The sequence below is a fragment of the bacterium genome (assembly GCA_035527515.1).
GTDB lineage: Bacteria > B130-G9 > B130-G9 > B130-G9 > B130-G9 > B130-G9.
Genome location: DATLAJ010000114.1, coordinates 57,672 through 115,342, shown reverse-complemented (window position 1 = coordinate 115,342; position 57,671 = coordinate 57,672). Strand labels below are relative to the sequence as shown.

49 protein-coding genes (2 of these 49 cut by a window edge) are annotated in these 57,671 nt (G+C 56.0%); 4 read left to right on the top strand and 45 right to left on the bottom strand.

The window, feature by feature from the left end:
• Window positions 1-722, bottom strand: the 5' end (the start) of a protein-coding gene (gene uvrB, locus VM163_09155; GenBank protein ID HUT04043.1) for an excinuclease ABC subunit UvrB. It extends 1,312 nt beyond the left edge of the window; the window shows 722 of its 2,034 coding nt (coding positions 1-722); it begins with the start codon at window positions 720-722; the stop codon falls past the left edge of the window.
• Between the two features lie 737 nt (window positions 723-1,459).
• Between uvrB and VM163_09150 the strand changes: the two genes are divergently transcribed.
• On the top strand, window positions 1,460-2,020 hold the full coding sequence (locus VM163_09150) for an LptE family protein (GenBank protein HUT04042.1): 561 nt from the start codon (window positions 1,460-1,462) through the stop codon (window positions 2,018-2,020).
• Between the two features lie 267 nt (window positions 2,021-2,287).
• Here the strand turns inward: VM163_09150 and selB are convergent, their stop codons facing one another.
• Window positions 2,288-4,267 (bottom strand): selenocysteine-specific translation elongation factor, encoded by a 1,980-nt coding sequence (gene selB / locus VM163_09145; protein HUT04041.1) that lies wholly within the window; start codon window positions 4,265-4,267, stop codon window positions 2,288-2,290.
• A 236-nt stretch (window positions 4,268-4,503) separates the two neighbouring features.
• On the opposite strand from selB, the gene hemW reads away from it, so the two are divergent.
• Complete coding sequence (gene hemW / locus VM163_09140; GenBank protein HUT04040.1) at window positions 4,504-5,646, top strand: radical SAM family heme chaperone HemW; 1,143 nt, start codon at window positions 4,504-4,506, stop codon at window positions 5,644-5,646.
• Window positions 5,647-6,131: 485 nt separating this feature from the next.
• Here the strand turns inward: hemW and VM163_09135 are convergent, their stop codons facing one another.
• The 43 genes from VM163_09135 to VM163_08925 all read right to left on the bottom strand — a co-directional run bounded on the left by VM163_09135 (window position 6,132) and on the right by VM163_08925 (window position 56,140).
• Window positions 6,132-7,331, bottom strand: a complete 1,200-nt coding sequence (locus VM163_09135; protein ID HUT04039.1) for an XRE family transcriptional regulator — start codon at window positions 7,329-7,331, stop codon at window positions 6,132-6,134.
• 191 nt (window positions 7,332-7,522) lie between these two features.
• Window positions 7,523-8,839 (bottom strand): malic enzyme-like NAD(P)-binding protein, encoded by a 1,317-nt coding sequence (locus tag VM163_09130; GenBank protein ID HUT04038.1) that lies wholly within the window; start codon window positions 8,837-8,839, stop codon window positions 7,523-7,525.
• A 167-nt stretch (window positions 8,840-9,006) separates the two neighbouring features.
• Window positions 9,007-10,776 carry a right-handed parallel beta-helix repeat-containing protein gene (locus VM163_09125; GenBank protein ID HUT04037.1) on the bottom strand — a complete coding sequence of 590 codons (1,770 nt, stop codon included), beginning with the start codon at window positions 10,774-10,776 and terminating at the stop codon, window positions 9,007-9,009.
• Between the two features lie 257 nt (window positions 10,777-11,033).
• Window positions 11,034-12,191 carry a glycosyltransferase family 4 protein gene (locus VM163_09120; GenBank protein ID HUT04036.1) on the bottom strand — a complete coding sequence of 386 codons (1,158 nt, stop codon included), beginning with the start codon at window positions 12,189-12,191 and terminating at the stop codon, window positions 11,034-11,036.
• Window positions 12,192-12,194: 3 nt separating this feature from the next.
• Entirely contained in the window at window positions 12,195-13,370 is a 1,176-nt protein-coding gene (locus VM163_09115) for a GDSL-type esterase/lipase family protein (GenBank protein HUT04035.1), read from the bottom strand.
• Window positions 13,357-15,054, bottom strand: coding sequence for a carbamoyltransferase C-terminal domain-containing protein (locus tag VM163_09110; GenBank protein HUT04034.1), 1,698 nt, complete (start codon window positions 15,052-15,054; stop codon window positions 13,357-13,359). Before VM163_09110 ends, VM163_09115 begins: the two co-directional genes overlap by 14 nt.
• Complete coding sequence (locus VM163_09105) at window positions 15,054-15,920, bottom strand: class I SAM-dependent methyltransferase (GenBank protein HUT04033.1); 867 nt, start codon at window positions 15,918-15,920, stop codon at window positions 15,054-15,056. The genes VM163_09110 and VM163_09105 overlap by 1 nt, the downstream gene beginning before the upstream one ends.
• A 121-nt stretch (window positions 15,921-16,041) precedes the next feature.
• Entirely contained in the window at window positions 16,042-16,203 is a 162-nt protein-coding gene (locus VM163_09100) for a hypothetical protein (GenBank protein HUT04032.1), read from the bottom strand.
• A 233-nt stretch (window positions 16,204-16,436) separates the two neighbouring features.
• On the bottom strand, window positions 16,437-17,894 hold the full coding sequence (locus VM163_09095) for a radical SAM protein (GenBank protein HUT04031.1): 1,458 nt from the start codon (window positions 17,892-17,894) through the stop codon (window positions 16,437-16,439).
• 178 nt (window positions 17,895-18,072) lie between these two features.
• Entirely contained in the window at window positions 18,073-20,661 is a 2,589-nt protein-coding gene (locus tag VM163_09090) for a hypothetical protein (GenBank protein HUT04030.1), read from the bottom strand.
• A gap of 232 nt (window positions 20,662-20,893) precedes the next feature.
• Window positions 20,894-22,105 (bottom strand): PQQ-binding-like beta-propeller repeat protein, encoded by a 1,212-nt coding sequence (locus VM163_09085; protein HUT04029.1) that lies wholly within the window; start codon window positions 22,103-22,105, stop codon window positions 20,894-20,896.
• Window positions 22,106-22,483: 378 nt separating this feature from the next.
• The gene (locus VM163_09080) at window positions 22,484-24,667 is read right to left on the bottom strand and encodes a two-component regulator propeller domain-containing protein (GenBank protein HUT04028.1); all 2,184 of its coding nucleotides are present in this window, start codon (window positions 24,665-24,667) and stop codon (window positions 22,484-22,486) included.
• Between the two features lie 523 nt (window positions 24,668-25,190).
• Window positions 25,191-25,820: an MBL fold metallo-hydrolase gene (locus VM163_09075; GenBank protein HUT04027.1), complete on the bottom strand. Its 630-nt coding sequence runs from the start codon at window positions 25,818-25,820 to the stop codon at window positions 25,191-25,193.
• A complete protein-coding gene (locus VM163_09070) occupies window positions 25,810-26,517 on the bottom strand; it encodes an HAD family hydrolase (GenBank protein ID HUT04026.1) in 708 nt (235 codons plus the stop codon). Before VM163_09070 ends, VM163_09075 begins: the two co-directional genes overlap by 11 nt.
• A gap of 527 nt (window positions 26,518-27,044) precedes the next feature.
• Complete coding sequence (locus VM163_09065; protein ID HUT04025.1) at window positions 27,045-29,321, bottom strand: hypothetical protein; 2,277 nt, start codon at window positions 29,319-29,321, stop codon at window positions 27,045-27,047.
• Window positions 29,322-29,379: 58 nt separating this feature from the next.
• Window positions 29,380-30,036, bottom strand: coding sequence for a fructose-6-phosphate aldolase (gene fsa, locus VM163_09060; protein HUT04024.1), 657 nt, complete (start codon window positions 30,034-30,036; stop codon window positions 29,380-29,382).
• A 54-nt stretch (window positions 30,037-30,090) separates the two neighbouring features.
• The gene (gene rsxC, locus VM163_09055) at window positions 30,091-31,416 is read right to left on the bottom strand and encodes an electron transport complex subunit RsxC (GenBank protein HUT04023.1); all 1,326 of its coding nucleotides are present in this window, start codon (window positions 31,414-31,416) and stop codon (window positions 30,091-30,093) included.
• A 446-nt stretch (window positions 31,417-31,862) separates the two neighbouring features.
• A complete protein-coding gene (locus VM163_09050; GenBank protein ID HUT04022.1) occupies window positions 31,863-32,024 on the bottom strand; it encodes an ABC transporter permease in 162 nt (53 codons plus the stop codon).
• 186 nt (window positions 32,025-32,210) lie between these two features.
• On the bottom strand, window positions 32,211-33,407 hold the full coding sequence (locus VM163_09045) for an alpha/beta hydrolase (protein HUT04021.1): 1,197 nt from the start codon (window positions 33,405-33,407) through the stop codon (window positions 32,211-32,213).
• Entirely contained in the window at window positions 33,382-34,008 is a 627-nt protein-coding gene (recR, locus tag VM163_09040; GenBank protein ID HUT04020.1) for a recombination mediator RecR, read from the bottom strand. The genes VM163_09045 and recR overlap by 26 nt, the downstream gene beginning before the upstream one ends.
• Before the next feature lies 1 nt (window position 34,009).
• Window positions 34,010-34,327 (bottom strand): YbaB/EbfC family nucleoid-associated protein, encoded by a 318-nt coding sequence (locus VM163_09035; GenBank protein ID HUT04019.1) that lies wholly within the window; start codon window positions 34,325-34,327, stop codon window positions 34,010-34,012.
• An 832-nt stretch (window positions 34,328-35,159) separates the two neighbouring features.
• Window positions 35,160-35,477, bottom strand: coding sequence for a gas vesicle protein (locus VM163_09030; protein HUT04018.1), 318 nt, complete (start codon window positions 35,475-35,477; stop codon window positions 35,160-35,162).
• A gap of 252 nt (window positions 35,478-35,729) precedes the next feature.
• Complete coding sequence (locus VM163_09025) at window positions 35,730-36,125, bottom strand: gas vesicle protein K (protein ID HUT04017.1); 396 nt, start codon at window positions 36,123-36,125, stop codon at window positions 35,730-35,732.
• Between the two features lie 43 nt (window positions 36,126-36,168).
• Entirely contained in the window at window positions 36,169-36,381 is a 213-nt protein-coding gene (locus VM163_09020) for a gas vesicle protein (protein HUT04016.1), read from the bottom strand.
• On the bottom strand, window positions 36,291-38,366 hold the full coding sequence (locus tag VM163_09015; GenBank protein ID HUT04015.1) for an ArsA family ATPase: 2,076 nt from the start codon (window positions 38,364-38,366) through the stop codon (window positions 36,291-36,293). Before VM163_09015 ends, VM163_09020 begins: the two co-directional genes overlap by 91 nt.
• Window positions 38,359-38,613 carry a gas vesicle protein GvpG gene (locus VM163_09010; GenBank protein ID HUT04014.1) on the bottom strand — a complete coding sequence of 85 codons (255 nt, stop codon included), beginning with the start codon at window positions 38,611-38,613 and terminating at the stop codon, window positions 38,359-38,361. The genes VM163_09015 and VM163_09010 overlap by 8 nt, the downstream gene beginning before the upstream one ends.
• 35 nt (window positions 38,614-38,648) lie before the next feature.
• Window positions 38,649-39,407, bottom strand: coding sequence for a GvpL/GvpF family gas vesicle protein (locus tag VM163_09005; protein ID HUT04013.1), 759 nt, complete (start codon window positions 39,405-39,407; stop codon window positions 38,649-38,651).
• 19 nt (window positions 39,408-39,426) lie between these two features.
• A complete protein-coding gene (locus VM163_09000) occupies window positions 39,427-39,666 on the bottom strand; it encodes a hypothetical protein (GenBank protein ID HUT04012.1) in 240 nt (79 codons plus the stop codon).
• Between the two features lie 86 nt (window positions 39,667-39,752).
• Window positions 39,753-40,070, bottom strand: coding sequence for a hypothetical protein (locus VM163_08995; GenBank protein ID HUT04011.1), 318 nt, complete (start codon window positions 40,068-40,070; stop codon window positions 39,753-39,755).
• 40 nt (window positions 40,071-40,110) lie between these two features.
• On the bottom strand, window positions 40,111-41,118 hold the full coding sequence (gene gvpN / locus VM163_08990; protein HUT04010.1) for a gas vesicle protein GvpN: 1,008 nt from the start codon (window positions 41,116-41,118) through the stop codon (window positions 40,111-40,113).
• 26 nt (window positions 41,119-41,144) lie between these two features.
• A complete protein-coding gene (locus VM163_08985; GenBank protein ID HUT04009.1) occupies window positions 41,145-41,906 on the bottom strand; it encodes a hypothetical protein in 762 nt (253 codons plus the stop codon).
• Between the two features lie 152 nt (window positions 41,907-42,058).
• Window positions 42,059-42,286, bottom strand: a complete 228-nt coding sequence (gene gvpA, locus VM163_08980; protein HUT04008.1) for a gas vesicle structural protein GvpA — start codon at window positions 42,284-42,286, stop codon at window positions 42,059-42,061.
• Window positions 42,287-42,580: 294 nt separating this feature from the next.
• On the bottom strand, window positions 42,581-42,997 hold the full coding sequence (locus tag VM163_08975) for a response regulator (GenBank protein ID HUT04007.1): 417 nt from the start codon (window positions 42,995-42,997) through the stop codon (window positions 42,581-42,583).
• 67 nt (window positions 42,998-43,064) lie between these two features.
• Window positions 43,065-44,561, bottom strand: a complete 1,497-nt coding sequence (locus VM163_08970; protein HUT04006.1) for a PAS domain S-box protein — start codon at window positions 44,559-44,561, stop codon at window positions 43,065-43,067.
• Between the two features lie 44 nt (window positions 44,562-44,605).
• Entirely contained in the window at window positions 44,606-45,349 is a 744-nt protein-coding gene (locus VM163_08965) for a GvpL/GvpF family gas vesicle protein (GenBank protein ID HUT04005.1), read from the bottom strand.
• Between the two features lie 24 nt (window positions 45,350-45,373).
• A complete protein-coding gene (locus VM163_08960; GenBank protein ID HUT04004.1) occupies window positions 45,374-46,234 on the bottom strand; it encodes a GvpL/GvpF family gas vesicle protein in 861 nt (286 codons plus the stop codon).
• Window positions 46,234-48,345 carry a CDC48 family AAA ATPase gene (locus tag VM163_08955; protein HUT04003.1) on the bottom strand — a complete coding sequence of 704 codons (2,112 nt, stop codon included), beginning with the start codon at window positions 48,343-48,345 and terminating at the stop codon, window positions 46,234-46,236. The genes VM163_08960 and VM163_08955 overlap by 1 nt, the downstream gene beginning before the upstream one ends.
• Window positions 48,346-48,425: 80 nt before the next feature.
• On the bottom strand, window positions 48,426-48,926 hold the full coding sequence (locus VM163_08950; protein ID HUT04002.1) for an Hsp20/alpha crystallin family protein: 501 nt from the start codon (window positions 48,924-48,926) through the stop codon (window positions 48,426-48,428).
• Window positions 48,923-50,335, bottom strand: coding sequence for a sigma-54 dependent transcriptional regulator (locus VM163_08945; protein ID HUT04001.1), 1,413 nt, complete (start codon window positions 50,333-50,335; stop codon window positions 48,923-48,925). Before VM163_08945 ends, VM163_08950 begins: the two co-directional genes overlap by 4 nt.
• 23 nt (window positions 50,336-50,358) lie before the next feature.
• Window positions 50,359-50,949, bottom strand: coding sequence for a hypothetical protein (locus tag VM163_08940; GenBank protein ID HUT04000.1), 591 nt, complete (start codon window positions 50,947-50,949; stop codon window positions 50,359-50,361).
• Window positions 50,950-51,256: 307 nt separating this feature from the next.
• Entirely contained in the window at window positions 51,257-53,722 is a 2,466-nt protein-coding gene (locus VM163_08935) for a PAS domain S-box protein (GenBank protein ID HUT03999.1), read from the bottom strand.
• A 497-nt stretch (window positions 53,723-54,219) separates the two neighbouring features.
• Window positions 54,220-55,281 carry an SUMF1/EgtB/PvdO family nonheme iron enzyme gene (locus VM163_08930; protein ID HUT03998.1) on the bottom strand — a complete coding sequence of 354 codons (1,062 nt, stop codon included), beginning with the start codon at window positions 55,279-55,281 and terminating at the stop codon, window positions 54,220-54,222.
• Window positions 55,282-55,306: 25 nt separating this feature from the next.
• On the bottom strand, window positions 55,307-56,140 hold the full coding sequence (locus VM163_08925; GenBank protein ID HUT03997.1) for a hypothetical protein: 834 nt from the start codon (window positions 56,138-56,140) through the stop codon (window positions 55,307-55,309).
• 201 nt (window positions 56,141-56,341) lie between these two features.
• Between VM163_08925 and VM163_08920 the strand changes: the two genes are divergently transcribed.
• Window positions 56,342-57,202, top strand: coding sequence for a deoxyribonuclease IV (locus VM163_08920; protein HUT03996.1), 861 nt, complete (start codon window positions 56,342-56,344; stop codon window positions 57,200-57,202).
• A gap of 223 nt (window positions 57,203-57,425) precedes the next feature.
• Window positions 57,426-57,671 carry the beginning of a right-handed parallel beta-helix repeat-containing protein gene (locus VM163_08915; GenBank protein ID HUT03995.1) on the top strand. It continues 1,803 nt past the right edge of the window, so 246 of the gene's 2,049 nt are visible here — the first part of the coding sequence; its start codon is at window positions 57,426-57,428; its stop codon lies off the right edge, out of view.

Sequence of the window (57,671 nt, the reverse complement as noted above, 5' to 3'; positions counted from 1 at the left end):
ACGGCCAAGCGATCGGCATGAGACAGGACGTGCCCCGTCAGTGGATCGAAGAACGTGATGCGCTCGACCTCGTCGCCATAAAGCTCAATCCGAATGGCTCTGGACTCATAAACAGGGAATACCTCAATCACCCCACCCCGAGCCCGAAATGCGCCTCGGACAAGAGTGGTGTCGTTGCGCTTGTAGTGCATCTTCACCAGCCGCTCGAGGACCGCATCCCGGTCGTAGCACTTGCCGCGGTCCAGAAGCAGTATCATGTCAAAATAGGCCTCCGGAGACCCAAGCCCATAAATGCACGAGACGCTCGCAACAATTATCACGTCCCGCCGCTCAAAAAGCGACCTAGTCGCCGAATAACGGAGCCTATCTATTTCCTCGTTGATGTCTGCGTCTTTCTTAATATAGGTGTCGGTTACAGGTAAATAGGCCTCAGGCTGGTAATAATCGTAATAACTAACGAAATACTCGACCGCATTACTCGGGAAAAACTGCTTGAACTCCGTATAAAGCTGCGCAGCCAGAGTCTTATTATGAGAAAGAACCAGCGTCGGCAGGTTCACTCGCTGGATGACGTTCGCTATCGTGAACGTCTTGCCAGAGCCGGTAACACCCAGAAGCACACTGTCCTTCGCCCCTGTCTCCACACGGGAAACCAACGCGTCTATCGCCTCCGGCTGATCGCCAGTGGGCTCAAACTCAGATACTAGGTCAAAACTACTCATCACGCAGCAACACGCATCGAAGAAGAACAGCGCACGAGATATCCACCTTTTGTCACCTCAAGACCCATAACTACCCAAAGCCCCAGCAGTACTGTCTGGCCTTCCCTCCAAATCCCAGTCCAAAATGTTACCGGTTCATTGCCTGATCAAGACTATAGAGCGACATCCGCCTCGACGCAATAAGGGTGGTCCCCCAAAAATCAGATTGATCGTTTCTGAAGTTGAGCTCTGAAGCTGGCTGCCACATAGGCACGGGAGTTCATGTCGAAAGCCGAGTTGCTGCCTCTTTCACCTAACGGGTGCGAACGAGGGGTGCAGGCTGTAATCCCCGACAGGGGATACCGTGGGTAGCCGTGCGTGCAACGCAACGGGGAGGTTAGAATGGGGGGGATTGTGGCGTTATTCGCACCGTCAGGCTACGCCTGCGGCTACCCATGGTCTGCCCTTCGGGCACGAGCTTCTGCCCTCCATCCGCGAGGCAGCCGCAACGTTCCCCGCTCCAATCTGATTATTGGAAACGACGAGCGAGGATAGGGGCGACGCTTGCCCCAATGCCAATTCACAGGCCGTCACAGTCTCAGCAACACCCATCCACGTGCCCAAATACCGCCGGAAGACGCAGTTGCCGATTCTGACCACGCCCAGGGACGTCAGAGGCTTGACAAAACGCCAGCGACTGGGTCTGATCGATCGGCATTGGTTCGGTGGACTTTAACACATATCGCTTGAGTTGAGTTATGAGAAGAGACATCGCCTCGACAGTGCTCCTTGTTTTGGTCAGCCTGCTTGTTGGCTGCGGCTACAATCTCGTGGGCAAAGGCGGGGCGCTGCCAAAACATGTGAAGAGAATTAGCATCCCTGTCTTCAAAAACGAGACGCTGGAGACCGGCCTTGAGGCGCTGGTCACCGACGCGGTTGTCGAGAGTTTCATGAAGCGTGGTGGGCTTGAGATTACTGAGAGCTCCGCTGATGCCCGGCTCAAAGGCACTGTTACGAGCTACAAGTTGAAGCAGCTCTCCTACAACAGTGAGGGCGTGGCGAATGAGTATCGTGTCTTGATAGATGTGAAGGTTGAGCTCACCGACCTGAAGAATGAGAAACCGCTCTTCTCCGCCTCGAAGCTGTCAGTCGAAAAAGACTACAAGGTGGACGAGGTCATCTCAGGACTTTACCCACTCAGCCCTGACCACGAAGCAGGCAACGTCAGCACGAGGCAACAGGCGCAGCAAAAGGCGTTGAAGATGGCGGCCGCAGACCTCGCCAGCAAGATCACATCTGCCATACTCGACACCTTCTGAGCAGTGCTCGGCACATTTAGGGCAAACTGCTCTATGATTACTCTGGCGAAAGCGTTCCTGGACGAAATCATCGATCTTACGACCGATCCGGCAAGCACACAAAGAGGCACTAAGAGAGAAAGCATCTTCGTGTTCCTTCGTGTTCTTCGTGGATAAATCTTTAGCTTGCAGCGGATTGATTAGATGGGAGGGTCCACTAAGGACACAAAGAGGCACTAAGAGAGAAAGCATCTTCGTGGGCCACACACGCAGAATCGGCCACTGTTCTCACTTCAGGTCCGCCAGGTTGCCGGCGCCGCGAATCCTAACGTCGCCCTCGCGGCGCGTGATCCCAAGGCGGTCAAGGTATTCCAGCACGGGGACGACGAACCTTCTGCTGCTCTTCAGGAGGTCGCGGGCTGTCGCGACCGTCATCGTCTTATGTGTCGCAAGGTGGTCCAGAATGGTCTTGGCGACGCGACTTAGGCCATCGGTTGAAAGCAAGAGCTCCGGCGAGACCCTAACCGCGTTCTTTGACTGCACGAGATAGTTAATCACTTCACGAAATACGCCCGGGGTTGCGCCCGCGACTTTGCCCTGAACCTCGTTTAGGGCGAACCCCATCTCGACCGGATTCGTGCCCGAAATCTCAAGCCTGCGCCGGAGTAGATCAGCGATCTGTTCTTGCTCTGCGCTCAAACTCGAGGAATGTGACGCAAGGCGGAGCAGCGTTCCGTCCGCAACGACCTTGCCGGAAGCGACCGCGCGAGCGAGGATGTCGGCAAAAAACTCCTTGAGAACAGGATGTTTAAGTTTGCTCAAGAGCGCACGCTCCTGCATGCCTGCGCGCAGCGGGAAGCTCGCATGGTATTCCTTCAGCTGTGCGACTAGTGTGCGCTCGAGGCCTTCGGCGTCGTGGGAGCACAAGAATCTCTTGGGCGTGCTGGACAGCTGAAGCAAAGCGCCGTCCTGCACCAGCGACGCAACTGTAAGCTCAGCCTTGTCCTCACGAAGGCCTAACTGCGTGGCGATTTGGCTCAGAGTGGGCAGGTCGGGGAAGGCGCTTTTGACGAATACGGCAACGCGGTCCGCCTCTGAGCCGTCCTTCATCGTGCGTAATTGCTCGACGAGCTCACCTCTCAACTTGAAACGCTGCCGGCTGCTCGCAGTGAGTATCAAACCCCCGCCGATCACGTGAGCAGGCGAATACGTTCTCAGCACGAAGCGGTCGAAACACAACGCCACAACCTCCTCCTCGAGCCTAACCTGCGCGAACCCATCGAGCCCAGCGCCAAACATAGCATCGCCGATCGGAAAGACCCGACCAAGCGACTCCTTCGTGCCGACGTGGAACCTTATCCTGGCCCCGGGCTTGAGCTCGGCCTTTTCACTCCGATTGAGCAAGAGATGCACGTCGAAAACATAGCCCGGCCTGAGCACATTTGGCACGCTGAGAACATCGCCTCGCCTGATCTCACTCTTGGCGACCTTAGGGAGGTTTATCGCCGTCCTATGCCCCGGCAGCGCCTCGGGCACCAGAGTGTTGTGGGTCTCAATCCTTCGGATTCGTGTCCTCATCCCGTCGGGATAGACCTCAACTGCCGAGCCCACTGACGCACGCCCCGAGATGACTGTCCCCGTTACAACTGTCCCAAAACCCTGAATCGTGAACGAACGGTCGATCGGCATCCTGAACGTCCCGGCCACGGAATGCCCAGGAACGCGGTCAACGAGGCGCACGATCTCGCGAAGAAGCTCGTCAAGGCCTCGGCCTGTCTTGGCCGACGTAAGAACCACGGCAGCGTGCTCCAGGAAAGTGTCCTTGACGAAACCTCGAACGTCATCGCGGGCAAGCTCTACCTCCTCATCCGACACAAGATCGGCCTTCGTGAGCGCCACAAGCCCCGACTTGACGCCCAGAAAACGGCAGACATCGAGGTGCTCCACCGATTGCGGCATCACCCCCTCATCGGCCGCAATGACGAAAAGGACGATGTCTATGCCCGACGCGCCGGCGACCATAGTCTTGATAAAGCGTTCGTGGCCTGGCACATCAACGATCCCAATCCTCCTCTCGTCCGGCAGGTCAAGATAGGCAAAGCCAAGCTCTATGGAAATGCCTCGTTTCTGCTCCTCCTTCAGGCGGTCTGTGTTGATGCCCGTGAGCGATTTTACGAGCTCGGTCTTACCGTGATCGATATGGCCTGCCGTGCCCATGACGAGCGACACGCGCTTGGCTGCGGCGACCTCGTGCTTGTCTTCACTCATTCTTACGTTGCCTCCATTCAAGAACCATAACAGTAGCCTAGCCGGCAGTCTGAATCACCATTTTTTCGCCCGACTAAACCTAACCGCCAACTTGCCTCCGATAACAGCCTCAGGCCACGGTGTTCTGGCGCCGCTTAACAGGCCAGCGCCAAGGGCCAACTGAATGATTGCTAACGTCGCGTCTAACTAATGACAGGGGTTGTGTGTTAGCAGGCATCTGGCTAAGGTTACATGTTATGAGACCAGTTGGCGTCTATGTCCATATCCCATTCTGCATCAAGAAGTGCAAATACTGCGATTTCGCGTCGTATCCAATCGCTCAGCAGAACGTCCCTGCCTACTTCGACGCCCTCATCGGAACAGCCCTGCCAAGCGCCGCAGAGCTTCTGACAACAACAGCGAGAGCCGCAGAGACGATATACATCGGCGGCGGCACTCCGACAGCTGTTGCCCGGAGCCACCTCACCGAACTGCTCACCAGCTGCCTCAAGATGCTGCCAATATCGGCAGATGTTGAGGTTACTGTCGAGAGCAACCCCGGCACGGTGGACACAAGATACATCTCTGAGATTCTTGCCTGCGGCGGCCGCAGGATCAGCGTGGGCGCTCAGAGCTTCAACGACAAAGTTTTGCGCTTTTTGGGCAGAATACATAGTGCCGACCAGGCCCGAAGCTGCATCGAGAATGTCCGCGCGATGGGCTGCCGCAATATCAACATCGACCTCATCTACGGCACTCCCGGCGAGTCGCTCGATGAGCTGATGCGCTCGGTGGAGACTGCGGTCTCGCTCGCTCCCGAACACATCTCCGTCTATGGGCTCTCGATCCCAGAGGGCACAACCCTTCACAAAAGCCTGAAAGCTGGCCAGTTCGCCTTACCTTCCCCCGACCAACAGCGGCAAATGTATGAGACAATACGCGACTCGCTCCACGCCGCCGGTTTTCTCCAATACGAGGTTTCCAGCTGGGCCAAGCCCGGTTTTGAGTGCAGGCACAACCTCAATTACTGGCGCCGGGGCGAGTACATCGGCCTCGGCTGTGCGGCAAGTTCATACCTCGACGGTGTCCGCCGCAAAAACGTCGATAATGTCGCTGAGTACATCGAGCGAGTGGCCAACGGCGGCAGTGCGGTCTGCGAGGCGGAGAGGTTGAGTGGGGAGGAGCGAGTAGAGGAGGCGATCATGCTTGGCCTTCGGCTTCGTGAAGGTATTAGCCTTAGCAAGTTGCGCAGAGATGAGGGGATAGACCTAAAAAAGGCCCGACAAGATGAATTACAGAAACTAACCAACGCAAAACTCATCAATATCCAAAACGACGTCCTCAGGCTCACCGACGACGGCGTCCTCGTCGCCGACGAAATTATAGCCTGGCTGGCTTGACACGAGTTCAGATGCATCCAGCAACGCTTCGGCAAAACCATGGAAGAACGAATCTCAGTATTCAGTCCCCCTGAAAAGCCCCAACCAAAACCTATTGTGTGTTCTTATTCTCTCTCGCTCTGCAAACCGGGCATTCGTAGCCGATACAAACGACTATTGCCGCCAGTATTTCTTTGAGCTCAGAAGCTGTAACGATTCCTATTTTGTTGCGGAATCGTCTGACGGATAGTGATTTCACCTGCGACGCGTCAGCTCCTGATTCCTTTGTAAGCCCGGTCTTGTCACTGATGAACAGGGGAAACATCCACCGACAGAATTGGTGGTGCGTTTGCCACTCGGTAACGGGGACAACGATTCGCAGACTTTCTCTCCCCATGTGCTTTTCATTGACGACTACGGCAGGCCGGGTCTTCTGAATTTCCGAACCGGTTGCTGGATCGAAGCGAACATACCAAATCTCACCCTTCTTGGGAATTCGCGCCCCGTCAGTCAAGCAGATCATCCTCCCCAAAAGCCTCAAAATCGTTTAGCTCAGGATTCTCTTGGTAGGCCTTCTCCGCCATTTTGGAAGCTTCTGCCATGAGCCTGCTGCGCTCGCTTCTGGGAAGCTTCAAGAACTCAGAAGGCAGGTTTGCCCTGCGTGGTTCGGGCTCTTCCTGCTCAACACCCGCTGTGCAGCCGGGGCAGAGTTCTTCTGCCATCCAGGGCGTGATAATACCCTCGGACAAGGCGCGAAGCGTCAGTTGCTCAAGCCGAGTCGGCTCCTCATTCCCGTTGAAGCCCACGGGCTCTTCCTTGCGCCATCCTCTGTAAGCAAACTCCTTGAAAGCCGCCTGAAAAGCATAGCTGCTGACGATCCCGAGGTCGCGGATGCGAAAGACCAATGCCTGCATGCTGAGACCGTATTTCCTCTTAAGAAGTGCAAGCTCATCCAGGCTTATCTTTGCCCTTTGCCTTCCCAATTCGTGGAACACCGCGTCCTTGACGGCCAGAAGCGCCCCGGCAAACCTGTGAGCCAGCCTCTCCTCCTGCTTCAGCTCCGACCCCTCGGTGTCCATGACTAGGTGCCCAAGTTCGTGCCCAAGATCGAAGCGGAGCCGATCATCAGTAACATCCCGATTCACAACGACTAGAGGGAACCCCTCGTTCACATAGCCGGAGAGACCGTCGAAGCGAACGTCCCCCATCGGGTACTTGACGACGATGCCGCCGTTGTTCTCGATTATTTGGGTCAGGCTGTCGATTGGATCGTTACCAAGCTCCCAGCACGCCCGAAGGTCCGCCGCCGCCTGTTCCGCCTGGTCTCCAGTTGAGACCTTGCGGCGCTCGGGCAGCCTTGGCAACTCATTCGGAAAAAGCGTTTCCTGAAGATAGATCTGCCGCTCGGCAACCGACTGCGCGAACGCCTCAATCTGCTCCCTCTGACGTTTGCCGAGGCGCGACTGGCACCGATAGCCCGCCCAGGTTATCGAGACCTGCGGCTCGGCCATGAAGTAAGACGGCTTCACCGAGAGCGCGCTCCCCAACAGAATCAGGGTCGAGGGGAGCGGCGTTCGCTTGCCCTTCTCATAGTTGGAAAGACACTGCTTCGATATCGACTCGCCCAGCCCCTTAAGCCGCGCGACAACGTCATCCAGCGAGAGGCGTGCGGCAAGTCGTGCCTGCCGTATGCGTTGACCAATCATATCACTCCTCCCATCCTGACAAGGTTTTCAATTGTGGCTGTCTTGCAGCCGTTTACAAATATGTAGTAAAACGATCCATTTGTCAACAGTAAACACCTGCTTCACCAGACGCAATCTAGGTAACTCGCGCCAAGAGCCGGTCAACAGCAAGTCATTTCCTGTAACCCAGAAAGTAACCTTTGCGGTGTAGATTACGTGCTAAACGGATGTTCTCTAACGTATCGCTCCGAGAAGGCGTAGCGTTTCTCGAGGACCTCACGCAGGTAGGCGGTGTAGCGATAGACCTGCTCCGGATCAACGTCTATCTGGGCAACGCCCGTCTCCTGGGCCGCCTGGGCCACGGCCCGCGCCTCGGTCGGCATCGCTCGCGGGTCAACAGGGCTGGCGATTACGTAATCCTCCCGCAGCTCGTCATCCCCGACAAGCCCCGCAAGCGCATTGGCCGCAGCGATGAGCATCTCCTCGTTGATATCGCTCGCCCGGGCCGAAAGTGCGCCTCGGAATATCCCAGGGAAGCCGAGAACGTTGTTTATCTGGTTGGCATAATCTGAGCGGCCCGTCGCAACGATACTGGCGCCTGCCGCTTTAGCCTCCTCGGGCATTATCTCAGGTACCGGGTTGGCCATCGCAAAGACTATCGGGTCCTTGGCCATCGACCGAACCATATCGCCAGAGACCTGGTTTGCCACAGAAAGGCCGAGGAAGACGTCAGCGCCGCGCATCGCGTCGGCTAGCGTGCCCCTGATCATCTCAAGATTCGTCCGCTCGGCAATCGCATCCTTGTAGGCGTTCATGCCAATTGACCGGCCGCGATAGATGGTTCCCTTCGTGTCACATAGAATGACGTTCCTTGCACCAGCTCGCATCAGAAGGCCCGTCACTGCAATGCCGCTGGCTCCAGCGCCGTTGACGGCAATCCTGACCTCTGACAGGCTCTTGCCAACGATCTTCAGTGCATTTACTAGACCGCTCAGAACGACTACCGCCGTGCCATGCTGATCGTCGTGCAACACCGGTATCGAGAGCTCGTTCCTAAGCCGTTTCAGAATCTCGAAGCAACGAGGCGCGGAGATGTCCTCGAGGTTGATGCCGCCCACGCACGGCTCCAGGAGCTTGGCGAACTCGACTATCTTGTCAGGGTCTTTTGTCCCGATGCACAGGGGAAACGCATCAACGCCGGCGAGCATCTTGAAAAGGACCGACTTGCCCTCCATAACAGGCAGACCCGCCGCAGGGCCAATGTCGCCGAGCCCAAGGACAGCTGTCCCGTCCGTCAAGATTACTATTGTGTTATCCCTTGCCGTATATCGATGCACCTCGTTTGGGTCGCGCTCAATAGCGCGGCACACCTCCGCTACCCCGGGCGTGTACGCCAGCGTCAGGTCCTTCGCATCGCGAACCGGGACCTTGCTCATAATCTCGAACTTGCCCCCTCCCCCGAAGTTGTCTCGATGATACTCGAGCACCTCGTCTGTCGTGTATCTGACAAGCTCCATCGGTCTGGTCAATTGCGGCTCTCCTTTCATTCCTTAATCGCTTGAGACAATCGCCGGCGAGAATAGCAACCGGTCTGGGAAACGCAAGGAGGCTCGTTGGGCCACAAAAGATGGCCTGCTCTGCACACAGGACACCAAAAACGAACGCGAAAGGCTATCCTCTACCTATGCGCCAAATTCTAATGGTCGAGTTGGCTGGCGACCGCGAACCGAAATGAGGCCGGATAGCCGATGGGGTCGGTTGTTCCAGGGCTAAAGAGCGCGATGAAGAACATGTATTCGCCAGCGGGCAGGTTATAGGGTATCTCGAGCTTCATAAGGACCGTTGGTCCGAAAGAGAAGCCGTGTTCCAGGACCAGGTCAGAGACCCATGGCGCGAGCCCGAGCGTAGCCCCGTGGTTAGTAAGGCAAATGACCTCACCAGCCGGCCCAACGAATCCTGCACACACATCGACAAACACCGGCAGGCCATCGTTGCTCGCCGCAACGATCGGTCGTAAGCACCCGCCCAGAACGTAGGACTCGGCATCCGGCCAGGCGTGGACCCGCGGCATGGCAACCGGCACGTGATAGCCCATATCGACAATCCCGGTGTCAGAGACGTTGTCGGTCCGTGTGGAGTAAAAAGCCATTCCAAGCGTGCTGGCCGAGTCGCTGCCGGCGTCAATACAAGGACTCTCCGAGGCCTGTCCTGCGGCGGCCTGGCTGAGAAGATAATCGCATCCTTCGCCCAGCACATAGAGCGGGTCCGCACTGATGTTGCCGGGGCCATCCATGAGTTGGTCCTGGATATCCGAGAACGAGGCAGTGGCCAGCATGAGCTCGTTGTCGCGATTGCCCCAGAGAATGCTATCGACAATGATTGCCCTGCCACCGAACGCGCAGCATAGGCCGTCGCCCTCGACCCCGGCCCGGTTGTCTGCGACCGTTGTACATCGAATCTCTGGCGCTGCCGACGACAGCTGAACGCCGCCGCCAAAGCGGGCCGTCTGATTCTGGGCGATGAGGCAGTTCTTGATGACCGGTGAGCTCTCGTTGAGCAGGATGCCACCGCCATTGTGCTGCGCCGTGTTATGGAGAATTCGGCAGTCCTCAATTAGCGCGTTTTCGACATTGTTGAAAAGGATGCCGCCGCCATCGTAGGCAGCGTTCCCCGTCATCACGCAACGTCGGACAACCATTGATTCCCCCCCATAGCAGTGAACCGCGCCACCCATGCTAGCCGTGTTACCCATGAATGTACACCCCTCGATGAGGCCCTCTCCGAAGCAGACTTCCACCGCGCCTCCATCCTCGCCCGCTTCGTTGGAGTCGAACAAGCAATCGACGACAGTTACCTTTCCAGAAGCGATTGCTCCCCCGTAGGCCTCTGACCTGTTCGCGATGAAGTTGCAGTCCAGAATGACCGGACGACAGTCCTCCGATATACCGGATAGCCCGGCTCCGCTTCCGCCGGCCTTGACAATACGATTTCTGATAAAGGTACAGCGCTCGACGATCGGCGAGGAGCAGAGGGCAAATATGCCAGCGCCGTCCCCCTCGGTCTTACCGTTCATGATCACAACGTCAGAGATCGTAACTTGCCGGGCGATGATACAATAGATGACTCTATCAATGCCTTGCGCATCAAGGATCGTCTTGAAATCACCGCCAGCCCCCTTAAGCGAGACGTAGTCCCGCATCACGAGGCCAAACAACTCACCGGCAGCCGGCGAATATGTGCCCTGGGCGATGCAGATCGTGACCGGGTTAGAGGCCGAGGCCTCCTGCTGCACGCTGTCCAGCGCGAACGAGATCGTTCGCCAGGCGTCGCTCTCGGAACGACCGGAGTTAGAATTGCTCCCAGCGTTGATATCGACGTAGTATTCGCTAGCCCCCACAAGGCCCTGGGCTAATGCCACTTGGACTAATACCAAAACGATCAGAGAAACTAGCGCCTCTTTTGCCATGATCACACCTCGATCTGCGCCCAGTCGAAACGAAATACCACAGTTATGTGTGAATTGAAGTTAGCCGGCTAGACATTCTTTGTCGAGCGGTTCTTCTCTCCCAGCCACATAGACCTTGCCCTTAAAGACCTGTTTCATTAGGCCCGGGGCCGCGGCCTACGAGCGCTTGCAGGGCCGGCTGTCGGTCATCATTCCGCGCTGACCGCGAAGGGGGATGAGGCGGTGCGAAGGTTGCCGAAACCTGACACACTCGGACCCTACTTGGCCACCTCTTCATAGAGTCTGATGAACTGTGCCGTCATTTCCTCCACCGAGTGTTGCTGCGCACCCAGTTGCTTACCCCGCCTGCCAAGACGACCTCGGAGCTCAGCGTCCTGGCCAAGCTCTATTAGCTTCTCTGCAAGAACATCAGGCCTCATGGCTGGAACGAGGAATCCGTTTTCACCGTCAATGACCGTCTCCGGGACCCCGCCCACTCGATAGGCCACTACGGGTAGTCCCGACATGGATGCTTCGGCCACTCCTAGGCCAAATGGCTCCCTGGAAGATGCGTGAACCAGCACATCGCTCGCCCCATAGACAGCCCCAATATCATCCTGGAAGCCCAATAGTCTGATCCTGCTACTGATCCCGAGCCTGCTGGCCATGGCACGGACCCGCTCAGTGAAATGCAGGTTCTCCATCGGTGCCACAACCTCCTCACCCGCGAAGGCGAAAAAAGCCTCGTCCACCTTGCGGCAGACAATTCCCGCGGCGTCCAGAATGTCCAGAATCCCTTTTTGCGGGTGCAATCGTGCGACACAGGTATAGAGAATCGCCTCGGTCGGAATACCCCAAGAACATCTCCAGTCGTCTCGTGATATGTTATTCTTCAGCCTATATCGCTCGATCCCGTAGGGTATCATGACGACCTTAGCGGCTGGAAAGCCGTAGTCGTTCACGATCGTGGAGAGCATGTGCTCACTGAATAGGGCAAACTTCCTGCAATTCGCTATAACATACCGCCTCAGTATTCTGAAGACGGCTCTCTTGGACGCCCTATGAGCTTCCGGATACCAATGAAGGGAGCACAGCACCGGAAGTCCTCTCCGCCTGGCAGCCAGAAGCGTGAAGAAAGCGGCCCAAGGTGCGTCAGCATGTATAAGGTCGGGGAGAAACTCATCCATAATAACGCCCAGGTTCTTGACCTCTCCGAAGACCGGCGAAATACGGACATAATCCCTCTTCAGCTCGTCCAGCCGGTTGCGGGTTACATCTATGCCCGAGCTTCTAAGCATCTCCGAATAGCGGTTGGGCGAGGGGATAACGGCGATACAATCCACTGCTCGACGGGACAGCTCTTGCAGGAGACCGCACATCGAGATCTGCGCACCCCCAACGAAGCCATCCTCCCCGACAAACATCACCCTCGTCATATCTCAAGTCGCTGCCTGGGTTCTGGACAAGACGGAAGTCCGTAGGGTCTCGACGAGACTACCAGCCACGAATTGACCGATTATCCTGTGTGCCAGCTCATTCGGGTGAGGATCGGCTGGGTGTACCCAGAGCTCACGACCCTTGAAACCCTGAAGTGCGTCAAGAGGATCAATCACGGATACTCCGTGGCCTTCGCATTCGCTCCTGATCGTGGAGTGAACGCCCCTCCACGGATAGCCCCCATCAAGCTTCCATAGACCGGGCAAGATGACAACCACGGGCACAACATCATGCTCGTGGCAAAGCGAGGCCATCTCCGACACAGACCCGCTCCACAAGTTGAATCCTATGTATCGATCCATGAACAGACCTTTTAGATAGTCCTCAACCCTGATGAACCTATACACCTGACTCAAATGGTAAAGAATGTACGAAAACTCCTTCAGACGTTCCCTCACTTTGTGCCTCAGAGGCGCATCGAGTCGCACCATCTCCCCGTCCTTGCCAATTGCGATGCTTCCCCATAAGAGAGTGTCATCCAGACTTACACAGAGCAGAATCACGGACGGTGAGAAGGCAGGGACTAGCCTCTTCATCCACGCGACTGACTGCATCGTGTTGTATCCGGGGACCCCGGCGTTGATCACAGATACTGCTCTACCGAGCGATGCATCTTCGTTCAGTCGGCGCTCGATCTCGCTAGCGAAAGCACTCCCGTATGAGACGCCCTCCCCAAACACGCTCGAATCGCCAAATATGATGAGATGCAAATCGGCAAGAGGCCCCGGCGTGCCATCCTCCGGAATCCTATGCCCGAGAGGTCCGACCCTCGCCGGCCTGACGAAGTCTTCTCCATAGGCGTTTCGGCCAGAATAATAGTACCTGTATGAGATGTCCGGAACGAACTCGAACAGTCTCTCATCTGCCGTGAGCCTGAAGATATTGGAATCGTGTGCGCGGGGCTTATATCCCACTGCCCAAATCCAAAACTCCATAATCACGATAGCGATCCAGACGTAATGCCGACTGCCTGATACCACGATTAAACCGGCCAGCGCCGCGCCTCTGACGATGTAAATGCGCCACATCTCGCGGACGAGGTCTCGAAAACCACGCCTCAACGGGCTCGGCTTGCGGAAAAAACAGATATTGCGAATATAGTGTCTAAGTTGACTCATCCGTTGATTGCTTCTCGATGAATATGTTCTCCATAGCAAGGCAGTCCATGCCGGACTCCATGAAGCACTTCAACGCATCGCGGGGCGTGCACACAATTGGCTCCCCCTTCAAGTTGAACGACGTGTTCAAAAGCACCGGCACACCCGTGAGCCGACCAAACTCCAGGAGGAGCGAGTGATACTTCTGATCGCACTCTCTCGTCACTGTCTGTGTTCTGCACGTTCCATCTAAATGCGTGACAGAAGGTATGTCATTTTGCTTCTCAGGTCGGACTTTGAATACGAGCATCATGAATGGGCTGGCAACGCCATGCTCGAAGTAGTCGTGCGCGACTTCCGCCGGGACAGAAGCGGCGAATGGACGAAACGGCTCTCTGAATTTCACCTTTGAGTTGACTATGTTCTTCATTTGGGGATTTATCGGATTTGCTAGTATGCTCCTGCCTCCCAGCGCTCTGGGACCGAACTCCATCTTCCCCTGAAACCAACCCACGACCTTGTTATCGGCTAGTCTTCTGGCAACGGTGGACAACGTCTCCTCTTCGCCAAGTCTCTTGAAAGGCAGCTTCCTAACTTCCAGGAACCGGGCTATGGAACCTTCTCTGAATGCAGGACCAAGTCTATCTGAGACCATGGGTCGCGGTCGGGGTCTGCCAAGCAGCTTGCACGAAGCATAAAGGGCGGCGCCGAGTGAGCATCCGGAATCCCCGGCGGCGGGCTGAATGAAAATGTCATCAAATCCCCCGTTCTCAAGAATACGACCATTGGCGACGGTATTAAGGCCAACACCACCTGCGATGCAGAGATTCTTCTGGCCGCTTCGCCTCCTAAGATTCGTGACGATGGAGATGAGAGCTTCCTCGAGAACTTGTTGGGCAGTTGCAGCAAGGTCTTTGTGTCTCTGCTCTATGGGCTCATCCGGCCGTCGCCTGGGGAAAATGAGTTTCTCCAGACGCGGGGAAACCATCCTGGTGCTCCTGTCAAACTGGAAGTACCTCATGTCCAACGCGAAACTCCCATCGTCGTTTAGCCGTATCAGCTCGCCTACCTGCCGGCGGTATCCCGGCTCACCATGGGCGGCAAGACCCATAACCTTACCCTCACCATCCATGACCTCGAATCCCAAAAGATAAGTCATTGCGCTATAGAACATCCCGAGTGAATTGGGGAAACGGACCCCGCGGTCGAGCACCACTGACTCTCCCTTACCAATGCCTGTACAAGTCGTGTAGGCTTCCCCAACCGCATCGACGGTCAGCACAGCTGCCTCCTCAAATGCCGATGGATAATAGGCACTGGCAGCGTGGGACAGGTGATGCCCCACGTAAGCAAATCGACAATCCGTCCTAAGCTCCGATGCGATGCTCAACTCGGGCGAGCATTTCCGTCCCAGCCAAACCGGAAGCGCGCGGCGGAAGTAACTGTACGAAAACGGAAACGTCCTGAAGCAATCGCTCACGAATCGCTTCAGCTTGCGCAAGGGTTTTTCGTGGATTGCGACGAGATCGAGCTCTTCGCCGATGATATCAGCCTCCCGGAGACAGAACGATATTGCATTAATCGGCAGGCCTGGATCATGCTTTAGCCGAGTGAATCGCTCTTCGCAGGCGGCATAAACTCTATCCCCATCCAGTAGGGCCGCAGCGGAATCGTGATAATGGGCTGACACGCCCAGTATCCGCATTAGCGCTCCTCCTTCAGAGCAGTGACCACGAAATAGCCCGATTCAACTGGACGGACCATCCAGAGAAACTGGGTGAGCGCAAATGTCATTCGTCTCAAGAGATGAGATTCGGAGCCAGCTTGCATGAATAAACACCTTCCGGGCACCGGCCACCTTCTCAATACGTTTGGCAAAAAGCGAACGAAAGCCAGCCCAGCCTCGGTCAGCCATCGATGCGCCGTCGAGAGAGAGATACAGACTTCGTGTGGATTCCTGTACTGATCTCTGAACCAGCTGTTGACTGTGCCGGCGGATACTCCGTTAATGTCCCTTCGATAGAAATGTCCAGAAGGGATCGGCTTGTGGTCCGAGCCCTTTCTCCATAGCCACCGACGCAGCCGATGAACAGCCCGTCCATATCGATTGTAAAGTCCGATGGAAGCCTTCCCGCCTGTCCTCAGAAGGCGAGAGATTTTGACCAAAGCCTCCAAGGGCCGATCGGTATGATGCACAACGCCATGGCAGAACAGGTAGTCAAATCCCGCGTCTTCAAAGGGCAGGTTGAATAGGTCGGCCTGAACGAAGAAGATATTTCTCAACCCAAGTACACTCGCCAGCTTCTTGCCCTCCAGTAACGAGCCAAGACTGATATCGACGGCAAACAAGCGCCTGTCGCCGCAACCTCCCAGAAGACAGAGCAACTGCGCCGTCCCGCAGCCTACATCGATCACACGGGCCAAAGAAGGTAACTCTCTGTCAAGCGCCCGGGCATAAATGCCTGCCCTACTATTCAGCTCGCTCGCACTGGAAATCGACTCAAAGGACACGCGCGGAAACGGGACTCCCTCGTAAAACTCTCTCACCTTGGCGGTCACTTCTGAGCACATTCTAGGAGCCTCTTTTCAGACGTATTCCGTTCTTCAACCTCTGACCTGAATCGTACCTCTTACGAAGCGTCACCATGTAGGATCGCAAGAGAATCCATGAGAAGACCATCGGTGTCTATAGCTAAAAATGAGCGTAGAAATACGGTTGAATCCAGGGCGCCTCTTTCTTGTCCCGAACGGCAATACCCAGGATCGCCAGGCAGAGGAAAAAGCCTGAAAGCGGAAACCCGGAAGTCCTGGAAAGATGTATCAAGTCAGCGAATACTCGGCTGTAACCCATCATGCCTCCTAGGTCTTTGTGCAGTGCGTTTCCATTTTTCCGTCGCCCTCATGAATATGATCCCAGGTGCATAGCCCCGATCGGAAGGGATCTTTTGGCCGTCTTCTGAAAGCGCACAACGGGCCCAGGACAGCAAAATACAGCAGGAATAGGGCCACCTCCCTCATGCCGGTCCTTATATGCACTACAAGACGGCCAACAGGCCTTAAAACCGCGATAATCGGTGATTCCATTGACTAGAGTCCTTGCATGTATTCAAGATCACCTGCACTACGAAGCCTGAAATAGGGCTTGATGCAGTCACCGAATAGTCTGAGCAAGCCCCTCAATAGACGCAAGCGATTCGGGTAACGCCAGAATAGCCGGAGTAGTCGCCGTGGGCGCGAGTAAAACCTCAGATACGCGGACAGTGTCTCCCTCGCTATCTGTTCGGTTGTAAGCTCGACAGACGCACAGATGTTCGAGAAGAAGTGGTATGAACTGAAACGGCCCAGGAACTCGTCATCGAAGCTCGCACCCTCCTCAATGGCCCACTCGCGCAATCGCGTATTGGGATATGGAACCACGCGAAAAAAAGACGCCAGGTCAAAAGGCATGTTGACTGCATAGTCAACAGTGCGCCGCAATTCTGCGAGCGTCTCGGAGGGGAAGCCTAACATGAAGAAGGCCGCGGTCAGTATTCCCTGTCTGGACGTCTCACGGATAATCCTGTCCATCTTGTCGAATTGGACGAACTTGCCAAGCTTCTCCTGGAGTCGCTCCGACCTCGTTTCGGGAGCATAATGGATCTTATAGGTTCCCACACGCCTCAGCCAACGCACCAATTCGGGCGTCATCAAGTCCGCTCTCATTCCATCCGGGAAGGCGATGTGGATCGCAAGGCCCCGCTCCACGATCCCCTGGCAGATCGACGTCATTCGACCCAGGTCCAGATTACAGATATCGTCCAGCACCTGTATCTCGTCAACACCATAATCCCTGCATAGTAGCTCCAATTCATCGAGAACGTTCTCGGCAGAGCGCGCTCTGAACTGCTTGCCGTGTGTCTTGTGGCAGTAGGCGCAATTATAGGGGCATCCCCTGCTCGTAATCAAGCCTGCATACATTTTGCCTTTCAGCGTCACCGACATCGGCAGATAGCCAGCGTATGCTTCGAAGTCGATCAGGTCCCAGGCAGGGAACGGCAATTCGTCCAAATCCTGGATGTAACCCCTCGGTTCCGTTAGCCTGATCTCGCCGCCATCTCTATATGCCAACCCATTGATTGCGTGCGGATTCCACCCACTCTCGAGACACTCTAGAAGCTCTGCAGCGGTAACCTCGCCCTCTCCGAGAACCGTATAGTCAATATTCTTGTCCAAAAGCGGCTTCTCTCTCGAAGTCGTCGGATACGGGCCGCCTATAACCGACGTACATCCTCCCGCCACAGACTTCACCGACCGAACCACTGTGTGTGCAAGGTCCGCATCCGGCGTAAGGCTACTAACGAACAAATAGTCAGGCCGGAAATGCGCGGCCTCCTCTCGCAACCTCGCGAGCGTGTTCCCTTTGAAGCCCGTGTGATACAGCTTGAACTCAAAACGTCCGGGAAAACGCTTCCGCAGATACGATGCGACGTAGAGCAGCCCCATCGGCTGAGACATGAGAGTCCCGTGAATATTGTCATGGGACCTGACCATGAGGATTCGCGGCATATCCTGTTTTCCTCTAACCGCTCCGAAACTACCGCCACTAACTCTTTAGACTCAAGTTAGGTCGCTCAAGTTCGTTCGTCAAGATGTGGTTCATCGCGATCCACAGGAATCAACGCATGATAGACCTGTTTCATTGGCCCCAGGGCATGGCCGCTCTTCCAGGACCTGCTGTCGGTCATCATTCCGCGCTGACCTCGAAGGGGCATGAGGCGGAGCGATAGACGTTCCTGATTGAGAAGGGGCCGGTGAGGCCGACGTGGAACGTGTATGCGCCGGCTGGAGCCTGCTCGGGGAGGGTGGTGTTCAGGAGGACGAGGTCGGCGATGGCTCCGTATGCAGGCAGCGGGACGTTCGCATAGTACGGCACGGGGTATGCGAAGAGCGCGAGGCCGGTCGGGCCGTTGCCATCGGGTGGGTCCGGCAGGGGCAGGGGCGGAGGCGCGAGGTCCTTCATGTCCGGCGTGTTCGGTATCGAGCCCGGCCCGGTGTAGCTCGGCCCGGGCTGCAAGAACTCCGTGCTGCCATCAAACGCAGCATAGAATATCGGAAACGGAGGCGCCGCCTCCTGAGGCGCAACGTAGAACAGCTGCCCGCTCGGCGCCTGAAGGGCCACATAGAGGTCAACGCTCGTTGAGGGCGCCATGTATCGAAAGCCTGTGGATAACCTCAGCTGGGAACCAACCTGGCTCATCATCTTGGCCCGGGGGGCTTCCGAGCAGAGCGCGCTCGGCCCCAAGACCAGAGATTCCTCCGCCAACAGGAGGCTTACCCCTTCTCCGGCTGCCCATATATTGCCGTATTGGTCCTCCGACACCGCCCCAGCGCGATTGGACAGATTGTCCTTATAGTCAAGAAGGTCCGGCAGAATCCCGTCGTCCTGGCTCCAGACAGTGAAGCGGGACCCATCGAACCGGCACAGACCCCACCGGGTAGGGTCCCCACCATAGCCTTGGTCATACACGAACCCAAAGAACCAAAGATCGCCGTGGCTGTCGAAAGTCAGCGGGCCATGAACGCCCGGGCTCCCGAATATGGTCTCCCCATCATGCTCTATTACGTGCCAATGGCTCCGCTCGAACACCGCAAGGGACCCAGCCACGTCGGCCCACAACCTGCCGGAATCATCGAGTGCGACACCCCAAATCGGCCAGCCCTCCTTAGGAGGCAATGGATGGTCCACAGACACAGGGATATTATTCCATCCCTCTCCGCTGTTAGAGTATATCCCCCCCTTAAAATCAAATGGGGTGTTGCCTGCGCCGAAGGCAAGATAGACCGTCCCATCCGAACCGACGGCGACGTCCCTGACCAGGCCGTTGCACCAGGGCAGCTCGTCCGCTGTTACCTCGCCATCTCGAATCTTATACAGGTAGCCCACGCAGGCCACATAGACCGTCCCGTCCGGCCCAAACGCAATGTCCCTCAGCCCGTGCGGAGGCGTGCACGCCAAGTACCCATCCTCCATATCCTGCGTCACGACCAACCTCCCGCCCCCGAACCACTTGTTGTTTGCATTGTCAACCTTAAGACACCAGAAAGCATTGGCATCCCGAAAATCGTCAAATACGGTGTAGCCCTCGGAGCCTAGATGCGTGATGAGCGTGCCCCAGTCGTGTATGGCGTCCGAGTAATAGTTGCAGGCAAACCAGACCCCATCCTGCCTGTCGACTCCAACCTCGAACACAGAGGACAGCCCAGAGCTCGTCACAGGCCCAGCAATCGTCATCGGACCCTGCCAACCTCCATCACTCAGCCGAAACACCGCGCTCGCGCGCCCGAGCGAGCCAAAGGCGAAAAGCGTCCCCTCCTCATCCGACGCTATATTGGACAGGGAGAAGTCGGCAGAATCCGGCAGCCCAACATCCTGCCAACGACTGCCGTCGAAGTGCGTGATGCACGTGTCAACCACGAGATAGGATTCGTAGTAGTACCCGAGCACCCAGGGATGGCGCCGCTCGTCGAACGCGAATCTCTGCCACCTCCAGCTTTGGTCCACTGGCAGTCCGTCCTCGCTGTCCCAAATCTCCCACGTCTCCCCATCAAAGCGGCCTATCCGCGGCGGGTGGCCGGGCCAACCCATGAACCATCTATTCCCGAACCGGTCAACGGCCCCTCCGGACGGTCTGAAATCTACTGGAGTGTAATAGACCTTCAGTTCGTGCCCATCGAAGCTGTATATCCTAGGTGCATCAGACATGCTCTCGCCAAATTGTGTGCCCCACAGGGAGCCCGAAGAATCCACCCCGCACCACCAAGGCCATCTGGCAAAGCCAAAATCGCCTGCATCGTAGTGTATGCAGTCCGGCCAACCGGGAGGACTCAGTCGGTAATGGGCTAGATCATTCGTATATTGGGTCCAGATCCCGCCCCGGTTATCGAGCACACCGAATCGCCCGATATCTCCAACGCCGACCCAACGCAGCCCGTCAAATGCCAGCCACGGCAAGCGGCCCTCCCTAACCGAGCAACATGTCCAGATCAAGCCCGTGTCGTCGATGTAGGCCTTCTGGACACTTGTCATCGGCAGTCCCCGGGTGGTCGTCAAGACCGTATATGCGCCTGTCTCGATGGAGCCAATCACGAGCCCACCTTCGACCACCCCGTAGAACTTCCCGTATCGCGCCTCGAAACCTGCCCAACCCCGGCACGAGCTTTCCGTCCAATTGATAATCGTGCTCGACGGTAGAATCGTCTGCCCCAGGGATGGGCAAGTGAGCGTCGCAAGCAAAAAGCACACAAACGCAGACCATAGAATCGAACGCCTCATTAGTTCTACCTCCTTATTACAAAAGATGTATTGTCAATGAGTTACCATCATTAAGTGTGTAAATCGAACTTAAACAGCTACTCCTGCTTTGTCAATTTGTTGTTCTTTGCCGTCCACATAGACCTTGCCCCTAAAGACCTGTTTCATCAGTTCCGGGGCTTCTGGGCGCTTGAACCTCCTCTCGGACACAGCCACGGGAAATGAGCACGCCTCAGCCCCATAATGTGCCAGCTCAAGGCCAAAGACAGTAAATGAAGCCCGATTTGGTCCCGACCAAGACCCTCCCATCGGGCGTTAGCGCTGACCGTCGGGACACCATCCAGCCCAGGTCTCTCGATGCCAAAATCTGTCCGGTGTCAGCGTCCAGAACGTAGAACATGCCGTCCCAGTTGCCAACGTAAAGCATCTTCTCGTCTGAAGACAACAGAGGCGAGGCCTCGACCACATCACCACACTTAACCGACCAGAGAATACTCCCGTCTGTGGCCGAGAGCGCATACACAAGACCGTCAAGCGTTGAGGCATAGATGCGTCCCGTGCCCAGCTGAGGCGTGGATTTGACAAAGCCTCGAAGCTGCGTCTCAAACAGCAGCTGATGCGTCGAGGCCGAGATCGAGAGGAGACGTCCGTCCCAGCACGCCACAATTATGCGACCTGCACAGACGACCGGAGTGGAACGCACGGCGCTCTTGGTGTCAAAAGACCACTCAAGCTCGCCGGACAGAAGGTTTAGCGCCAGCAGCTCTTCGGAATCGGAGCCAATGAACACGGTCTTGCCGTCGCTTGCGGGAGATGACTTGAACAAGTGGTCATGCCGATAGACCCAGAGCTCCTTCCCGAATGCGGGCCCGAGGGCGAAGATGCGTCCCATCCGCGCAGCAACTACGAGGCGATCGCCGACGACAAGCGGCGTCGTCAGGACCTCCGACTTCGCGTTGAAACGATAGAGCTGTTCTCCAATCTCTGGGGCAAGGGCGTAAAGGTAGTTGTCCTCAGAGCCACAGAAGAGCCGATCCTGGGCGGCGACAGGCTCGCCTACCTTGGCGCCAAACGTCTCGAAACTCCATACTGGCCTCCCGTCCAGCGAGAGGCAGTAAACGAAGCCACCCTCGCTCCCGAAATAGATCCTGTCGTGAGCCACGACTATGCCGGAGCAGATCGCCCCGCCGCTCTGGTCAACAGCTTTCTTGAGAAACGGGTCGCGATACTGCCACTTGTGCTGCGTTTGGAATGACCAGACCAGTTCAAGAGGCCGGTGAGCGCCTGGGCTTGTTGGCCCTCCCTCCTGGGTAGTCAGTTTGGGCGGCTTGAGCGAAAACGATTGGGCCGACCCCGTGGGCCCACTTGGGACTGTGAGCTTCTGCCACTCCGGATAGAGAGCTACAAGGATGACGACGAAGCCGATGGCCAGCAGAAGAAGCGCGATTCTCGAGCTGCGAAACATGGCTCCTGAGGGCCCTCTTTAGGACACGATTTCTCTGACGAACGGATATTAAGGATTGTATGTTCGTGAGGGATGCGTTGCAAGAACCTCCTTGTCTCTGAAGCTTCTGCTGAGGCAAAACAGGTGCGCACGGCGGGCCCGTAGTGAATGCGTGGAGCTCGATCTTCGCAGTGCGGCGGCTATTGTTATCGAGAGCGTGTGTCATGGTGAGCCAGGGCTGCCCCTGGCTCCTGTTTTAAGACCTTTCCCCATCTCTATGGCGCCTCTTTTGCCAGGCCTGGAGGTCCCCATAGAGCTCAGCGTCAAGGGCTTGCCTTTGGTTGAACTCGACCTCGCAGATGTCCCGGCGGGGCCTATCTTGGCCCGCCCAGTTTTCTATCACTCAGTAACCTGGAAGGTCGCGACAGCTGCTGCTCCGATGAATTTCGAGGTCGAGGCATCTGAAATCGCGCCCGCGAACGCGTAGCTGCCGGGTTCGACGATCAAGGGATAATATGACGGCAGATGAATCGATACCAGTGGGTCCATGACCATATTGGCGCCCGAGGGGATTGTGATGCCTTGCGCCCAGGGCTTCACATCGTCCTTGAGCCATCGACCCTCGGCTGTGAAGGAGTATAAGGCGCCGTTTGGGGTTATGAGGCCAATGTAAATGTCCAGGGGTCTTGTCTGGCCGGGGTTTGACAGCGAGACGACACACGAGACAGTTTCCCCTGGCCTGTAGCTGGGTTTTGAGACAGAGACATCGATCTGCGGCTCTGCTGCGGACACGAACTGTATTTCTGTTGCGCCACCAAGCGTCGCAAGCCATAGGTCTCCATGGTTGCCCAGGGTGATGTCCTGGACACGATTGTCCGCTATGCCTTCGGCCTGTGTGAAGTTCTCGAAACACTGGCCATCGTAGTGTGAGACGCCACCTGCGGTTGCGAGCCAAACGTCTCCAGAAGGGTCATAGGTGATTGCTGTTACTACGAAGTTGACAAGCCCTTCCGCCCTGCCGAACGTGGTGATTCCCTCAGCGTCCCAGCGAACTGCTCCTAGGTTGGTGCCGATCCAGACAACGCTCTGTCGGTCGGCATTTATTGAATAAATGCCGTTGGAAGGTAGGCCGTCATCGACCGTGTAATGTGTCAATTGTGAGCCTTGCAGGATGACGAGGCCTCCTTCGGTGGAGTTGTTTCCCATCAGGACCCTTCCCTCAGGATCGATAGCGAGCACGTCGATTGACGCAAACGGCAAGCCATCATCAGCGGTCAGGGAGTAGAATCTCGCTCCGTCATAAGCAGACAGGCCTTCGGCGGTCCCAGCCAACAGTACGTCCCCAAGGATGGCGAGCGAATGCACAGTGTTGCTGCAAAGACCATCGTCAGAGTTGAGCGAAGACCAGTGACCAGCGTCAAAGTGGGCAAGCCCCGCCAGGTCGGTGCCCAGCCAGACTTGGCTGCCCGGGGCCTCAACGATCGCGTTGACCTTCCCAAGTGTCCTGCCTGCAACATCGCGATATGACTGCCAAAGCCCGTCCGTTTGGAGGACTGAGAGCCCTTCCTCACAGCCGAACCAGATGCTGCCATCAGAGGTAGGAGTTACGCAGTGGACCTGATTGTCCAGCAGGCCCTCAGGAGAAGTGAGAAAGAAGGCATTGTCCTGATACCAGCACCAAAGCCCGTTTGCTGCCGTTCCGATGTAAACGTTCCCATCCGCATCGGCCGCGATCGACAGGAGCTGATCGTCGGGTAGGCCGTCTAGATAGTTGAAAGAGAGCCAACCAGGATCTGTCCAGACGGAGGCACCAAGCTCGGTTGCCGCCCATACATAGCCCCTCGGGTCGGCATAAAGATCAGCGATGACCGAACCCTGGATGCCATCATCCGATGTGAAGGGCTGCAGCACGTTCCCATCGAAGAGGCAGACGCCGGAGCCGTGGGTGCCGATGAAAAGGCGGTTGGCAGTGGCTGTCAAGCAGCTGATGTCATTGCTGGGAAGGCCGTCGTCAGTGCTCATTCTTTGCCAAGACGAGCCGTCATAGACTGATACTCCGTTTGTGGTCGCGAAATAAAGGATACCGGCGCATTCCGTAATATCCTTCACCCAGCTGTCGGCGAGGCCATCCTGGACGGTGTAGCTCTCGAAGCTCTCCCAGTCGAAGACGGTAACGCCGCCGGCCGTGCCGAACCAGACTCTCCCATCGCTAGATGTAAATACCGCCTCGACCCTAGGGCTAATGAGGCGCGAATTACCGTCGAAGCTAGACCAAGTCTCTCTGTAATTTCTGCTTGCACCTCCAAAAGTGCCGACCCATACGCCACCCGATAGGTCGAGGGCAAGAGAGAAAACGTGATTGCTAGCGAGGCCTTCTGACGTCGTGAATCTGTCGCTTGAGCCATTTGGCATGCACCACCGGACTAGGCCGCCGTCCGTCCCTGCCCAGACGAACGGGCCGTCAACAAGTATCGCTTTCGTGATGACATTGATGTTCGTGAACGTCTCTAGTTTCATCGCCGGCGAGCACGAAGGCAGTCCTAAAATGCCCGCCAACAAGACCGCAACAAGAAATCTTCTCATCGCTAACTCCTCCCTTCTAGAGCTTTTGCAGCCTATTCATAGCGAGATCTTGGCAGCGTCAAACCCAAAAGCGCACGTGCGGACCGGCCAGCGCGCCTCAATATAGATATAATGATTGCCTGCTAGAATATCAAGGGCCAAATTGCTCCCGAATAATCAGATTGAAGAGGGGAATGTTGTGGCCGCCTCGGGGATGGGGCGCATGGGATTTTGCCCGAAAGGGCACACCACGGGTAGCCGCAGGCGCAGCCTGACGGTAATAAGGAGAGCTCCTTATGATAACCCTCCCGTTGCGTTGCACGCACGGCTACCCACGGTATCCCCTGTCGGGGATTGCAGCCTCGGTCCCTCATTTCCACCCGGCAGGTGAAGGAGGCACCAGTTCGGACTGCAACATGAACTCCTCTATCTACGTGTTAAGTAACTGCAACAGACAACTTCGCGAACGGTCAATCTGATTATTGGGGTGCTTCGGGGAAGGAGTTTGATTGCGTGGAGGTCTTGGTCATCGGATACGAGCCTCCTACGCTAAGAAGGGATTTGTTTGGCGCTCTTGCTCGATAGTCGATTGTGGGGGGCCGTAGGCGTGGCCTGGGAGGACAATTGTGTCGTCGGGAAGGATCAGAAGGCGCTGTCTGATCGACTCCAGAAGCTGGCTCTGTGAACCGCCTGGAAGGTCGGTTCGGCCGAGGGCGGAGACAAAGAGCGTGTCCCCTGTAAAGAGAGTTCCGTCTGCAAGAAGGCACACACTGCCCGGCGTGTGGCCGGGTGTGTGAATGATCTCGATATTGGTCTTGCCCAATCTGAGCTTCTCGCCATCTACAAGCGTTCGATCGGGGGGCGGCGAGGTCGAGGCGCCGATCAGCTCCGCAATTGGAATGCCACATTCGTCGTTCAGGAGATAAAGGTCGTCTTGATGCATCAATATGGGACAGCCGAGCGCTTCTTTGATCTCCTTGTTTGCGCCTGTGTGGTCAACATGGCCGTGAGTGTTGACGATCATCTTGACGGTAAGCCCGATGCTCCTGATGGTGTCGAGTATGCGGTCGGGCTCCGCTCCGGGGTCGATGATTATCGCCTCATGCGAGGTGTCGTCCCATAAGATATAGCAGTTGACGTCGAGGGGTCCCACCGTAAGACGTTCAACTCGCATTGGGGTCTCCGGTGAGTTGGCTTTTAGACTTGGAGCCGTCAAGCATATTGGGCAGCTCGTTGAGGTCTTGTATGAGAAGTTCTGCTCCTTGAAGCTCACCCGGAGCGCCGTAGCCGTAATGGACGCCCACCGGGATCATCTTGCACTCAATTGCGGCCTCGATATCGTAACACCTATCGCCGACCATCATTGCCCTTTTGGAGCCAAACTCCGCGAGTATCTCCTTCAGCAGAGCCGCCTTAGGCGGATAGCCACGCATGCCGCTACATAGGACCATGTCGAAGTATTTGTCGAGCCCGAACGCGTCGATGTTGCCTTTGAGGAACCCCATGCCGCAGTTGCTGGCGAGGCCAAGTTTGAGGCCCATCCGACGCAGCTTGACAAGCGCGCCGGGCGCGCCGGGCGCGAAGGACCCAGCCCCTTCGGCGAGGAGCTTCGCCTCAAGTTGATATATTCGCTGCTGGATTCTGCTTCTGACGGAGGGCTCAAGATCGGGGAATAGCGAGGCGAAGTACTCAGGCGATGGCTTCCCTATGCTGTCGAGGATTCTCTCTCTGGTAGGGAGCTCAGCGTCGATGCCGAGCTCTAGAAACATCTCTCTTGTGCCCTGGTGCACAGATTGGATGGCGATGTCCCGGGCCAGCACAACCGTCCCGTCCATGTCGAAAACGATGCTGTCGATTCGGTCATGGGACATTGCGTCAGTGGTGGCATGTGGAACAGTGGCCTGAATTGCAGGAGGCGCAGCTCGAGGTTATGGCAGAGTCTCGGTTTGATGAGGTGTATGTGTCAGTTCTGGTTGAAAAGGATGAAAAGCGCCGTCTTATGTGCTCGCTTCGGCAATGTTTACACTCAGATACCTGCTCGCCTGGGGAGACGAGCGCCTCGAAATCCCTCCCGCAATCGTCGCAATGGTATTCAAAAATCGGCATTTAGACCGGCTCCTTGATGTCACTCCGTTAAGTTCCAAAAGACAGCTGTAGGAGAGACGATCATTCCCCAGCTCCTAGTGGAAAACAAATCAGCTACGATTGAGGTTACATATTTCTGCCTTACGGGCACAGCAGTTTTCACAGTCTCATCCATGGCCCGTACACATGCGCTCCATAGCGCTGTTTGCTCCCTCGATAAGGTTGTCCCAGCAAACACCGTGTCGTATTGGGTAGGAATTGCTGGCATAGCACGAATCGAAACCCGGCGGGCTGTTCGAGGATATTCCGATCTTCACAAGACTGGTGATGAATATGTCGCGACGGCGATCTTGTTGCCTCGGGCGCCGATAAGCAAGTCCATGCCGCCGAGGAGGCTGACGCCGCCGTAGAACGTGTAGTCACCGGGCGGGAGAGAACTCGTGTCGATGTTCAGCAGCACGTGAGGTTGAATGGAGGAGGCACTGAGCGTGAGATCGACCGGAGTCGGCGTCTGGCCCCAATCGGGGTAGTAGTAGAACTGACCGTTATATTGGCAGGCGAGCCACAGCGAGACAGGAATGATCCTTCCGGCGTTGGTGAGCTGCGCGCTCAGGGTCAAGACGCCTTGCGGGTTGACGCTGGTCGAGAGCTGAAGCGATTGCTGTGCAGGGCCGTCGTTCTCGACGCGAGAAAGCCCACCGGTTGTGCCGACCCACTTGTCGCCGTTATGATCGACAGTGACGCAGAGCAGATTACAGTCGGCCAGTCCATCGGTTTCGTCTAACGTTATCACCGTCCCGTCGGGCTTGATCGAGACGAGCTCGAATTTCCACATTTGGTCAAATCCGATGAACCAGATTGCGCCATCCGCATCGATCGTCCCCTTCAACGCGGACTCCTCGTAGAGCTGCGTCCAACACTCTCCGTCTGACCGGAAGACGCCCTGCGCCGTGAAGAAAACAAGCCGTTCTTCAACGTCAAACACGGCGCCAGAAACGTCGGACTGGGCGAATGGCACGGGAGTCGGAAGAGAGCCGCCGCCCCAATTCCGGCCGTCAAACGTCCTAATAACGCTGCCCAGGATGAGCCAGACGCGGTTGTCCGGCGCCATTACAATTGTCGGGGCCCTTCCCCGATCACCGCTGGTCTTGGCATGGGTGCCACAACCGAATTGGGCGGGCCCAAAACTGACCGCGCGTCCGGGGAAGAGGTCATAGGTTGGGAATAGCTCCCAATCATCTCCTCGTATCCGCGCTGCACCTGAAAAGTCGTAGAAGTCAGACCCTTCGAGGCTCACCCAGAGCTCGCCATCTGCCGCAGGCTCCATTTGAACCCCAACGCAGTCCGTCACGCCGTGGTCGTATCCCTCCTGAACCAAGAACTCAGCGCCATCGAAGCTTATCAGTCTTCCTGGGTACTCGAAGAATTGAATCGAGCCGTTGGTGTCCACACATGTCGCGGCCACCTCAAACCAGCTGAAGACGCCCTCTGGGTCAAAATAATCCCAAGCAGCGCCATCGTAACAACCGATGCCAAAAGCGCCGCTCTCACCGACCCACATCCGGCCGCGGAAGTCCTCAACCAAATCCGTTATGATGTTGTCCGGCGGACCGTCGCCGAATCCGACGTGTGAGAACTGGTGGCCATCGAAAACAAGCAGGCCGTCGGACCGCGTGCCTACAACCATCTGGGTGCCCTCTAGCGCCGCGATTCCCCTGACGCCGTTCCGCCATGTGCTATCGTCGTCATACTCAAATACCAGGTTTATCCCGCACCCCTCGGTGAAGAGCTGGCCGCTCTGCTCGTCGCGCCGGAGCAACCCGGCGCCTGCGTAGGCCCACAGCGTGCCGTCCTCTGCGAACGAGAAACCGCTGGGGCCGTACGGGAATGGCGCCCAGACCGTTCCGTCGGCAATCTGGTGCCATTGATCTCCGTCGAAGCGCCAAAGACCGTCCTCTGAAGCTACATAGGCAAAGCCTGATGCGTCTCGCGCGAATACGTAGAAGTCAACGTCAAACCCAGGACACTCAACAAACGAGCCGCTTTTGGTGTCATACCAGAAGATCCATCCATCGGCGGAACAGAATACGTTCCCGAATCCGTCAAAGATGAGTTCATCCGGGTACCCATCAATCTCAACTGGCTTCACTTCTGCTGCGTTTACGTGGAACAGATAGTCATCATAATTCCCAGGCATGGAGCCTACTACCCAGGCCTCGTCTCTCGAGATGGCGGCAACAGTATAGGCGCTGTCAAACAGGGGGTAATTGAGGACCTCTCCCTGAGAGTATCGACAGAGCCCCCATCCGCCTATCCAGACGCTCCCGTCGGGCGCGACATCAACAGCGCCTACTTGGCTGAATCCCATAACCGCATTGTCCGTGGATAGCAAAGTAACCTGTCCCTCATTCAAAACCAGAGCGCCGCACATAGTGCCGACGGCAATCACGTTCCCTCTCGAGGCAACGTCAACGATGAAATCCCAGTTGCGATAGTTTGTTATCTTAGCGTCCGAGCCTTCCCCCACATGAGCCGCCATGAATGCACACAACAGAACAAGGCAGAAGACCATTGAGTTGACAGACTTCATATTCTCAAGCCCTCCGTTTCAACTTATACCGTTTATTATGGGAAATTGCGACCATAGACTAGAAGCTCTTGTCGGGGACTTTCTCCCAGTCGGCGAGGAAACGCTCGATGCCGACATCAGTAAGCGCATGCCGGAAGAGCTTCTCCATGACCGCAAATGGTATGGTTACGATGTCCGCGCCCAAGAGAGCCGCCTGCTTGACGTGCTCTGGGTGCCGAATGCTGGCGACTATGACCTGGGTCTCAAAGCCGTAATTGCCCCTTATCTCAAGCAGCTCGGCAACTAGCTCCATACCGTTGTGGCCGATGTCGTCAAGCCTCCCTATAAAGGGCGAGATGAACGAGGCGCCGGCCTTACATGCTAAAAGGCCCTGATTGGCGGAGAAGATCAGCGTTACGTTGGTTCTTATGCCCTCGCCCTGAAGGATGCGAACTGCCTTCATTCCGTCGCTGGTCATGGGGACCTTGACGATTATGTTGTCCGCTATCTTGGCAAGCCGCCGCGCCTCGGCAACCATTTTGTCCGCCTCGAGGCTTATGACTTCGGCACTGACAGGGCCAGGCCGGACGATCTCGCAGATCTCGGCAAGGGTCTCCCTAAAGGCTCGGCCAGTCTTTGAGACCAGAGACGGGTTGGTTGTTACGCCATCTGCGAGTCCCATCTCCCTCGCTCTTCTGATTTGGGAAACGTCAGCGGTATCGACGAAGAATTTCACTTCAAGCCCTCCTGGACAGCCTCTTGTCCCTTGAACATTTGGTCAGCATCGGTGCTATTTCTTGCGTTTTTTGGCCATGATCTGCGCCTTGGCACTTTTGAAAAGATGAACCAGCCACCGGGATGAGGGGCACACGAACGCACAACAGCCGCATTCGATGCAGTCGAGCACCGACTCAGCCTCGGCGTCGTCGAGGCGCTCGCTCTCCACGAGCGCTCCGAGTAGATACGGCCTGAGGTGAATTGGACAGGCCTGGACACATCTGCCGCATCTGAGGCATGGGTCGGGCTCTCGGATTGTGGTATCGTCCTTGGTTAGCACCAGCACGCCAGAGGTGCCCTTGCAGGCGGGAACCCGGTCTGTGCTCTGCGCTATGCCCATCATCGGCCCACCAAATATGATCTTGCCGATCTCGCCATTGTAGCCGCCGCACTGCTCAATCAGCTGCGACGCTAGCGTCCCCACACGCACCAACAGGTTCTTGGGGTCCTTGACGCCGCTTCCGGTCACCGTGGTTACCCTCTCGATGAGCGGCCTACCCTCGAACACAGCATCCGCAATCGCCGCCGCAGTCCCCACGTTTTGAACGACCACGCCAACATCCATCGGAAGCCCCGGCGGCGGCGGCACCTCGCGGTCCAGAAGCGACTTGATCAGCTGCTTCTCGCCACCTTGTGGGTATTTGACCAAGAGCTTGAACACCTCGATGTTGCCCGAACCGTTCAGCGATTGTCGCATCACCTCGATCGCATCGGGCTTGTTGGCTTCGATGCCGATTATGGCCCGGTTTGCGTTGAGAACACGGACCACGACCTTGAAGCCATTGATTATCCGTGTGGGATGCTCGAGCATCAGCCGGTGGTCGGCGGTCAGGTATGGTTCACACTCTGTTCCATTCAGAATTACCGTATCGATCGGCTTTTCTCTTGGAGGCGATAGCTTCACGTGCGTCGGGAACGTCGCCCCGCCCATTCCCACAACGCCGAGCTCACAGATGCGCCCGATTAGCTTCTTCGGCTCCACGTCCCTTATGTCATCGAGCGGCTGCATGGGATCGACCGCGTCGTCCCTCCCGTCGTTCTCGATGGTTATCGCCGGCTGCACATTGCCAAGCGGGTGTTGGAACGGGCCGATCGCTTTGACCTTGCCGGACACGCTCGAATGGACCGGCACCGATACGAAACCTTGCGCCTCGCCGATCTTTTGCCCCATCTTCACCTCGTCGCCGACCTTGACGATGGGTTTGCATGGTGCACCGATATGTTGAGACATCGCGATCACTACGAGCTCCGGCGCCGCAGCCCGCTCGATAGGCTTCTTCTCGGTTAGGTATTTGTTTTCGAGCGGATGTATCCCACCCGGGAATGTTCTCGCCTTCATTGCCTTACTCTCACGCTCCAGAGATTGAAAGAGATCGAACAGTCAGTGCTTAGGTTTATTTTGGAGCAGAATATAGGGCGAAGCGTGGTGTGAGTCAATCGCCAGCAAGCTCCCCAATAATCACATTGATGGGGTGTCGGGCACGACGAGGGTCCGTTTGGAGTGCGGCGGCTTGGCCTTCTTGCCCGCATAGGAAAGGGTCCACAGATGACGCAGATTTCACAGATTGGCATGGCGCATCCTCCAACCGAACAGACTGTCCACGAAAGACATGAGGGGATGCCAAGCTTCTTCTTAGTGTTTCTTGGTCGCCCTCGTGGATCATCTTCTGACCATTGCCAGCGGAGAGCCTCCGCTCCCGAGACCCTCTCTACCCCAGAACGCATTGGGCAGCTGCTGCCGAGGCGGACGGGGCCATAGTCCGGTGTTCTGGACGTTCCCTGGCCTTAAGCGAGAAGCGTGTGGTCGCTGCAGAAAAACTGCCTGCCTGCAAGGTAAGAGACGATCGTGGCGACAACCGTCGCCTGGCAGAGAAGCAGATAGAAAACGACTACCTGTATGGAGACCGCCTCGAAGACGTTCGCGCCGGCAAGTATCATCCCTGTCATCGCCCTCGACACATGCCCGCGTGTGATGCGGCTCTGTGCTCGGCGGCTCCTGAAGAGTCACGCCGTGCAGGCGGAATCCTCGAGCAGTGAAACGCAGTACTAGCAGGTATCCTATTCGTCATCGCTGCGGCGCCTCGAGTCGAGGCTCAGGATTTCACGGAGACCCTTAAGTGAACAGTATTGGGCCTAGCCGGGCAAGAGCTCCCAGCCGTCGCCGCTGCGTTTGACGTGAAAGAATCGCATTGCCCTGAAACTCAACGGCTTTGAATCGAGTTTGAACGAGAGCAGCCTTTTCTCCGGGAAATAGACGTTCTTGCACACTTCGCCCGCCTCGGTCTCAATTATGATGGCCACGGGAACATCCTCGCTCATCACGTCGCCGATATTGCTCAGCCGAAGCCTCACCTCAAACTCGCCGTCGGGAAGCGACTTGACCTTTCCCGCGACTTCGAAATTTGCCGCCCTCGCCCCAGCGAGCCAGTGGTCAAAGAACTCCCCAACTTTGGCCCAGTACTCCATCGAAAAAACGTCCTTGGCGCCGATATGCTCTGTCCCGGGCGCCACCCATAGATATTTGGGAATCCTTGCCTTCTTATAGAGATTCCGGGCCATATCAGCGGGGCAAAGCGCATCATTCTCGTTCGCAATAATGAAAAGCGGCTTGGGCGATAATTCGGCGACTGACCTTATCGGGTCGAACGCGGCCGTCGCTTTCGCATCTTTGGGAATCTTGGCCGCAAGCTGTGGCGAGTATTTCTTGATGACCCGTGGAAGTACCTCCCCGAACGACGAAAACGGCGAATCGGCAACTATCGCCTCAACCGCGTCAAGCTTTGCCGCAACGTTTATCCCGACCGCAGCACCGATCGAGACCCCGAAGATGCCGATCCTACTTGCAGCCCCTCCAAAACGCCTCTCTGCATAGTTCACGGCCGCCTCAACGTCCTTTTCTGTCATCAGGAACGAGGCCTCACCACCAGACAGACCCGTCCCACGATAGTCGAAAGCCAGCACGTTGTAGTTTAGACCGTGGAGGCGCTTGATCATATCTAGCCAGACGCCGATGTTGCCCCTCGCACCTCGGCAGAAAACGATCGTAACCCTCGACTCCTCGCTTGGCACGAACCAGCCAGCGAGATTCACCCCGTCCTGGGTGCTTATCACGACGTCTTTGAAAACAAGCCCAACATCCTCCGGTGACTTCGTCGGTGGGCCGGTGTCCAGCATCATCGCCTCGGCCAGGTGCTTGTCCAGATACGCCTGCCAATCAACGGAATGGACGACGATAACTATCGTTATGACGATTGCGGCGATTACGACAAGGCCGATGGTCGCCAGGCCCCAAAAAGACCTCTTGCTACCTTTCTCTTTTGGATTTGTCATCTCGTTCGATCCTTGTTCTACCCTCAACAGCCTTACCAAGCGTTCTCTCGTCAACAAACTCCAAAGGCCCTCCCATCGGCACGCCGTAGGCTATTCTGCTCACAGCAACGCCGAGCTCACCTACCACCCGCGCAACGTAATTCGCAGTTGCCTCACCCTCTACGTCTGTCCCCGTGGCGATGATGACCTCGCTGAAATTGCCGCCCTTGAGCCGCTCAAGCAGGTTGCTTATCGTCAGGTCCTCCGGGCCAACGCCTGAAAGCGGCGAGACCTTCCCGAGAAGGACGTGATAAAGACCACGATACCTGTGTGAACGCTCTAAAGCCGCAATGTCGCGAGCTGTCTCCACAACGCAGAGCGTCGTTCTGTCCCGCTCATCGTCGGAGCAAATCGTGCAGAGCTCCGCCGACGAGAGGTTGAAACACTGCTTGCATCTGTGCACCTTCTCCCGTGCCGAGACTATCGCCTTGATCAGCGATTTCGCCGACTTATCGGGCATGTTCAGGATGAATAGCGAAAGCCGCTCAGCCCCGCGCCTCGAGACGCCAGGCAGACGCGCAAGCTGCGCGATCAAGCTGACAAACTGACGAGGATAACCCATTCTATAGCTGGTTCAGTATCTGCGGCGGCAGGCCCATCTGCCTAGCAAACCGACCCATCTCCCTCGCCATCAACTCCTTCGACTTGCGCAGCGCGTCATTCACCGCCGACAGAACGAGGTCCTCCAGCATATCGACATCGTCGGGGTCGATAACCTGCTTATCAAACTTGATGGAGATTATCTCCTGAGCCCCGTTCGCCACTATCGTAACCATCCCGCCGCCGACGGTTGCCTCAACGGTCTTCTCGCGCACCGCCTCCTGCGCCGCTGCTATCTTCTCCTTAACCTTTGCCATCTGCTTGAAGATGTTCAGATTCATCCATGTTCCCTCTTCGTCGTAAAATGCTCAGCCTACGCCACATCAACCCCATCTTTGCACATCTGAGAGGTAACCGTCAACCGTGCCACCTCGCCACAAAAATCAGGTTGGAGGCAGGAGACTTCATAAGATGAACATGTTTAGCGGCTCCCAACAGCACGGTCTATGCCTATAACGCGCTTGGTCGGCCCACGAAGGCCACTGACCCGCTGTCGCACAGCACGACGACCTACTTCGATTCAGCGGACCAGCTCACGTCCTCGACAGACGGCGCCTCAACCTGGAGCTACTATTACGATGGCAACGGGGCGATGACGGGCGAACTGACGCTCCGCGGCAAAGTGCTCCCTGTCGGCGGCGTCAAAGAAAAGACCCTCGCCGCGTGGCTCTAATTCCGGACGGCATCGACTGGAATTGGAGCTTACCGGAGCCGGGGCATACTCCCGCCCTGAAAGGGCGGAACGTGGGTAGCCGTAGGCGTCAGCCTACGGATCACGACCAGCGAAGAAAAAGAAAAACAATCCTGAAAGGGTTGCACAATCGACCGTTTTATGACGAAGGTTTCCGGTGTGAAAGGACTGTTGTGCGGCCCCTTCAGGGCCAATCTGGGGAGGTGGGGATGCGTTCCGATTCCGTAGGCTGACGCCTACGGCTACCCACGTTAATCCCCTTCGGGGATGCGGAGGCGGCGTCGAGCATCTGAGACGAAGTCGGCATCATGAACCAGTCCAAAACAGAATGGGGAAACTCCTGCTCTGACGAGGAATTTGCCCAAGGGGGGAAAGGGGGAGGGGCAAATAGGAGTGGCGACGGCGCAGCTGATTCAGTCCGCTCAGCCCTTTTCGGATACTGGAACACCTTCCAGCCTGCCCAGCCTTTCCTCAATTCTTGTAAGAGTATCCAAGACCGGTTCCATTTCTTTCTTACCCGCTCCGGAACATAATGCCGGATTATTGACCCACCAGTCCATCCCCATCTCTTTGGCCTTATCTACGGAACAGATGACAAGTCGCAGCTGAATCGTCAAGAGCTCGACGTCCACCAAGCTTATGCGGATATCACCGGCTATGACGATCCCCTTATCCAGGACGCGCTCGAGGATGTCGGCAAGGTTGGTAGTTTGCAGGGTTGTTGCCCGCTGAATGGCCATACTAAAACCTCCGGTTTACATTGATTATTGCTGATTGCTTTCGTATCTGTGCGGTTGTCCCTGTTGAGATGAAGATTGGGGACAGCTCGTGCGCCTCAATCGCCAATCATGAATCCATACAGTTGTCATTGGTCCGGCCACCTGTTTTTCTTCTGCCACCAATAAATCACACAGAATAGTATCCCTATAGCCACGGCCAGAATGCCCACGACTAAGACTCCTTCTGGTTCATGGCCATGCGCTGTGGATGAGTTATAGTAGTTTTCCAAGCGGCCCTAGATCGAGATTCAGGTCCTCATCCTCGAGGCCGAACTCCTTACGAAGCCTCTCGATCTCATGGGCTTGCTTCATCAGCGTTATCCCCAGCTCTTCGATCTCATCGTCACTCAGTGACTCCGCCTCGATGCGCCGGAGGGCCTGTCGCTCCAGGAGCTCATGCAGCAGTTTGACCAGTGTGAGCACCAGTTGGCCGAGGCCGTTTTTCACATCCTTCTGATTCAGGTTCAGGCGGCCGGCGGATTTGGGTTGAGGTCCCGTGCTTTCCCGCCCCTTTGCCGGCTCGGGTTGGAAAAAACCGCCGCTCTGCATCACTTTGGCAAAATCGCCAAGCGCCTCCGACTCTATTTTTGACTGTTTTTCAGAGTACATACCTTACCTCTTATGCCCGCCGTTCCCGTGCCGACTTTCTTGTCTAGCAGGAACCTTCGGCATCGAAAGCGAGCATTTCGCGAGCGGTTTCAATCGATGTCAGCACAACCTTAAGAGACAGGTAGATCAGATCGACGTTGGCCACCGAAATGGTCACCTCCCCTATCACCACCGCTCCTTTGTTGAGGACGCGATCGAGGGCCTCACATAAAGAGACCTGCTCGCTCTCTTCCAACGCATTTTTGATTGAATCCATAATCCATCATCAATTGTATAGTGTTTGTACAGTGTTTCTCCCAGTTGCCCGAGCGCTTCGAGCCCTCGGGGTTCGCCCTGCTGATAGACCAGGGTCTGATGCTGATCAGCAAACGCCTGCTTATACTTCTGCATGATTGCCTTCTCCCGCTGATGAACAGCTGAACACAGGGGACATCTGCTGGGAGGCGTAGCCAGGTTGAGAAACAGCAGCGGCACATAGATGTGCATCCGTTGGCAAGCGGCGATAAGGTCTTTGGTCTCTTCAAATGCCATCTCGGTCAGGATGGTCACGCCGAAGAGGGCCGAGGATTGGCTGCCCTTCAGCAGTCTTTGCAGCAGCTTGAGGGCCTTGGACATCTGCACCATGCGTTGTGAGACCTTAGGAAGTCTGAAGATGTGTTTATATTTCAGAAGGAGATTAAAGAACACCTTGAGCCACTGGTCGATGAGTTCGGGGGTCTCCAGCAGGCGCACCAGGTGCCCGGTTGGCGCCGAGTCGAGAATGATGAACTGGAACTGGTCTTGTGAAAGAAAATCCATGACCGACGTCAGGGCCATAACCTCGTCAATGCCGGGCGGCGAGAGGTCCATGATCCGTTCCATTACATCGCGGTCGAAGGCTAGATCAAAATTCGAGGAAATGTCGTCCAAGAACTCCTCTAACTCCTGCGCGTATTCGTCTTTTAAGGTCTCAAACTCTGATTGGGCATCTATTTCCATGGCTGTCAGGCTGGGGCTTAATCTGGTCGGCGTCGCGCCGATGGGCGTGTCCAGACAGGCTGAAAGAGAGTGCGCCGGATCAGTCGAAAAGAGAAGTACTTGCCTGCCGTTTAGTGCCTGTGCCATTCGGATGGCGGTCGCACAGGCCATCGTGGTCTTGCCCACGCCACCTTTGCCGGCAAACAGTAAAAGCTTGGTATCAACCGCGGGCAACTTGGCCGGTTTCAAGACTTCGGGTTGCCTATTCGTTTGGGGAATACTCACCGAGGGAAGCGGATTCGCCAATACAAGCGTATTCTCCCAGAACGTATGCAGGGCGTCTGCGCCGCGAACCTCCTTCGGGTACATGGGAACGGCCGACAGGACATATCCCGCCAGTCCGGCATACCCATTACGCATATTGATGGTCTGCCGCGCGTGCCGATCCGAACACTGCGGACATCTGCTTTCAGGATACAGACGGTTGACAACGATGTCGCAAACAGTTATCTCCAGCCGCTCCAGCTCATCTAACAGCAGCCGGGTTTCGTAGATGCTCAGCGCCTCAGCCAGCAGCACCGGCACAAAACAGCAGCGTGCCGAATCCGTTAAGAGTCGCCGCATACCCGTTACCGAGTTGGACAAATCCAGAAGGAACTCATCGAGCGCATCGCGTTGATAGGACCCGGCAAACAGATGCTTCATGTAACGATGTTTGGCGAGCAATGCATCCAGCGCATCGAGCCATTTTTCGATCAATTCCGGCATAGCCAGAAGCCGCAATGTATGGCCGGTGGGAGCGGTATCCACCACAATGCAGTGGTGTTTTTGATCTTCCGCCAACTGGGTGATTTCCAAAAAGGCCATTAGCTCATCCAGTCCCGGAAGAGAGAGGTCCATGAACTGGCTGATGTCCTCGTCATCTAAAAAGGTCCCGCGAGAAGCGATCTCCCTCAGTTTGGCATTGTGTTTATTCTTGAAGTCGGACAAGCAGCCCTGGGCATCAATTTCGAGCGTCTGTAAATTGCCCGGAAGGGATGAACCCGCCAGGCTGTCGCTCAGGGAGTGAGCTGGATCGGTTGAGACAAGGAGAAAGCTCCGTTCAGGCTGATGCCGGGCATAGTGGAGGGCCGTCGCCGAGGCGCACGTGGTCTTGCCCACGCCCCCTTTGCCGCCGAACAGCAGAAGTCGCAGATCGGTATTATTTAGGAAAGAGGGCCCCGCGGCCACCGCGGCCCCATCGCGCGAAGACCGTTCCAGAGTGTTCACGTTCTTATTACTCACCCTCATCCTCGCCAAGCGTTCCTCTCGTCTCGATGCCATCCAGACGGTCCAGTAACTCTTTTTCACGCTCGTCAAACTCGGCCTCGGTTATCCTCCCAGTCTCAAGGGCCATATACAGTTCACTCAACTGCATCGTCAGCGACTCGGCCTCATTGGCGATCTCCTCCTGGGCCGCGTTGCAGAGCATATTGTTAATCCACAGGGTGCCGTAGACCGGAAAAAGCAGAACGTCGTCAATGATAAACATGGCTTCCCAAATAGATACTTCGCAATCGAAGATCGTCAGTACTTCAGGTCGATCTCCACAAAGTTGTGCGGCGCCCAGGGCCCGTTGTAGTCGAATGCAAAATTGTTGTCGAACATGCCGGCGGCTTCCATAATTCCAGCTTCAAACCGGGCCTCGGCCTCCCTGGCCACCAGGCACGCCAGATTCATGACCTCCTTTTCAGTGCGGCATTTATTCCGTTTGATCGCGACACAATGGCGGGATAACGCGTTAACGGCATCCTCGGTATAGCCCTCTCTGTCCTGCTTGAGCGTGCGGTCAAACATCCTTCCCACCTCGATCTTTTCCTCTCGCGTCGGTTCACGGTCCGGGGTTCCGAAATACGTGTCGCGGGCGGACCTTAGCGCCGGGTGAGTATTGACAAAATACTCGAAGATGTTGGGCACGTCCCAGGTGACGTGCAGCCCCATCTCAACCTTCCCCTGCACACGCTCAAGTTCCTCTTGAAAGGCCTCTTGATTGAGGGAAAGGATCCTCTGAATGGCATCCGGACCGTCGGCAATGATGCCGAAGGACATCGGCAGCGGCGTACTATCGGTCATCACCTGTTTGAGGACTTTCTGGTGCGCGGCTAGATGGCGGCGCTCCGGGCGAATTTTCTGGTTGAGGATATTGCTGACAACCGCCGAGACGCCACCATTGGAAATCGTATAGACTTCAGCCCCCGCGATGCCGACAAGGCCGCTTGTTTGCCTACTGTCCTCTTCAACAATGGCGTATAAGTACCGTCCCCGATTGGGTGAGGTCTCTGCCAACACGATCCCACCTGCCCTTTCACGTTCCAAACGAGGATACACCGGTCTGCTCCGGCCGCTCGCTAGAATCGCTGGGGCCAGATACGTCCGGCGGCGAGGCGGACGGGCTGTTTGCCAATTGTACCGAGCGGAGCCATCCATTTTCGGTTTTGATCTCAAGCAATGCATGACAAGCAAAGCATCTGATTACACCGGTATAGTCGTCATAAGCCTCGGATATGTCCACATTGTGTCCGCATGAAAGACAGTTAATCTTCATTTCCGGTCCTCCCTTGTAGATGCCCTATGCGGGCACATGGTTTACGGCCTTTGCGGCACCGTTTGGCCCGCCGCTCGAGGCGCACTTTAGTACTTGATTCTAAAACTTCTCGTCGCATGAAGTCCCGAAGCATCGAACAGTCGCCCGGTGCTGTGCCTGATCAGCTTGATGCCGTCAAGTCCTTTCAACAGGTAGGCTTCTTCTTTTTCGATCTCCCGAAAGCGGGCATCGATCTGCCTCACCCGCTGCATCGCACTGTCCCGTTCCTTGCTGCGGCGAACCTTCTCCATCTCCAGGCAGCTGATCTGCATATACGCCCGGTGGGGTTCCTGGAAAATATCCACCTTACCTGAATACGTGCGTAGGTCGTGCACACCACGGACAGTTCTTTTCGGTATGGCCATCGTTGTCACCCTCTCTTTGTGAGACGTTCTTCAAGACACATTACGGTTCGCGCGGACTATCGTTAATCATACCCTTGCGGGAAGCCCGATGCTTCTCGCAGACCGTTTGTATGACCTCTTCCATCTTGGGGAGCATGAGCGACCGCCCCTCATGGGTAACCTTGGCCGTGTCGATGTTCACAGCATCGCGCCAGATGCGCATGAATGCCGGGTCGTTCACGTCTGCGCACCCGCCCAGGTGCGCGAGGATTTTGGCAACGGCAATGCTGGCCCGGATCGTCGGCCGCCTGTTATTCACACCGATCTGGCGCATCTCCCGGATGATATCGACAATAATCTCGCAGTCTGATTGGGACAGCCCGGACTTGGCCTTGGTGATTCCAACTTCGGTGTCGCGATCAAAATGATCCAACCTGATGGTGATGAGCCGGTCCGTGAGGGCATCCTGGGTCTTGTGTACGCCGGCATATTCCTCCGGATTGGAGGTAAATATCGCCCGAAAGTCCGGATGCACCTCAATATACCCGCCACCCGATCGGCGCAGCTTCGGCAGGTTGAGGATTTTTTCCTCCAAGACACTAAGGAAGGCATTATTGGCCTCCGGTCGGGAACGGGTGAACTCATCATAGATCAGCGTGGTTCCATTTTTGCAGGCCCTGGTCAGCCGGTTATCCTCCCACAGGGTCTCGACACGTTCCTCGGTCTTTAGTACCGAATGAATGAAATTATCCCAGAGATAATTCTTGCGGAGCCCCGAATCCCGGCCAATCAGATCGGCGCTCGAAAACTCGTCATCCCCATGTATGAGTGTCACCGGCTGTCCCAGCTGCGCCGCCACGTGGAAGGCAAGCGTCGTTTTGCCCGTCCCGGCAGGCCCGGCGAAGTGTATCGGGTATCCGACCTCAAGGTAGGCGAGGGCGCGTTCAGTTACGTCTTGCACGTATGGGGTAACGACGAAGTCCTCACTGGCCTCCGGCGTGACGTTGTCATCGCCAGCAGCCACCGTTATCCTACTTTCGGATACAACCTTCAGACCTGTTTCATTCATAGTAACAACTCCCATATCCTCCACGCTTAAACCAGCGCCTTGGCCTGCTCGATCCATTTCTCCACCTCGGCCGCTGCGTCCATTTTACCCAGGGCTGCTTTTAATACTGTAGGCGTGCTTGCGGCCAGTTGCTCCAGCGTAAATAAACCGACTGCATTCAAACGGCTTTGACGGCCGGGGCCGATGCCGCTGATCCGGGTAAGGTCCTCAGGGGTGCTTTTTCTCGCTTTCTCAACCGGCCCAGCATCCTTTTTGCCCGGCGCCGATGCACCGGCCCAGGCACGACGTGCATTCTCGATGTCGGTCGCAAATGTTACCCTCAGATCCCAAGCCCGGCGCCTCAGGTCGCTCACGGACTTTTTGACTTCGGACAGAAAAATCTCCCGGTCAATTCGGCCTTCCCTCGCCATGCCGAGCCGGTCTTCGCGAAAATTCGATTCCACTTGCACGGCATGTTCCTTTAAGGCCGATACGAAATCGCCCAGGTTGTCCTTCATCCGGCGGGTCATTTCAGCGTGATCGGTCCGGAAACCTGTTTGCATGTCGGAGACGTCTCTCTTCAACCCGTTCATGAATGCCCTGAGACCGGCTTCGGTCTTTTCAGCCGTTTCACTTCTATGGTTGAGGAAGCCCTCCAGCATTCGGGTTACATCGACGGAAAGACCGGATGAAAAAGTCTGCAGTTCAACTGTATCATTCTGCAACTGCCCCAAAAAACCGAACCGGCTTTGCCTTGAAGCACCGATCTCACCACGCAGGCGGGTCATATCGTCAGTTAGGCTCCCCATGATGATTATCCTTTCTCCTATCGAAGACCTTCCGGGCGGGTTATCCCATCCGGCGGACTTCAACTATCCAATTTGCAGGCCTATCCACAGTTATCTTTGCGTGAGAGGCCGGTCTGCGGCCTCTCACGCCCTCACGAAAGATGATTCTTGCCTTACGCCGGAACAGCCGCTGCCGCGGTAAGGCCAATGGCCTCGGCGTACTTCAGATACGTCTCAACTGAGGCGATCACAACTCTTGCCTCGATGGACAGTAGCTCGATCCCAACCAAGGACACCTTAACCCAGGCATCAATCACGATCCCTTTATCCAGGATCCGATCGACGACTTCGGCAAGGCTCGAGGAATCGGTCGACTTTTGAATCTTCGCCCTTTCCGCCATAATTGTTCTCCTTTCTTGTTAAGTGTGACGTGGTGTAAAAACTCCGTCCATATCCAACCTTGGCATACCGTTGTATTTTAGTAGCAATATATGTGCCAAACGCGTACGGATTGACAAACACACTATAGGCCCGCCGGGCAATCGGGGTAGTTCCTCTGCTGCCGGGGCTTTACGGGCCCGCATCCCCCACAGCACCTGAAACAAAAAATGAAGAAACCATACACGTCAGGAGCGAGGCGCAAAAGTGAATCGTCCCGAATTAGGGAATCGATACTATGGCGGATACGCCATATTTCAGTGGAACGGATTCCCCATATCGCCGGAGGAGGCCGGTAGTTGGGAGACGCTTCTGATGATCCTCAGAATCTCATCATTTTTGAACGGTTTGGATACGAAACCGTCGATGCGCTTTTCCTGCAGCGCCGTCTCCACCATCGGGTCATTTTGATAAAAATAGCCGGAAACGACCACGATCCGAATTGAGGGGGCCAGTCTCCGGATCTTTTTTGCCAATTCCAGGCCGTCGATGTCCGGAAGTTTGGCATCCAGAAAGGCCATTTGATAAGAATCTCTGCGCAGCAGTTCAAGCGCCTTCCCGCCGCTTAATGCGCTCCGGGCAGTCATTCCCACGCTTTCGATGATATGCTCGAAAGCCCAGCACATATCCGGTTCATCATCTACGACGAGAAACATCGGGGTTTTCGCTGTCATATATGCTCCTAAACTGTCCGGTTCCATCTTCTGCGGTGAAGCGCCACGTGCCTCGGCATTTGTCGAGTTACAGCATCGGCAGCATGATGGTAAAACTAGTTCCCCGGCCCTCAAAGCTCTCCACCTCGATGGTGCCGGAATGCTGCTCGATGATCGCGTAACAGATGGAGAGGCCCAATCCGACACCTTCTCCCACCGGTGAAGTCGTGAAAAAAGGGTCATATATTTTATCGATGTTTTCTTTTGGAATACCATGACCCGTGTCTGCCACCCGAATCAACGCCTTGCCTTCCGTTTTCTGGACGGATACCGTTAGGTGGCCGCCGTCTGGCATCGCTTTGAGGCCGTTCAGAAAAAGGTTGATGAACCCCTGCTGCAACAGACCGGCACTGCCGTTGATGAATACCGGTTGCGCTGGGAAATCTGATTTGAGCTTGATTTTTTGGATGTTGATCTGATTGGAAATTAGCGCAATGGTCTCTTTGATGATACCAAGAAGGTTGACCTTCTCCCTTTCCGATCCATCCGAAGGCCGCGCGAATTTTAACAGATTCTCGATAACAATGGATGCCCTCTCAATCCCCACGTGGATCTTTCTGGCGCATTCGATGCGGAAATCCGGGGAGGTGTCATCCGCCAAGATGAATTGGGCGGCCGAAGAACAGATCGCCAACGGGTTTCGAATCTCATGGGCGATCCCACCGGCCATCACGCCCAGTGCGGCAAATTTCTGCGACTGGCGAAGCTGCATTTCCATTCTGCGGTGCTCGGTATGATCTCTGCCCACGACCACAACTCCGGCTGTCTCCAACTGTTGGTCTTTCATCGGCGAACAAACCCAGGAAACATAGATATCGAGCCCCTTTTTCGTGACGAGGTTCCACTCCGCGGTGACCGAATCCCTCCGAGTTCTCATCGCGGAGAATATCCTCCTCACGTTCTCCTGATGATCCTTGGCGCATAACTTGTAAAAAAACTGGTTCTTTACTTCAGTGAAACTGTACCCGGAGATTCTCTCCGCGGCCGGATTCCAAGACAGGATCCTTCCGCCGGTGTCAGTGGACAACATAATGTCACTGGCGCTGTCGAAGATACTCGCCAGATGGCGTTGAACGCGTTGAATCTCATCGCTCAATTGGATCTGTTCGGTTACATCATCCATTAAGAGCATTACATTCTCAACGTTTCCCTGCCACTCAAACGGGACGATACGGTAATAGTAAGTCCGCATCGAAACGCCCGGAGATCGAAAGAACATCCGCTGCCCTTTGGTGGGCTGGCTCGAACGGAAGACCTGGCGAATCTGGCCTATGATATCCATCTTCTCGATAATCACGGCGGGAAAGATATTCTGCAGCGGGAAACCGATGGTGTCGGATACCGACCGCCGGCTCTTCTTCAGAAAGTTCCGATTGGCAAGCACGACACGCATGTTCTGATCGATCATCAGAACCGAGGACGGTATCGTATCCAGCAGCATGGCATACAGCTTCTGATGCCAGTCGGAGGTGCCGTCGAGCACAATTCCGGTTTTGGTTGAATCCGGCAAAGAGGCCTTTCGCATCCCTGACCGAGGACCATTGGGCTCAGGCGTCATGTGGATTCAGGTCACCTCGTGCGCTCGGGTGTAACAAAGTTGTATGGCGGCCAAGGGCCGCTCAAAAGCAGTTTATGGGGCCCTCGCTTGCTGACACGCCGGAACGCTTGCCGAAACGATTCAACCGAATCTCGCAGCACGAGAAAATAGAGGGAGAGGACCCGATTGCCCAATGCTGACACTTCGGTCGTCCCACATTCCGATTTGAACCGGACATAGAGCCCAGAAAATGCGGTGTGGGTCTGCGCGATTATGTGCTCGATTTCCGTTAGATTACGGTCCTCACGGGAATAATGGGCTTTGCGTGCCGTCAAGTACTGCTTGCCGGACAACGGAGATTGAGTATTCGACATCGGGTGTGCCTCCCTCTTGCGCTCGAGCTCTTCAAGGGGCAATCGGCCTTCTGACATCATGACCCGGATTCCCATCTCCACGCTGCCCTTGAGCTCACCTAACAGGGACAAATAGTAGTGGGCACGCTGCCCCAAATGCAGCCCGACCTCTTCCCTGTTCGGGAACAGACAGCCATAGCGCATCGGGATGATGGTGCGGTGGTGGTTAAATCGTTCGATGATCCTTTGGTAAGCCTGAATGCGCGTGATATCCGGTGTGAGGCTTGGATGGAGACATGGTGAGACCGAGGCGCTGAGACCACTGTGCGATACAACCACAATCGGTTGGCCGTCGACCCCTGCAAGGTGGACGGCTGGCGAGCTCTTCTCGTCAGCAAATATGCAATAAAGGAGGTATTTCATCTGCCTGCTAAGCCTCGTTACCTTTCACACCATTTCCAAGGTCGGGGAGAAGCTGTAAGGGGGCCACGGCCCGGAGAGTTCAAAGTGAAGCCCGTGCTTCGCCTGCGCGGCCTTCATTCGGTTGAGGCACGCCGCGAAGACCTCCTCAGAATCTCTGGAAAGCAGAAACGCCCAATTCAGAACCATGTCCACATCCAAGCCGGTGGCATCACGGGAAAGCACTTTCCGTTCGCAGAAACGCGCCGCATACCGCCCCAGGTCTTCCCAAATTCCAGTCAAGATCGCTTTCAATCTCTGGTTCAATTGCTGCTCAACCTCGGCCGCCATCTGCCTCTGCATAAAATAGAGCTTACCCGGTGATACAGATGCGAGAAGCTCCTTCTCACCGGCCATCAACTCCGAATTCAGCGACCTGTGCGCTTGCGCCCTGTCCAAGAATCCTTTCAGCGCCCATTCCGCTTTGTTATCCACCTCGCCCAAGAAACGCGAAATGGCGCCATGGTGACGGACACACAATTCCACCATCCGCTGGGATGAGGCAAAAATCGTCCCGAAGCCTGCTGGCAGCACCGGTGAGTGCCGCATCACAGCCTCCACCACTTCCTGGTGACGACAGGCCCGCGGGCCCACCCAGGCCAGGTCCTTGAGGTTCGTTTCGGCCGACTGCCCGCTGAAATCCGCAACCATCACCTTGCTGGCCACGGCCACGATGTCCTTGCACGTCCATTGTGAGACCGGGTAGCGGGCATCCATGCCGGCGACCTTCAGCAAAGGCAGTCTGGCCGCCTGCGCAAAACCGTAAAGATAGAAGCCTTGCGCTTCGTGCGGCGACGCTGTCGAACCAGTCGGACACGTCGGACTGGTCGGACATCTACTATCAACCATCACACCGCCTCCAGAGTGCCAAACAGATCGTCTGCCGTAATGCACAGATCGGGAAGATCGTCGGCCCCTGCGTCCCATCCGGCCTGCACAGCGCGTCGGAGCGCACTCATCGCTGCTTTGTAACAGATGCCGGCAATTTCGGCCCCACTGAGACCCTCTGTCCTTGCCGCCAGATCATCTAGGCGAATATCCGCTGCCAGTGGTTTGTTGCGCAGATGAATCGCCAAGATCTCCTCCCGACCATTTTTGTCCGGCATGGGGATCTCGATAATCTCGTCAAAACGTCCGGGCCTCAGCACCGCCGGGTCAAGCATATCGGCGCGGTTTGTCGCGCCCAACACCAGGACCCCCTTGAGTTCCTCGATCCCGTCAAGTTCGGTCAGGATTTGACTGAGCACCCGTTCCGACACGTGCGAATCCGATGAGGCGCCTCGAACCGGAACCAGGGCATCGATTTCATCAAAGAAAATGATACAAGGGGCAGCCTGCCTAGCCTTTTGAAAGACCTCGCGGACGGCCCTTTCGGATTCGCCCACATATTTAGAGAGGAGTGCCGGCCCCTTGACGGCAATAAAGTTGACGTGCGTTTCATTGGCAACCGCCTTGGCCATTAGCGTCTTCCCACAACCGGGCGAACCGGAGAGGAGAATCCCCTTGGGCGGCTTGATCCCGGCCTGATCAAATAGACGGGAGAATTTCAGGGGCCATTCCACCGCTTCCACCAGACTCTCCTTAACCGCGTCGAGGCCGCCGACGTCCTCCCAGCGGACATTCGGGACCTCGACGAAGACCTCTCGAATGGCCGATGGCTCCACCTCCCGCAGCGCCGCGCGGTAATCGTCCATGTGGACTTCTAGGGCCGCGAGCCGCTCATAGGGGATGGATGTCAGCCCAAAATCGATATCCGGCATGATCCGTCGCAAACAGAGCATGGCGGCCTCGCGGCAGAGGGCTTCAAGATCGGCGCCGACGAAACCATGCGTAATCTCGGCTAAGTGCGCCATGTCCACGTCCGGGGCCAGCGGCATGCCGCGGCTGTGGATGTCCAGTATCTCCAATCGGCCGATGCGGTCCGGAATCGGGATGGTGATCTCCCGGTCAAAGCGGCCGGGGCGCCGCAGGGCTGGGTCCAGCGCGTTTGGGATATTGGTGGCCGCGATAACGATGACATTCTGACGCTTGCTAAGCCCGTCCATGAGGGCCAAAAGCTGGGAGACCATCCGCTTTTCAACGTCCCCCACCACTTTTTCCCTGGGCGGGGCAATGGCGTCGATTTCGTCGAGAAAGACGATGCTGGGGCCCTTGCGACTGGCCTCATCAAATATCTTACGCAGATGCGCCTCGCTCTCGCCGTAGAACTTATGCACAACTTCCGGGCCGCTGACGGAAAAGAACTGGGCTTCGGTTTCGTGGGCGATGGCCCGGGCAATGAGGGTCTTGCCGCATCCCGGAGGACCGTGCAGCAGCACCCCCTTGGGGGCGTCGATCCCGAGGCGTCTGAAAACCTCCGGATAACGCAGCGGCAGCTCGATCATCTCGCGTATCCGCAAAAGCTGAGGCTTAAGCCCGCCGATATCCTCGTAGGTCACCCGGCTGGCGGACCCCGCTTCCTTCGTCTTGACGATGGTAAGCTGGGTACTGGGATTGATGAGAACAGGGCCTTCTGGGACTGTATGCTGCACCTTGAAGTCGGCCGACCGGCTGCCAAACAGATTGGCCCGGATCCGGTCGCCCGCCATGACTGGGAGGCCGTCCAGAAGACTTCCGATATACTTCAGATCACGCTCGGTCGGGGTGATGCTTGTCGGGGCCAGTGATATTTTCCCCGCAGGACGACAGACCGTTTTGCGGATGCGCACGAACTCATCCAGGCCGGCGCCGACGTTCTCTCTGGTGAGGCCATCGAGCTGTACGCGGGACTGGCCGCGAATCTCCTTGTAGGCTGGCATGGCCTTACAGACGGTTTTGCGCTTGACCTCGATCTCTACGATGTCACCAACGGCCAAATCCAGCCGCTTCATGTCTTCCGGGCCCATTCGGGCAAAGCACCTTCCGACGTCCTTGCCGAGAGCTTCCGTAACTTTCAGTTTAAGGTCTTCTGTCTCTTTCATGCATCGTCTCCTTCAATCACTCGCCTGAAGTATGCTTGGCCCGTGGCGGCCGCGGGACCGTCCCTTGATATCCTAAACGGCTAAAGGGCGCACTTTATCTCTAAAATGCCGTTGTTGCAGGAAATACACATCTTCTCTTTGGGATAGCTTTTCGGCATCAGGACTTCCTTGCGGTATTTCTTCTCCCCGTGTTCAGCATATAGCGTCAGCAGGTCGTCCTTGACGTCAATTTGCACATCATCCTCACTGATACCCGGCATCTCGACGACAACCAATGTATGGTCCTTCTCCTCGAAGACATCCGCAATGGGCTCGCGAATCTCCTGCACCACAGCTTCTCCGGACTCTTTATCTCTGCGGATGTTTCCGAAGGGCTCAATCTTGACTTCATCCCCTCCCAAACCCACTTTGACGGAGAAACCATATACCCCCTTCAGGTCCTTTCCCTTTCGTTTGAAATCGATCTCTCCGGTTCTAGAGAGCCGCTCCCCCTTTTCCGCAAGCTCACCAAGCTTATCTACCAGGTCCGCAAAACCTCCTAGAATCCCTCCGAAGCCGCCTCCGCTCTTTTTGTCACTCATGGTGACCTCCTGTTGGTTTGAATACCCAGTTTCTTGACCTTAGTATGGATAGTTTTGTAGTCTATTCTGAGAATCCGCGCTGCTTTGGCCTTGTTCCCACCTGTGGACTGCAACGTTCGGGTAAGAACCTCTCTTTCCACTGCCGCCGTGCTCTCACGCACGATGGTCTTCAAGGAGGCCTTCTCTAATAGTCCTCTCTTCATTTGAGGCCCTACGTCCCACGACACCGGATATGATCGCTTCCGGACATCCAGATGACCTTTGGTGATGATCTCGTCGGCTAAGAGAACCGCGCGGCGGATGGTTGACCGGAACTCACGCACATTCCCGGGCCATGGATAATCCAGCAGCGTTTCCAGGGCCCCTTCAGAGAACCCCTTCACGTTCTTGTCCAATTCTGCGTTGGCGATGTCCAGAAAACGTTTCGCCAGATAAGGTATATCATCTCTCCGCTCCCGCAGGGGTGGTACTCTTATGGTAAACTCCTTCAGCCGGAAAAAGAGATCGCTGCGAAAAGCGCCTGCCTCGGCGAGGCTGTTAAGGTCCTGGTTGGAGGCGGTCAGGAGACGAACGTCTATCTTGGCAGGTTTGTTGCTGCCCACCGGCATGACCTCTTTCTCCTGAATAACCCGTAGAAGTTTCGCTTGTGAAGATAGTGGCAGGTTGCTGACCTCATCTAAAAACAGCGTCCCACCCTGGGCGCATACGAGTTTGCCAACTTTTCTCTGTCCCGCCCCGGTAAATGCGCCTTTCTCGTAACCAAACAGCTCGCTTTCCAGTAGCGCATCGGGAATGGCCCCGCAATCCAATGGAACAAAAGGCCCTTGGGAACGCAAACTGGCCTTGTGTATGGCCCGGGCCACAACCTCTTTTCCAGACCCTGTCTCCCCTTGGATCACCACGGTAAAATCGGACCGGGCGACTCGCTCGACCATCGCGATAAGGTTGCCGATCGACTCGCTGGGTCCCATCGTCTCTCTCAGCGGGCTGTCCTTTCTGATCTGGCTGGTAAGGTTCTTCAGTTTCCGTTTGAGTTCTCTCTCTGAAAGCGCTCTGTGAACTACATGAATCACATCGTCATGCTCAAAGGGCTTGGTGAGATAATCGTACGCACCGGCCTTTATCGCTTCGACCGCGCCGTGGATTTCGCCAAACGCCGTGATAATGACCACGGGAAGGTCGGGGTCTAGTTCCTTGGCGTGCGCCAACACCTCTGAGCCATCCATGTTAGGCATTCTCATGTCAAGTAACATAAGATCGGGCGAGGCGGAACGGATGGACGCCAGCGCCGGCTCGCCATCATTCGCCATAATGGCTTTGAATCCCTCACGTTCTATGAGCGTTGCAAGTATCCGGCAGATGTCCCTGTCGTCATCCACAATCAAAATCCGGACATCGAGTCTCTCCATGGGTTTCGCTCCCTCTAATCCCCTCACTGCCCCGCAGACCCGGCAGGTTTTTCGATGGGGTATGCCAGGTGAATATCCCCGTCGAGAAACGGCTCGGGTGAGTGAAACATCCCCAAAAAAAGAACCCCCGTATCTCCCGCACAAAGGGTATGATTGATGCGGTGCGCAATATAACGATCGCGGTCTTTGAGTAACGATTCGGCCAATGTCTTTGGATGTGTTTTCATCTTGGCCGTTCTGGACGCATTGCCTGCATCCACGATGCGTTTGGACAATTCGTATTCCTTGATCAGAAGCTCACCCGATTCGGTTCCCATGAGGGTGGCGCCCTTCTCGATCATACGCAAAAGAAGCTGATGATTGCGGCTGCCCGAAGCTGCCAGTTCCTGAACGATCTCCAGCTCACGCCCGCAAACAGGCAAACTATCCTGATACAGCCGAACTCTAGCATAAACCAGGTCCAATCGGTTGATAGTCGTTTCTATGGTGGTCCATATCTGATCTATAGCGGACGCCTTGCGTTTCAGAACCGTTTCCCCCATCTTGTGCAGACCGGCCCGCCAAATCAATTTGCCTAAAACACCCATATCGGCCTGCGTATGCACAATGGGCACGTAGATCAAGGACCTTGAGAACTTCTTAATGTCCGCCTTTTCAGTCATATTCCACGGTCAATATATGGAATCCTTCCCATAACCTATCGAATTAACACCATAGACCCACTTCCATAAACCAGCAGCTCCAGAATCCTTGTCTGAACGCAAACCAAAGGCGAAAAATGCGGCGCCGAAGTAGCCTCCGGTGCCTTTGTTTGTTCTCAAATCAATCCCTCGGCCCGCTGAGCCCATTCTCAGGAGAATAAACCCTATCCGGCTTTGCGACGCAATTCTTGTGCCAAACATCTCGAAACAAAACCGATGGTCACCGTCCGTCCAACACTCGCCGAACGGTCTCTGCAAATTCCTGTTCGGCGAAGGGTTTCACGATAAAGGCGCGAACACCTATATCCTTGGCCTTTCCCCCAGAGACCCTCTCGCTGTGTTCAGCACAAAGGATGACCGGAATGTCAGTGCGAATCCTCATCAGCTCCTGCGCTAACCTGTCGCCCAACATAGACGGCATGGTCATGTCGGTGATGACCAGGTCGAATCGGTCCGGCTCCAGACGAAACACCGCCAGGGCTTCTTTGCCGCTGGCGGTCGATTCGATAGTGCAACCTAAAGACTCCAGCATTTGTCTGCCCTGATTGACGACCGATTCCTCATCGTCAACCAAGAGGATGCGCTCTTTGCCGATGTTGCGCGCTTTGGACAGAGGTTGTGCTTCCACAACCTCTTTGTTGCACAGCGGGAAAAAGACGTTCACCGTAGTCCCGTGTCCCACCTCGCTCTCAATCCGGATAGCGCCATCATGCTCCTTCACGATGCCCAGAACCCTGGGTAATCCCAGGCCAGTACCGTGGTCCTTGTCCTTCGTAGTGAAATATGGATCAAAGACCTTGTCACGTATCTCAGGCGGGATGCCACAGCCTGTATCGGACACGCTCAGCTTCAGATACGAACCCGGCCGGATTCCCGGGTCCAGACCAGGGGCCGAGGCCACCAATTCTACGTTACTGACTCCCACCTTCAGAGTCCCACCCGCCTCATCCATCGCTTGGGCCGCGTTGGCACACAGATTCATCAACACCTCTTGAATCTGCGTGGCGTCGGCCTGGATGACATCTCGGTCTGCTCTTAAGTACTGCCGAATCTCGATACTGGCTGGCAGAGAAGCCTCCAGGAATTTAAGGGTTGTCTTGATAATGGGGGTCATAGAGACCGGCCGCCTTCCCTCTTTCCCGGGACGGCCGAAGGATATGATCTGCTCGATCAGAGTTTTTGCACGAAGAGCTCCATTAAGAATACCAGTCAAGTTCTCCGCCAGTATCGTTCCTTTCTGCACTCTAGTCACGCTTAACTGCGCATACCCCATGATACAAGCCAGTATGTTGTTGAAGTCATGGGCGATGCCTCCCGCGAGCGTTCCCAACACTTCCATCTTCTGGGCCTGCACAAATCGGCGCTCCATCCGTTTGGTTTCGGTGATATCGATCAGTACTCCGCGCAATCCAACTGGTTGATTCCCTTTCTTGGTGAGCCAGCTGGAAGAACGGACCCAGCGAATCTCGTTGGTCTTTCCTACCATTCGATACTCGCTCCGTTTCTGATCGCCGCCAAGTGCCTCTCTAAAGCCATTCTCGACGCGGCGCAGATCATCCGGATGAACGAAATCGCTGAAGCGTCGTCCGATAAGTTCCTGGGGAGTGTAGTTTAGTACTGATTCGATTAACGGGCTGATGTACTTAATCACGCCATTCAAGTCGATCTCGTATATCACATCGCTTATCTTCTCAACCAGCTCCCGGCACTCGCTACGGCTTTCAGATAGCGACGCCTCAGTCTCCATGCGCTGTGAGATATCGCGAACGACCCCGATGATCTTTTGCCTTCCACCAGCGACAAAAGCACCGGTACGTATCTCGCCAGGAAAAATCGTGCCGCCTTTCTTTCGGAAGTAGCCCAGCGGCACATATCTGCCCTGTGGCAATCCACTGATGAGTTCTTGCACCGACTCCGCCACTTGGGTCTTTTCAGCCGAGATGTCCGAAAACGTCAATCCCAAAAAGGCTTCCTCGCTGTAGCCGAACAGCTCCAAAGCGGCTAAGTTGGCCTCTTCGATGCGCTGCGTCTCGGCATCAAAAACTATCAACGCATCGGATTCGTTTTCAAAAAGACTCCGGTACTTCTCTTCATTTTCTCGAAGGACGTCTTCAGTAACTTTGCGTTGTGGGGTGTCCCTGAGTACGGCGATAACGTTCTTGGGACGACCGATAGAATCCCTCAGAATGGAAAGGGCAATACTTAGCGAAATCGCATCTCCATCCCTTTGGCGCGCACGATATTCTGAGACTCTGATTTGCGGTCGGTCAGAGAGAAGGTCCTGCCAATGACGGGCGAATCTGGGCAGATCTTCCACCGTGATGAATCGGGTAAGCCTTGTACCAACGAGATCTTGTTCTTCGCCGCATAGTTTCTCTGAGGCGGCCCTATTAACGTCTAATATCCCACCATGTAAATCTGTAACGACGAGGCCATCCATTAACGCATCGGCAAGAGACATAAACTGGTCAAACCCCATCCACGCCTTTTTCACCATGGTACCATCGGCTATTCCTCGGCACGCCTGCGTGACATCGGCGTATGCTGCCTTCTTGCTTATCACGGACAGTCCTTGGCTCTTTACTGGATCAATTGTAGAAAGCTGGTAGCTGCTTAGCGCGAAGCGGCATAAACCGCAACTTTGAGGCAGTTTAGGCGTGATAACTTCACTTGCATCATCCACCATTCCCAGCAGGTCACCCTCACAAACTATAAAGAGTCATGCTAGCTGGGTACCTCTTTCTTGTCAATCCTTTTTCTTGAGGAGTTTTCGTATTCACATTGGCCAGCCCCCTCCAGTTGGCGCGAAGCAGATAGTCATCTGGGGGGACGGGAGGCGGCTTTGGATCGCGACAAGGCTTCATTGTGGAGCTCAGTACCTCCTTCAGCCCGTCCGCGATAGCATAGTACTTGAAATCCTTAGGGCTTAATCCGATCTCGACCTCGATGCGACGAAGCGTCAAAAGCAGGCGTCATCTGCCCCAGATCACCGAATCTGCGCCCACCGACACACCATCCTTTGACTGACACCCCGAAAAACCACCTGGCCTGCCCCAAAAATCTCCCTTCGCCCCCTCCTCACAAGTCAATCTGATTTGGGTCAGTTCCGCTCAACTTGATTATTGGGGTAACCCCTTCAGGATAAACGGCGGCTCGTGAGCCGCGCCTAAACAAGGCGCGTGCTCAGTCGGCGCAGCAGCGGACGCCCGCGGCAAAGCGGCCCCGCTCGGGGTCGTATGCGCCTCGGAAGGAGCAGCGTGTGGCCAGGCCCCCGTGGTACCAAGCGCCTCCTCTCATGACCTTGCTGGTGGCGCCGACAGGTGGTCCCGTCGGGTTCTCAGCGGGCGACGAGCTGTAATACTCGGCGTCGTAGAAGTCGTTCACCCACTCCCAAGTGTTGCCGCTCATGTCGAACACGCCATAGACGTTCGTGCAGCGACTCCGGCCGCCGGATTCGCCTGCCTGGCCGTCGTTGTAGCCCATCTCTGTCCAGCATCTGACGCCATCATACCAATCGCCATAAGGGTAGATGGAGCCTAGCGGCCCCTTGCAGGCCTTCTCCCACTGCGACTCAGAACAGAGCCGTTTGCCCTGCTGAGTGCACAGCGACTCGGCCTCAATCCAGCTGAGTCCTGAGTTGGGGACGACGCCCACGTTGTTGGGGTATTCGTATGTGTCGATGCAGAACGAGTCGAGATAGACGTCGTGGAGCGGGTATTCGTCCTTGTAGCCCGTGTCTGACGTGTCGCCCATTGCGAACGGCCCGGCGGGAATGCGCACCATCCCAGGCGGACAGCCTTGCGACTCGGATGAGACGTCGAAGTAGGCGAAGCTTATGCCCTGAGTGAGGTCAGTTGAGCCAGCCGCCATGAACGCGGCCGCAAACGCGTGCGTGCCGTCTGTGAGGACGGGCGGCTTGCCTCCGGGAATCGGGAACGTGAAATAGACGAACGGCCCCGTCGAGAAGTGAGGCGGAAGCACGAGGCCACTTATGGCAGGCTGCATGGCGTTGCCCCATCCGGGGAAGAAGTAGGGCGCGCCGTCCGGCGCGAGCAGCGCGAGGTAGAAGTCCACCGCGAGCTCAGTATCGCCATTGGTCGCAGATAGTATGACCTCTCCCGTATCGCCAAAGTAATACGAGGCACTGTCAGTCGTAACCTCCACTCGCGCACTCTGCGCCAAGCTGACCGACTGAACGGCCAGCACTGCGAGAATCGAGCAAGCGACAATGATTATCTTGGACATTGCTATCTCCTTAGAATCTTTTGGATTAGTAGCCGAGCGCCTCAGGCTTCCGGCCTTTAGGCAGCGAGGCTCCTCTTGACCTGTCTAGCGGCGGAACAACTCTGTGCCCTGCATGGGATGGGCCAGGGGAGTTGTCGAAGACCTCGATGACGTAATAGACGGCCACGATGTTATCGGTCGACCCGCCATGGAAGTAGGCATGGACGGCGTTTATGTATTCTAACATGTTGCGTTCGTCTTCTGAAAGAGTCGGGTCGTTGTGGTGCAAGAGCCTGGTGATCGTCCTGAGCTCGTAAGACGTGGAATCCAAGAAGGCGACCGTCGAGATGGGGTTGCGCATTTGGTTCTTGAAGCTGTGCGTCTCAAAGGCCGACGAGCTGTAAAGCTCCAGAGAGCCTTGCTTGCTCCTGTCCCATATCGTCTCGTCTGAGTAGTTGTCGATCAGTATCTGCACCTTCGCATTCAAGGTGTGCCCCTCCGTCATCTTCAGCCGGTCGATGACCTCCTCGATACGGTCAGGTTTGGGCACCATGCCCATCCCCTTATACGCGTTGTTGACCTGAAACTCGCTGTCTCCTCGCCCAAATCGCGAATAGGTTGCGACCGCGGCGTTGTGAGGGCCGTCGTAGTGAGAGGGCATCACGCCATTCAGCATGTCTTGGAGCATCCCGACCCTCGAGCTGAGGTTCCAGTCCACAAACGCCTCCGGCAGCTCCCTCGAGGGATAAACGTGCCATGCGCCGTTGATCCTGGCCCAGATGCGCTCCGGCAGATCGCTCGTCTCTACCGTGTCCTGAATGAAATACTTGCTCCCCACCCAATAGTTGGGCTGGTCACTCTGCGCCGCTGCCCGTCTCACTAAACGAGGCGCAAATAACGAGCACAGCGTAGATATCCCGCCCAGTTTGAGAAAGGTTCTCCTGTTAATGGCGCTTGCCTCCTTCGCTGGGGTTAATAAGATGTCGATGCGAATAATACGTGCATCATAATACACTATTGAGAAGCGCTATCGATTGCAAATGGTTTAGATTGCGAGGGACCTGGAACTTTGATTGTCGGGATGCACTTCTCCGTTGCTGGCAAGTATTACAACGCCGTTGAGAGGGCGCACGAGCTGGGCTGTAACGCGCTTCAGATATTCGCGCAGAACCCCAAAGGATGGCGCGTTAAGGATTTGGACGACGGCGAGGCGCAGACATTCCGCCGCCTCGTCTCGGATTATGGCATCGAGGCTGTCGTCGTCCACACGCCGTATCTGATCAATCTGGCAAGCCCCGACCCGAAACTCGCGTGGCGGTCCAGGCGTGCGGTCAAAACTTCGCTTGAAAGGGCCGACCATCTCGGTGCACAGTTCGTCGTCACGCACATCGGCTCCGCCCGCGGCCGCGATCTCGACGACGCACTCAAGACTGTTTCCAGAGGTCTCGACGAGGTATTGAGCCAGGAATATGATGCGCCGCTTCTGCTTGAGAACAGCGCTGGCTCGGGCCATATTATTGGCCACACCGTCGCCGAGCTCGCCCGCATCATCGAGCGCTGCAAGTCTGCCGACAGGTTATACGTCTGCCTCGACACGGCGCACGCGTTCGCCGCCGGATATGACGTTGTAGCCGCACACGGGCTCGAGTCTACGCTGGATGAGCTGGACCGTCTCATCGGTATCGATCGGCTCAAGGTCGTCCACGTCAACGACACGAAGGTCGCGCTCGGCTCGCATGTTGACCGGCACTACCACATCGGGATGGGCAATATCGGCATGGAAGGCTTTCGCAATATCGTCAATCACCCCAAACTTGCCCACCTGCCGTTCATACTCGAGACGCCTGTTGACGACAGCTGCGACGACGAATGCAATTTAAGAACTTTCCGGTCCCTCATCTCACCACAGAGACACAGAGACACAGAGAATCTAGGACGCTGAAGCCTCGTCGCAGCTGTGGACGCTGGACATGGCGCGCTTGTTTTGGTCTCTGTTTTACTGTATTCTTTGTATCTTTCTGGTGTCAAAATGTGCGCTAAGTTAGGTTTCGTCGGCTTTAGATGGCGTATGCCCATAGAACAGCTGGCTGGTTTTGAGAATCTATGGACCTAATGGCAGAGGAGTTGGATCGGCGAACTCAGCAATATAGAAGGAGAATCGGGACATGAGAATGCTAGCAATAGGTCTGGCTGTATTCGTTATTCTGCACTGCATCGGCATTCTGGCCCTTGCGGCGGAGTACCACGTCAATCAGGACGGGAGCGACGATTTCACGGTCATTCAGAACGCGATCGATGTCGCAATTGATGGCGACATCGTTATCGTCCACCCGGGGACCTACTACGAGAACGTCCGTTTTGAGGGCAAGAATATCGTGCTCTGTTCCGTTGATCCTGAAGACGCAGGCTGC

What these genes read in the sequence shown, in the direction of transcription:
- VM163_09110 (HUT04034.1), bottom strand. Translation starts at nt 15,054, where the DNA reads ATGCGGATACTGGGCGTGTCAGCCCATTATCACGATTCCGCTGCGGCC.
- VM163_08985 (HUT04009.1), bottom strand. Translation starts at nt 41,906, where the DNA reads ATGGGGAGCCTAACTGACGATATGACCCGCCTGCGTGGTGAGATCGGT.
- VM163_08955 (HUT04003.1), bottom strand. Translation starts at nt 48,345, where the DNA reads ATGAAAGAGACAGAAGACCTTAAACTGAAAGTTACGGAAGCTCTCGGC.
- VM163_09075 (HUT04027.1), bottom strand. Translation starts at nt 25,820, where the DNA reads ATGCGAGTTGAACGTCTTACGGTGGGACCCCTCGACGTCAACTGCTAT.
- VM163_09095 (HUT04031.1), bottom strand. Translation starts at nt 17,894, where the DNA reads ATGCCGCGAATCCTCATGGTCAGGTCCCATGACAATATTCACGGGACT.
- VM163_08995 (HUT04011.1), bottom strand. Translation starts at nt 40,070, where the DNA reads ATGGCCATACCGAAAAGAACTGTCCGTGGTGTGCACGACCTACGCACG.
- VM163_08930 (HUT03998.1), bottom strand. Translation starts at nt 55,281, where the DNA reads ATGTCCAAGATAATCATTGTCGCTTGCTCGATTCTCGCAGTGCTGGCC.
- gvpA (HUT04008.1), bottom strand. Translation starts at nt 42,286, where the DNA reads ATGGCGGAAAGGGCGAAGATTCAAAAGTCGACCGATTCCTCGAGCCTT.
- VM163_09070 (HUT04026.1), bottom strand. Translation starts at nt 26,517, where the DNA reads ATGTCCCATGACCGAATCGACAGCATCGTTTTCGACATGGACGGGACG.
- VM163_09105 (HUT04033.1), bottom strand. Translation starts at nt 15,920, where the DNA reads ATGTGCTCAGAAGTGACCGCCAAGGTGAGAGAGTTTTACGAGGGAGTC.
- VM163_09035 (HUT04019.1), bottom strand. Translation starts at nt 34,327, where the DNA reads ATGAATCTGAACATCTTCAAGCAGATGGCAAAGGTTAAGGAGAAGATA.
- VM163_09080 (HUT04028.1), bottom strand. Translation starts at nt 24,667, where the DNA reads ATGAGAAGATTTCTTGTTGCGGTCTTGTTGGCGGGCATTTTAGGACTG.
- VM163_09045 (HUT04021.1), bottom strand. Translation starts at nt 33,407, where the DNA reads ATGACAAATCCAAAAGAGAAAGGTAGCAAGAGGTCTTTTTGGGGCCTG.
- VM163_09065 (HUT04025.1), bottom strand. Translation starts at nt 29,321, where the DNA reads ATGAAGTCTGTCAACTCAATGGTCTTCTGCCTTGTTCTGTTGTGTGCA.
- VM163_08970 (HUT04006.1), bottom strand. Translation starts at nt 44,561, where the DNA reads ATGCGAAAGGCCTCTTTGCCGGATTCAACCAAAACCGGAATTGTGCTC.
- selB (HUT04041.1), bottom strand. Translation starts at nt 4,267, where the DNA reads ATGAGTGAAGACAAGCACGAGGTCGCCGCAGCCAAGCGCGTGTCGCTC.
- rsxC (HUT04023.1), bottom strand. Translation starts at nt 31,416, where the DNA reads ATGAAGGCGAGAACATTCCCGGGTGGGATACATCCGCTCGAAAACAAA.
- VM163_09090 (HUT04030.1), bottom strand. Translation starts at nt 20,661, where the DNA reads ATGAGGCGTTCGATTCTATGGTCTGCGTTTGTGTGCTTTTTGCTTGCG.
- VM163_09025 (HUT04017.1), bottom strand. Translation starts at nt 36,125, where the DNA reads ATGTACTCTGAAAAACAGTCAAAAATAGAGTCGGAGGCGCTTGGCGAT.
- VM163_09115 (HUT04035.1), bottom strand. Translation starts at nt 13,370, where the DNA reads ATGAGTCAACTTAGACACTATATTCGCAATATCTGTTTTTTCCGCAAG.
- hemW (HUT04040.1), top strand. Translation starts at nt 4,504, where the DNA reads ATGAGACCAGTTGGCGTCTATGTCCATATCCCATTCTGCATCAAGAAG.
- gvpN (HUT04010.1), bottom strand. Translation starts at nt 41,118, where the DNA reads ATGAATGAAACAGGTCTGAAGGTTGTATCCGAAAGTAGGATAACGGTG.
- VM163_08950 (HUT04002.1), bottom strand. Translation starts at nt 48,926, where the DNA reads ATGAGTGACAAAAAGAGCGGAGGCGGCTTCGGAGGGATTCTAGGAGGT.
- VM163_09030 (HUT04018.1), bottom strand. Translation starts at nt 35,477, where the DNA reads ATGGCCATTCAGCGGGCAACAACCCTGCAAACTACCAACCTTGCCGAC.
- VM163_08965 (HUT04005.1), bottom strand. Translation starts at nt 45,349, where the DNA reads ATGAAATACCTCCTTTATTGCATATTTGCTGACGAGAAGAGCTCGCCA.
- VM163_09100 (HUT04032.1), bottom strand. Translation starts at nt 16,203, where the DNA reads ATGATGGGTTACAGCCGAGTATTCGCTGACTTGATACATCTTTCCAGG.
- VM163_09120 (HUT04036.1), bottom strand. Translation starts at nt 12,191, where the DNA reads ATGACGAGGGTGATGTTTGTCGGGGAGGATGGCTTCGTTGGGGGTGCG.
- VM163_09000 (HUT04012.1), bottom strand. Translation starts at nt 39,666, where the DNA reads ATGAAGATTAACTGTCTTTCATGCGGACACAATGTGGACATATCCGAG.
- VM163_09135 (HUT04039.1), bottom strand. Translation starts at nt 7,331, where the DNA reads ATGATTGGTCAACGCATACGGCAGGCACGACTTGCCGCACGCCTCTCG.
- VM163_09150 (HUT04042.1), top strand. Translation starts at nt 1,460, where the DNA reads ATGAGAAGAGACATCGCCTCGACAGTGCTCCTTGTTTTGGTCAGCCTG.
- VM163_08935 (HUT03999.1), bottom strand. Translation starts at nt 53,722, where the DNA reads ATGGTGGATGATGCAAGTGAAGTTATCACGCCTAAACTGCCTCAAAGT.
- VM163_08960 (HUT04004.1), bottom strand. Translation starts at nt 46,234, where the DNA reads ATGGTTGATAGTAGATGTCCGACCAGTCCGACGTGTCCGACTGGTTCG.
- VM163_09125 (HUT04037.1), bottom strand. Translation starts at nt 10,776, where the DNA reads ATGGCAAAAGAGGCGCTAGTTTCTCTGATCGTTTTGGTATTAGTCCAA.
- recR (HUT04020.1), bottom strand. Translation starts at nt 34,008, where the DNA reads ATGGGTTATCCTCGTCAGTTTGTCAGCTTGATCGCGCAGCTTGCGCGT.
- VM163_08975 (HUT04007.1), bottom strand. Translation starts at nt 42,997, where the DNA reads ATGACAGCGAAAACCCCGATGTTTCTCGTCGTAGATGATGAACCGGAT.
- VM163_09085 (HUT04029.1), bottom strand. Translation starts at nt 22,105, where the DNA reads ATGTTTCGCAGCTCGAGAATCGCGCTTCTTCTGCTGGCCATCGGCTTC.
- VM163_08945 (HUT04001.1), bottom strand. Translation starts at nt 50,335, where the DNA reads ATGGAGAGACTCGATGTCCGGATTTTGATTGTGGATGACGACAGGGAC.
- VM163_09010 (HUT04014.1), bottom strand. Translation starts at nt 38,613, where the DNA reads ATGTTTATCATTGACGACGTTCTGCTTTTTCCGGTCTACGGCACCCTG.
- VM163_09050 (HUT04022.1), bottom strand. Translation starts at nt 32,024, where the DNA reads ATGACAGGGATGATACTTGCCGGCGCGAACGTCTTCGAGGCGGTCTCC.
- VM163_08920 (HUT03996.1), top strand. Translation starts at nt 56,342, where the DNA reads ATGCACTTCTCCGTTGCTGGCAAGTATTACAACGCCGTTGAGAGGGCG.
- VM163_09020 (HUT04016.1), bottom strand. Translation starts at nt 36,381, where the DNA reads ATGGATTCAATCAAAAATGCGTTGGAAGAGAGCGAGCAGGTCTCTTTA.